General features: G+C 60.2%; 50 protein-coding genes and 7 pseudogenes (1 of these 57 cut by a window edge). 30 read left to right on the top strand and 27 right to left on the bottom strand.

Going from position 1 to position 56,413, the window contains the following annotated elements:
- Positions 1–293: the 5' end (the start) of an FCD domain-containing protein gene (locus tag FHX09_RS19450; protein ID WP_184450521.1), read on the bottom strand. 403 nt of this gene lie to the left of the window's left edge; the window shows 293 of its 696 coding nt (coding positions 1–293); its start codon is at positions 291–293; its stop codon lies beyond the left edge, outside the window.
- A 122-nt stretch (positions 294–415) separates the two neighbouring features.
- Here FHX09_RS19450 and uxuA point away from each other — a divergent pair, with 122 nt between their 5' ends.
- Entirely contained in the window at positions 416–1,603 is a 1,188-nt protein-coding gene (uxuA, locus tag FHX09_RS19445; RefSeq protein ID WP_132590298.1) for a mannonate dehydratase, read from the top strand.
- 7 nt (positions 1,604–1,610) lie between these two features.
- On the opposite strand, the gene FHX09_RS19440 is transcribed toward uxuA, so the two are convergent.
- Positions 1,611–2,021, bottom strand: a complete 411-nt coding sequence (locus FHX09_RS19440; RefSeq protein WP_132590300.1) for a response regulator — start codon at positions 2,019–2,021, stop codon at positions 1,611–1,613.
- A gap of 537 nt (positions 2,022–2,558) precedes the next feature.
- Here FHX09_RS19440 and FHX09_RS19435 point away from each other — a divergent pair.
- From FHX09_RS19435 to FHX09_RS19425, 3 genes are all read left to right on the top strand, one after another.
- Positions 2,559–8,036 carry an alpha-2-macroglobulin family protein gene (locus FHX09_RS19435; protein WP_184450520.1) on the top strand — a complete coding sequence of 1,826 codons (5,478 nt, stop codon included), beginning with the start codon at positions 2,559–2,561 and terminating at the stop codon, positions 8,034–8,036.
- Positions 8,033–10,114 (top strand): penicillin-binding protein 1C, encoded by a 2,082-nt coding sequence (pbpC, locus tag FHX09_RS19430; RefSeq protein WP_132590304.1) that lies wholly within the window; start codon positions 8,033–8,035, stop codon positions 10,112–10,114. Before FHX09_RS19435 ends, pbpC begins: the two co-directional genes overlap by 4 nt.
- A gap of 198 nt (positions 10,115–10,312) precedes the next feature.
- Positions 10,313–10,705, top strand: coding sequence for a hypothetical protein (locus tag FHX09_RS19425; protein WP_132590306.1), 393 nt, complete (start codon positions 10,313–10,315; stop codon positions 10,703–10,705).
- 332 nt (positions 10,706–11,037) lie between these two features.
- Here FHX09_RS19425 and FHX09_RS19420 read toward each other — a convergent pair.
- The 4 genes and pseudogenes from FHX09_RS19420 to FHX09_RS19405 form a co-directional block, all read right to left on the bottom strand.
- Positions 11,038–11,743: pseudogene (locus tag FHX09_RS19420) on the bottom strand (IS6 family transposase).
- 316 nt (positions 11,744–12,059) lie between these two features.
- Positions 12,060–14,048: a primary-amine oxidase gene (locus FHX09_RS19415; RefSeq protein WP_132590308.1), complete on the bottom strand. Its 1,989-nt coding sequence runs from the start codon at positions 14,046–14,048 to the stop codon at positions 12,060–12,062.
- A 66-nt stretch (positions 14,049–14,114) separates the two neighbouring features.
- Complete coding sequence (locus tag FHX09_RS19410) at positions 14,115–14,291, bottom strand: hypothetical protein (RefSeq protein WP_165933107.1); 177 nt, start codon at positions 14,289–14,291, stop codon at positions 14,115–14,117.
- A complete protein-coding gene (locus tag FHX09_RS19405) occupies positions 14,288–15,733 on the bottom strand; it encodes an APC family permease (RefSeq protein ID WP_132590310.1) in 1,446 nt (481 codons plus the stop codon). The genes FHX09_RS19410 and FHX09_RS19405 overlap by 4 nt, the downstream gene beginning before the upstream one ends.
- Positions 15,734–15,846: 113 nt before the next feature.
- Here FHX09_RS19405 and FHX09_RS19400 point away from each other — a divergent pair, with 113 nt between their 5' ends.
- Complete coding sequence (locus tag FHX09_RS19400) at positions 15,847–16,932, top strand: AraC family transcriptional regulator (protein WP_132590312.1); 1,086 nt, start codon at positions 15,847–15,849, stop codon at positions 16,930–16,932.
- Between the two features lie 205 nt (positions 16,933–17,137).
- On the opposite strand, the pseudogene FHX09_RS29990 reads toward FHX09_RS19400, so the two are convergent.
- The 4 genes and pseudogenes from FHX09_RS29990 to FHX09_RS19385 all read right to left on the bottom strand — a co-directional run.
- A pseudogene (locus tag FHX09_RS29990) lies at positions 17,138–17,275 on the bottom strand (IS6 family transposase); the annotation flags it as partial.
- A gap of 169 nt (positions 17,276–17,444) precedes the next feature.
- The gene (locus FHX09_RS19395; RefSeq protein ID WP_132590314.1) at positions 17,445–18,689 is read right to left on the bottom strand and encodes a Zn-dependent hydrolase; all 1,245 of its coding nucleotides are present in this window, start codon (positions 18,687–18,689) and stop codon (positions 17,445–17,447) included.
- A gap of 10 nt (positions 18,690–18,699) precedes the next feature.
- On the bottom strand, positions 18,700–19,344 hold the full coding sequence (locus FHX09_RS19390) for a TenA family protein (protein ID WP_132590316.1): 645 nt from the start codon (positions 19,342–19,344) through the stop codon (positions 18,700–18,702).
- Position 19,345: 1 nt separating this feature from the next.
- The gene (locus tag FHX09_RS19385) at positions 19,346–20,188 is read right to left on the bottom strand and encodes a BtpA/SgcQ family protein (RefSeq protein ID WP_132590318.1); all 843 of its coding nucleotides are present in this window, start codon (positions 20,186–20,188) and stop codon (positions 19,346–19,348) included.
- Positions 20,189–20,223: 35 nt separating this feature from the next.
- On the opposite strand from FHX09_RS19385, the gene FHX09_RS19380 reads away from it, so the two are divergent.
- Complete coding sequence (locus FHX09_RS19380; RefSeq protein ID WP_183720764.1) at positions 20,224–21,123, top strand: ribokinase; 900 nt, start codon at positions 20,224–20,226, stop codon at positions 21,121–21,123.
- A gap of 24 nt (positions 21,124–21,147) precedes the next feature.
- On the opposite strand, the gene FHX09_RS19375 is transcribed toward FHX09_RS19380, so the two are convergent.
- Genes FHX09_RS19375 through FHX09_RS19350 form a run of 6 tightly spaced genes read right to left on the bottom strand, consistent with a single transcriptional unit; the run spans position 21,148 to position 26,845 of the window.
- Complete coding sequence (locus FHX09_RS19375) at positions 21,148–21,918, bottom strand: glutamine amidotransferase (RefSeq protein ID WP_132590322.1); 771 nt, start codon at positions 21,916–21,918, stop codon at positions 21,148–21,150.
- A 32-nt stretch (positions 21,919–21,950) separates the two neighbouring features.
- Entirely contained in the window at positions 21,951–23,018 is a 1,068-nt protein-coding gene (locus FHX09_RS19370) for a phosphotriesterase (protein WP_132590324.1), read from the bottom strand.
- 7 nt (positions 23,019–23,025) lie between these two features.
- Positions 23,026–24,027 (bottom strand): ABC transporter permease, encoded by a 1,002-nt coding sequence (locus FHX09_RS19365; RefSeq protein WP_132590326.1) that lies wholly within the window; start codon positions 24,025–24,027, stop codon positions 23,026–23,028.
- The gene (locus FHX09_RS19360; protein ID WP_132590328.1) at positions 24,024–24,839 is read right to left on the bottom strand and encodes an ATP-binding cassette domain-containing protein; all 816 of its coding nucleotides are present in this window, start codon (positions 24,837–24,839) and stop codon (positions 24,024–24,026) included. The genes FHX09_RS19365 and FHX09_RS19360 overlap by 4 nt, the downstream gene beginning before the upstream one ends.
- Entirely contained in the window at positions 24,836–25,786 is a 951-nt protein-coding gene (locus FHX09_RS19355) for a substrate-binding domain-containing protein (protein WP_132590330.1), read from the bottom strand. Before FHX09_RS19355 ends, FHX09_RS19360 begins: the two co-directional genes overlap by 4 nt.
- Before the next feature lie 36 nt (positions 25,787–25,822).
- Positions 25,823–26,845, bottom strand: a complete 1,023-nt coding sequence (locus FHX09_RS19350) for a LacI family DNA-binding transcriptional regulator (protein ID WP_132590332.1) — start codon at positions 26,843–26,845, stop codon at positions 25,823–25,825.
- A 384-nt stretch (positions 26,846–27,229) separates the two neighbouring features.
- Between FHX09_RS19350 and FHX09_RS19345 the strand changes: the two are divergent.
- The 4 genes and pseudogenes from FHX09_RS19345 to FHX09_RS19330 all read left to right on the top strand — a co-directional run.
- Positions 27,230–27,457: pseudogene (locus tag FHX09_RS19345) on the top strand (penicillin-binding protein 1C); the annotation flags it as partial.
- Positions 27,458–27,526: 69 nt separating this feature from the next.
- Positions 27,527–30,028 (top strand): heavy metal translocating P-type ATPase, encoded by a 2,502-nt coding sequence (locus FHX09_RS19340; RefSeq protein ID WP_184450519.1) that lies wholly within the window; start codon positions 27,527–27,529, stop codon positions 30,026–30,028.
- A 9-nt stretch (positions 30,029–30,037) separates the two neighbouring features.
- Positions 30,038–30,433 (top strand): Cu(I)-responsive transcriptional regulator, encoded by a 396-nt coding sequence (gene cueR / locus FHX09_RS19335; protein WP_007799852.1) that lies wholly within the window; start codon positions 30,038–30,040, stop codon positions 30,431–30,433.
- Positions 30,434–30,496: 63 nt separating this feature from the next.
- Positions 30,497–30,790 (top strand): annotated as a pseudogene (locus FHX09_RS19330) (sigma factor); the annotation flags it as partial.
- Positions 30,791–30,977: 187 nt separating this feature from the next.
- Here the strand turns inward: FHX09_RS19330 and FHX09_RS19325 are convergent.
- From FHX09_RS19325 to FHX09_RS19315, 3 genes are read right to left on the bottom strand one after another with little or no spacing between them, the layout of a single operon-like run.
- A complete protein-coding gene (locus FHX09_RS19325) occupies positions 30,978–31,616 on the bottom strand; it encodes an NrsF family protein (protein WP_184450518.1) in 639 nt (212 codons plus the stop codon).
- 1 nt (position 31,617) lies between these two features.
- The gene (locus FHX09_RS19320) at positions 31,618–32,154 is read right to left on the bottom strand and encodes a sigma-70 family RNA polymerase sigma factor (protein WP_184450517.1); all 537 of its coding nucleotides are present in this window, start codon (positions 32,152–32,154) and stop codon (positions 31,618–31,620) included.
- Between the two features lie 37 nt (positions 32,155–32,191).
- Complete coding sequence (locus FHX09_RS19315) at positions 32,192–32,344, bottom strand: hypothetical protein (RefSeq protein ID WP_157213396.1); 153 nt, start codon at positions 32,342–32,344, stop codon at positions 32,192–32,194.
- Between FHX09_RS19315 and FHX09_RS19310 the strand changes: the two genes are divergently transcribed.
- The 4 genes from FHX09_RS19310 (at position 32,343) to FHX09_RS19295 (ending at position 34,849) form a co-directional block, all read left to right on the top strand.
- The gene (locus FHX09_RS19310) at positions 32,343–32,630 is read left to right on the top strand and encodes a DUF2282 domain-containing protein (RefSeq protein ID WP_007799846.1); all 288 of its coding nucleotides are present in this window, start codon (positions 32,343–32,345) and stop codon (positions 32,628–32,630) included. The genes FHX09_RS19315 and FHX09_RS19310 overlap by 2 nt on opposite strands.
- A gap of 64 nt (positions 32,631–32,694) precedes the next feature.
- Positions 32,695–33,576, top strand: a complete 882-nt coding sequence (locus FHX09_RS19305; protein ID WP_132590339.1) for a DUF692 domain-containing protein — start codon at positions 32,695–32,697, stop codon at positions 33,574–33,576.
- The gene (locus tag FHX09_RS19300) at positions 33,573–34,355 is read left to right on the top strand and encodes a DNA-binding domain-containing protein (RefSeq protein ID WP_184450516.1); all 783 of its coding nucleotides are present in this window, start codon (positions 33,573–33,575) and stop codon (positions 34,353–34,355) included. The genes FHX09_RS19305 and FHX09_RS19300 overlap by 4 nt, the downstream gene beginning before the upstream one ends.
- Positions 34,352–34,849: a DoxX family protein gene (locus tag FHX09_RS19295; protein ID WP_132590341.1), complete on the top strand. Its 498-nt coding sequence runs from the start codon at positions 34,352–34,354 to the stop codon at positions 34,847–34,849. Before FHX09_RS19300 ends, FHX09_RS19295 begins: the two co-directional genes overlap by 4 nt.
- A 113-nt stretch (positions 34,850–34,962) precedes the next feature.
- On the opposite strand, the pseudogene FHX09_RS19290 reads toward FHX09_RS19295, so the two are convergent.
- Positions 34,963–35,310 (bottom strand): annotated as a pseudogene (locus tag FHX09_RS19290) (AhpC/TSA family protein); the annotation flags it as partial.
- A gap of 127 nt (positions 35,311–35,437) precedes the next feature.
- Between FHX09_RS19290 and FHX09_RS30515 the strand changes: the two are divergent.
- The 7 genes and pseudogenes from FHX09_RS30515 to FHX09_RS19260 all read left to right on the top strand — a co-directional run bounded on the left by FHX09_RS30515 (position 35,438) and on the right by FHX09_RS19260 (position 39,712).
- Positions 35,438–35,826 (top strand): annotated as a pseudogene (locus tag FHX09_RS30515) (hypothetical protein).
- On the top strand, positions 35,823–36,110 hold the full coding sequence (locus tag FHX09_RS30510; RefSeq protein ID WP_348649181.1) for an RES domain-containing protein: 288 nt from the start codon (positions 35,823–35,825) through the stop codon (positions 36,108–36,110). Before FHX09_RS30515 ends, FHX09_RS30510 begins: the two are co-directional and overlap by 4 nt.
- Before the next feature lie 27 nt (positions 36,111–36,137).
- Positions 36,138–36,350: an RES family NAD+ phosphorylase gene (locus FHX09_RS30505; RefSeq protein WP_348649183.1), complete on the top strand. Its 213-nt coding sequence runs from the start codon at positions 36,138–36,140 to the stop codon at positions 36,348–36,350.
- A 499-nt stretch (positions 36,351–36,849) separates the two neighbouring features.
- Positions 36,850–37,339: pseudogene (locus FHX09_RS19275) on the top strand (tyrosine-type recombinase/integrase); the annotation flags it as partial.
- A 343-nt stretch (positions 37,340–37,682) separates the two neighbouring features.
- A complete protein-coding gene (locus FHX09_RS19270) occupies positions 37,683–38,222 on the top strand; it encodes a sigma-70 family RNA polymerase sigma factor (protein WP_184450515.1) in 540 nt (179 codons plus the stop codon).
- The gene (locus FHX09_RS19265; RefSeq protein WP_184450514.1) at positions 38,209–38,976 is read left to right on the top strand and encodes an anti-sigma factor; all 768 of its coding nucleotides are present in this window, start codon (positions 38,209–38,211) and stop codon (positions 38,974–38,976) included. The genes FHX09_RS19270 and FHX09_RS19265 overlap by 14 nt, the downstream gene beginning before the upstream one ends.
- Positions 38,977–38,995: 19 nt before the next feature.
- Positions 38,996–39,712: a Bax inhibitor-1/YccA family protein gene (locus tag FHX09_RS19260; RefSeq protein WP_132590347.1), complete on the top strand. Its 717-nt coding sequence runs from the start codon at positions 38,996–38,998 to the stop codon at positions 39,710–39,712.
- A 137-nt stretch (positions 39,713–39,849) separates the two neighbouring features.
- Here FHX09_RS19260 and FHX09_RS19255 read toward each other — a convergent pair whose 3' ends face one another.
- The 3 genes from FHX09_RS19255 to repA all read right to left on the bottom strand — a co-directional run bounded on the left by FHX09_RS19255 (position 39,850) and on the right by repA (position 43,328).
- Positions 39,850–40,983 (bottom strand): RHE_PE00001 family protein, encoded by a 1,134-nt coding sequence (locus FHX09_RS19255; RefSeq protein ID WP_184450513.1) that lies wholly within the window; start codon positions 40,981–40,983, stop codon positions 39,850–39,852.
- Positions 40,984–41,151: 168 nt separating this feature from the next.
- The gene (gene repB, locus FHX09_RS19250) at positions 41,152–42,135 is read right to left on the bottom strand and encodes a plasmid partitioning protein RepB (protein WP_184450512.1); all 984 of its coding nucleotides are present in this window, start codon (positions 42,133–42,135) and stop codon (positions 41,152–41,154) included.
- Positions 42,132–43,328 carry a plasmid partitioning protein RepA gene (gene repA / locus FHX09_RS19245; RefSeq protein WP_183720556.1) on the bottom strand — a complete coding sequence of 399 codons (1,197 nt, stop codon included), beginning with the start codon at positions 43,326–43,328 and terminating at the stop codon, positions 42,132–42,134. Before repA ends, repB begins: the two co-directional genes overlap by 4 nt.
- Positions 43,329–43,528: 200 nt before the next feature.
- Here repA and cobF point away from each other — a divergent pair, with 200 nt between their 5' ends.
- The 5 genes from cobF to FHX09_RS19220 all read left to right on the top strand — a co-directional run bounded on the left by cobF (position 43,529) and on the right by FHX09_RS19220 (position 47,851).
- Complete coding sequence (cobF, locus tag FHX09_RS19240) at positions 43,529–44,296, top strand: precorrin-6A synthase (deacetylating) (RefSeq protein WP_132590355.1); 768 nt, start codon at positions 43,529–43,531, stop codon at positions 44,294–44,296.
- Between the two features lie 66 nt (positions 44,297–44,362).
- Positions 44,363–45,727, top strand: a complete 1,365-nt coding sequence (gene cobG, locus FHX09_RS19235; RefSeq protein WP_184450511.1) for a precorrin-3B synthase — start codon at positions 44,363–44,365, stop codon at positions 45,725–45,727.
- Positions 45,728–45,729: 2 nt separating this feature from the next.
- Entirely contained in the window at positions 45,730–46,362 is a 633-nt protein-coding gene (locus tag FHX09_RS19230) for a precorrin-8X methylmutase (protein ID WP_132590359.1), read from the top strand.
- Positions 46,359–47,090 carry a precorrin-2 C(20)-methyltransferase gene (locus tag FHX09_RS19225; protein WP_132590361.1) on the top strand — a complete coding sequence of 244 codons (732 nt, stop codon included), beginning with the start codon at positions 46,359–46,361 and terminating at the stop codon, positions 47,088–47,090. Before FHX09_RS19230 ends, FHX09_RS19225 begins: the two co-directional genes overlap by 4 nt.
- A complete protein-coding gene (locus FHX09_RS19220; protein WP_183720548.1) occupies positions 47,087–47,851 on the top strand; it encodes a precorrin-3B C(17)-methyltransferase in 765 nt (254 codons plus the stop codon). Before FHX09_RS19225 ends, FHX09_RS19220 begins: the two co-directional genes overlap by 4 nt.
- Here FHX09_RS19220 and FHX09_RS19215 read toward each other — a convergent pair.
- Positions 47,815–48,585, bottom strand: a complete 771-nt coding sequence (locus tag FHX09_RS19215; protein ID WP_132590365.1) for a cobalt-precorrin-6A reductase — start codon at positions 48,583–48,585, stop codon at positions 47,815–47,817. The genes FHX09_RS19220 and FHX09_RS19215 overlap by 37 nt on opposite strands.
- On the opposite strand from FHX09_RS19215, the gene cbiE reads away from it, so the two are divergent.
- Both cbiE and cobM read left to right on the top strand, forming a co-directional pair.
- Positions 48,584–49,816 (top strand): precorrin-6y C5,15-methyltransferase (decarboxylating) subunit CbiE, encoded by a 1,233-nt coding sequence (cbiE, locus tag FHX09_RS19210; RefSeq protein ID WP_184450510.1) that lies wholly within the window; start codon positions 48,584–48,586, stop codon positions 49,814–49,816. The genes FHX09_RS19215 and cbiE overlap by 2 nt on opposite strands.
- A gap of 10 nt (positions 49,817–49,826) precedes the next feature.
- Entirely contained in the window at positions 49,827–50,588 is a 762-nt protein-coding gene (gene cobM, locus FHX09_RS19205; protein ID WP_184450509.1) for a precorrin-4 C(11)-methyltransferase, read from the top strand.
- Positions 50,589–50,607: 19 nt separating this feature from the next.
- Here cobM and FHX09_RS19200 read toward each other — a convergent pair whose 3' ends face one another.
- The gene (locus FHX09_RS19200; RefSeq protein ID WP_184450508.1) at positions 50,608–51,420 is read right to left on the bottom strand and encodes a TIM barrel protein; all 813 of its coding nucleotides are present in this window, start codon (positions 51,418–51,420) and stop codon (positions 50,608–50,610) included.
- Between the two features lie 691 nt (positions 51,421–52,111).
- Between FHX09_RS19200 and FHX09_RS19195 the strand changes: the two genes are divergently transcribed.
- On the top strand, positions 52,112–52,885 hold the full coding sequence (locus FHX09_RS19195; RefSeq protein WP_132590373.1) for a response regulator transcription factor: 774 nt from the start codon (positions 52,112–52,114) through the stop codon (positions 52,883–52,885).
- Between the two features lie 121 nt (positions 52,886–53,006).
- On the opposite strand, the gene FHX09_RS19190 is transcribed toward FHX09_RS19195, so the two are convergent.
- Positions 53,007–53,963 (bottom strand): sterol desaturase family protein, encoded by a 957-nt coding sequence (locus FHX09_RS19190; RefSeq protein ID WP_184450507.1) that lies wholly within the window; start codon positions 53,961–53,963, stop codon positions 53,007–53,009.
- A gap of 253 nt (positions 53,964–54,216) precedes the next feature.
- On the opposite strand from FHX09_RS19190, the gene FHX09_RS19185 reads away from it, so the two are divergent.
- On the top strand, positions 54,217–55,119 hold the full coding sequence (locus FHX09_RS19185; protein WP_184450506.1) for a DMT family transporter: 903 nt from the start codon (positions 54,217–54,219) through the stop codon (positions 55,117–55,119).
- 16 nt (positions 55,120–55,135) lie between these two features.
- Here FHX09_RS19185 and FHX09_RS19180 read toward each other — a convergent pair whose 3' ends face one another.
- Positions 55,136–55,804 (bottom strand): response regulator transcription factor, encoded by a 669-nt coding sequence (locus tag FHX09_RS19180; RefSeq protein WP_132590379.1) that lies wholly within the window; start codon positions 55,802–55,804, stop codon positions 55,136–55,138.
- Between the last annotated feature and the right edge of the window lie 609 nt (positions 55,805–56,413).

Raw genomic sequence — 56,413 nt, 5'->3', positions numbered from 1 at the left:
ATGTCGCGGAAGGCGTCGACTGAAATCTCCATGGCGAAGGAGAAAAGATCGCGCATCGCGTTCTGATGCTGGTCTGTCAGGACGGCGCCGACCTTTTGCCTGGATTCGGCGACACCATAGGCCTTCAAGGTGCGGAAGGCTTCGCGCACCGTATTGCGACTGGAATCGAACATCGTGGCCAGCTCGACTTCGCTCGGCAAGACGTCGCCCACACCGAGCCCCCGTTCGCGGATCAGAACGCGGATTTGCCGGACGACATCATCCACAGCCGAAGCGCGATTGCTTGAGTCCACAGGCAGCACCTCCATTTTTATAAAGCCTAATATGTTGGCCTTATTTTGGCAACGCTCGCTTTCAGCTTGCGTTGGTCCCGAAAAATGCGCTTAATTGTCCAACATTTTAGGGAGGTGTTGCAATGTTGGAGAGTTGGCGCTGGTTTGGACCACAGGATCCGGTCACATTGTCCCATGCTCGTCAGGCCGGCGCGCGCGGCATTGTAACCGCCCTCCACCACATCTATGACGGCCGGGTCTGGAGCTCCGACGACGTCGCCGAACGCATGGCGCTCGTAAAAAATGCCGGTATGGTCTGGTCGGTCTGCGAGTCCATCCCTGTCAATTCGGCTATCAAACTGCGAAACGAAAACTGGCGCCGTTATGTCGACGCGTGGAAGCAGAGCCTTGCCAATCTCGGCAAAGGCGGCGTGCCGGTGGTCTGCTACAATTTCATGCCCGTCGTGGACTGGACGCGCACAAACCTTCTCTACCCGACCCCCGTCGGCGGCTTGGCGCTTCGCTTCGACATGATCGACTTTATTGCCTACGACGTCTTTGTTTTGAAGCGTGCTGCAGCCGAGGAAAGCTACAAGACCACGCTCGTCGAGGCGGCGCGTGAGCGACTGGCAGGCATGAGCGAGGAGACTGTGGAAACCCTCGAAAGGAATATTATCGCGGGTCTACCCGGCGGCGAGGACAGCCACACGCGCGAAACCATTCGCACGCATATTGCAGCGTTCGACGATCTCTCGGACGCCGATATGCGCAGCAATCTGGTCGAGTTTCTGAAAGAGGTCGTGCCGGTGGCGGCCGAAAACAACGTGCGCCTGGCAATTCACCCGGACGATCCGCCGTTCTCGCTGTTTGGGCTGCCGCGCGTCGTATCAAAGTCCGAGGACATCGAGAGCATCCTCTCAGCAGTCAATCACACTGCCAACGGTATAACCCTTTGCGCCGGCTCCTACGGCTCACGCCACGGAAACGACGTCGCCGGTATGGCGAGCCGTTTTGCCGAGCGCATCCACTTCGCGCACCTGCGAAATGTTACGAAGGAACCGGATGGCTCCTTCATCGAATCCGAACACCTCGGTGGAGACGTCAACATGGTCTCGCTGATCTCGGTGCTGCGCCGGGAGGAGCGCCGCCGGGCCGCGGTCGGCAGAGCAGACAGCGTCATTCCGATGCGCCCCGACCATGGCCACCTTTTGATCGATGACCAGGCGAAGAAGGTCAATCCAGGCTATTCCTGCATCGGCCGGCTCAAAGGATTGGCGGAGCTCAGGGGCGTGATTGCCGCGGTGGATCAGTTGGACGTTCAGGCTGCGTGAGTGCGCACTACCGTTCTGCCACGGCACGCGCCTCGAGCGCATGCCTTAGCGAGCGTTGCACGATCGCGGGTGTTGTAGGCTTGCTGACGATGCTCAGCGCCCCCTGAACTCGTCCGGCGACCGCTTCCGGGTTGCCGGTCATGAAAACCACCGTCACGCCGAATTCCTCGACGAGACGCCTGCCGATTTCGGGGCCTGTCGCCCCGTCTGCCAGGTTGACATCGACAAACGCGATATCTGCCATCGGCGCCAGCCTCAGCGCTTGCTCCTTGTCGGTTGCAAGACCGATCACGTCGAGCCCCATGTCCTTGACAGTCGATTCAAGGTCAATGGCGATGAGGAACTCATCCTCAACAATCAAGACGCTTTGACTGGCAACCCGGTTTGTCCGTGGTTTGCTTTCGACATCGCTGTCCATGTATCGTCCCTTGTTCTACTCTTTTGACCGCGCTGGGTATGCCCAACTGCAGGTTGGCGAAGAGGTAACGGCGCTTGGGCCGATATGTTCCGGGTTGGAGCGAAATAGTTCATAGTCAAATCACTGTTAACATTGACAAATCGTTAACAGCAAGCCGCAGCGCACGTAAGATCCTATGGATTTTGCCGGGATATCAACCGTTTGTCTCAAGGGTGAAAGCGGGTTCGCTTCGGAAATTGCGCGGAAATACCAATTTCAGGTTTCGGTTTTCGGCAAGTCGTTAACAACAATGCGGGGACAGGTCGAAAAGAAACTTCGGAGAAGGAAGACGGCCATGTCGAAGTCTCCCGATTTCTTGACGCAACGATGGTGCACGGCCTCCCACCAAGCAAATCAAAAGCCGGTACCTAACGCCCAGATAAGCGCGCTACGGCAGCGCTTCGCGCATTTTTGAAACAGCGCTTTGGCCGAGTTGACAACCGGTTGTGGAGTGCGGAGAGTGCACCCCGGACCAGCGCCAGCACCTTGGGGGGACCTATGTCTGTACGCGCGTTTTTCACCATTGCCGCCGTTGCTCTCGCATCGATCACCGCAAGCCTTCCCGCGTTCGCGGCAGACACGAGACGCGAGATCCAGACGATCCAGGACGCCGATTACTTCGGCTTCGATCTGCGGACCGAACAGAACCTTACGCTCGACCAGTGCAAGGCGTCATGCATCGGTGACAAGTCCTGCAAAGCCTTCACCTACAATCCGAAGGTGAAGTGGTGCTTCCTGAAGTCCGATTTCAAGACGATGAACGCCTTCCCGGGCGCCATCGCCGGCAAGATCGTCGAGACCACCGCCGCAAAGCAGGAGCCGGATATCGGCCCCGCCCCCCGCCTCAGCTTCCTGTCCGGCGATGTCATCCAACAGGCGCGCAACGACAAGGCCAACCTTGAAGTGGCCGACGATCAACAGGGCCAGAGCGCCGACAGCCTGATCGCCAACGGCCGCCTCGACCTGACGGCAGGCAATGTCATCGACGCTGTAAAGTCCTTCCGCAGTGCGCTCGCTCTTTCCCCCGACAACGCCGATCTCTGGTTGGAAATGGCACGCGCCGCCGACAGCTTCGCCAAGACCGACGACAACAACGGCAGCGAAATCTACGGACAGGCCGTACTGGCAGCAGTGAACGGCTATGAGTTGACGCGGACAACCTCGCGCCGTGCCGAGGCGCTTTCGGTGCTCGCTGCCGCGCTCGACAAGAACACCAATTATCGCGCCGCCCTCAACGCCTACAAGGCGAGCTTGGCACTGGTGAACTCAAGGGAGATCCAGGCCGCGTTCCTGCAGTTGAAATCGACTGAAGGCTTCCGCATTACCGAACATACAGTCGATGCAGACAGTGCCAATCCGCGCGCCTGCGCGACATTCTCCGAAACCCTGGTCAAGACCCTGGACTACACGCCCTTCGTGACATTGAACGGGGCTGCCCCCAAAGCGCTCGAAACCAAGGACAAGCAGGTTTGCGTCGAGGGGCTGACCCACGGCGAAAATTATAAGATCACCTTCCGCACCGGCCTGCCCTCTTCGGTCGACGAGGTCCTCGAGGCCCCCGTCAGCCTCGATATCTACGTCAAGGATCGCACCGCCAGCGTGCGCTTCACTGGTGACAGCTTCGTCCTGCCGTCGACGGCGCGACGCGGGATCCCGATCGTTTCCGTCAACATGACGTCGGCCAATCTCAAGCTCTACCGCGTCGGTGATCGTGGCATCGCACCGCTGTTGACGAGTTCGCAGTTCCTGACCCAGCTCGACGGCTATAGTGCACAGCGGATCGAAGACGAGAGCGGCGAACTGGTCTGGCAAGGCTCGATCGATGTTGCCAACGATCTCAACAAGGACGCCGTCACAAGCTTCCCGGTGGATGAGGCACTGCCCGAGCGCAAGCCCGGTGTCTATGTGTTGACGGCAACCGCACCGAACGCCCCGGACCAGGACTGGAATGCGCAGGCGACGCAATGGTTCGTCGTTTCCGATATCGGCATCACGACGTATGCGGGGACGGATGGCCTCAACGTGTTCACCCGCTCACTCGCCTCGGCAAAGCCGATCGCTGGCGTTGAGCTGCAGCTCCTGGCGAAAAACAATGAAGTGCTCGCAACCGCGACGACGGATGAGAATGGTCGGGCGTCTTTCACGGCTGGTCTGATGCGTGCAACGGCCGCCCTGACGCCTGCTGTTATCACCGCCAGGAAAGGTGACGCCGACTACGTCTTCCTCGATATGACGCGCGCGGGCTTTGATCTCTCCGATCGCGGCGTCACTGGCCGTGCTTCGCCCGGCGCCATCGATATCCTGAGCTGGACAGAGCGCGGCATCTATCGCGCCGGCGAGACTGTGCATGCTGCAGCGCTTGCCCGCGACACCGATGGGAATGCCATCGAGAACCTGCCGCTGACCTTCATCTTCCTGCGCCCCGATGGCGTCGAGGAGCGCCGGATCGTCAGCCAGACCAGCAATGTCGGCGGCTATGCCATCAACGTGCCCGTTCAGGAAAACGCCATGCGTGGCACCTGGACGATAAACATTCACACTGACCCGAAGGGCTCGCCGATCGCGACGAAAACCTTCCTTGTCGATGACTTCGTGCCCGATCGCACGGACATGGAGATCAAGACCGAGGCGAAGGTCATCGGTCCGGAAACGCCCGCGACAATCAGCATCAGCGGTAAGTATCTCTATGGCGCACCGGCTGCGGGGCTCTCGCTCGAAGGCGATGTCGTGATCAAGCCGACCCGCCAGGCAGACGCCTTCCCCGGCTACTTCTTCGGCCTCGCCGACGAGGAGGCCAGTGAAGACACACGCCAGACAATCGAAGGCCTCCCCGAGCTTGACGAGAATGGCGAGGGTATTACCGAGCTGACTGTCGGCGACCTACCGGCAACGACGCAGCTTCTCAATGCCACCGTCTATATCCGGATGCAGGAAGCCGGCGGTCGCGCCATCGAGCGTTCGCTCGTTCTTCCCGTCAAGAACCAGGGCCCGACGATCGGCATCAAGCCGGAATTCTCGGGTGACCTCGGCGAAAATTCGATCGCCAACTTCACCGTCATCGGCGTTGGCGCCGACAGCGAGAAGCAGGCGATGAGCGGCCTGCGCTGGAAGCTTTACAAGCTGAACCGCGACTACCAATGGTATCGCGACGGAACGGCCTGGAAATATGAGCCGATCTACACCGCCGAGCAGGTTGCAAACGGCAATGTCGATGCGTCTCTCGACGGAGCAAAGATATCCTCTCCCGTTGCTTGGGGGCGCTACCGGCTCGAAGTCGAAAGCACTGAGACCGACGGCCCTGCTTCAAGTGTGGAGTTCGATGCAGGATGGTTCGTCCAGGCAACATCGACGGAGACGCCTGATGGGCTCGAGATCGCGCTGGACAAGGACAGCTACAAGATCGGCGAGACGGCAAAGCTGAAGGTCTCGTCGCGCTATGCGGGCGAATTGATGATCGCAGCCGGCACGGAAAATCTCGTCGCCGTCCAGAACGCGTCAATTGGCGAGAATGGTGGCGAGGTCGATATTCCGGTCACCTCAAATTGGGGTGCCGGCGCTTACGTTACCGCCACATTGTTCCGCCCCGGCGACGCCCAGGACAGCCACATGCCGATGCGCGCCATTGGCGTGAAATGGCTGAAGGTCGACCCGGCAGAGCGTGCGTTGCTGGTTGCGATCGCCGCACCGGAAAAGATGCTGCCGCGCGCTCCGCTGCCGATCACCCTTGCCGTTGCCGGTGCGGGCGCCAACGAGGACGCCTATGTGACCGTTGCTGCCGTGGACGTTGGGATTCTCAATCTGACGCGATACGAGCCGCCGAACCCCGAAGACTGGTATTTCGGCCAACGCCAGCTCGGTCTCGAGATCCGCGACCTCTACGGACGGCTGATTGACGGCTCGCTTGGCGCCACCGGTAAGCTCAGGACGGGTGGTGACGGAGGTGCCGTAGCACTTCAGGGGAGCCCGCCGACGCAAAAGCTGGTTGCCTTCTTCTCCGGCCCCGTGAAACTTGATGCCGAGGGCAAGGCGAATGTCAGCTTCGACATTCCGCAGTTTAACGGCACAGCTCGCGTGATGGCAGTTGCCTGGTCCAAGGCCGGCGTTGGCCATGCGACGAAGGATGTCATCATTCGCGATCCGGTCGTCGTAACGGCTAGCCTGCCGCGCTTCCTCGCACCCGGAGATAGGTCCGAGCTTCGCCTCGATATTGCCAATACCGACGCGCCAGCAGGCGACTTTAAACTGACCGTTGCCGGCAGCGACGCGGTGGGCGTTGACGAGGCTTTGCAGACGATCCATCTCGAGGCCGGTGCGAAGTCAGCCCTGACACTCGCCGTCACTGGCAAGCAGCCGGGCAATGGCAGCATTTCGATCAATCTCTCTGATGCAGCGGACCTGTCGCTGGATCAGACCGTGGACGTCACCGTGCGACCAGCTGTTCTGCCGATGACCGAACGCCGCGTGCTGGCGCTCAATCCATCCACCAAGCTGACAGTCGACAAGGCGTTGTTGGCAGACAGCGTGCTACCAGGCGCCTCCGTCAGCGTCAGCGTCACGCGTTCGGCCGCCTTCGACATTCCCGCTCTGCTGATGTCGCTCGACCGCTACCCATTCGGCTGCGCCGAGCAGACGACGAGCCGTGCCCTGCCGCTGCTTTATCTGAGCGAACTTGCCAAGCAGACCGGCCTTGAAGATGACGCCGATGTCAAGAAACGCGTTCAGGACGCAATTTACCGGGTCCTTTCGTATCAAGCCTCGGCCGGAAGCTTCGGCCTCTGGGGGCCTGATAGCGGCGATCTCTGGCTCGATTCCTATGTCACCGATTTCCTGACGCGCGCGCGCGAACAGAAATATGACGTACCGGATCGCGCTTTTGTGCAGGCGCTGGAGAACCTTCAGAACGCGCTGAGCTATGACGTCAATGTCAAGGATCAGGGCGACCAGATCGCCTATGCACTCTATGTTCTCGCCCGCAACAAGAAAGCCGCAATCAGCGATCTTCGCTACTATGCCGATACGATGATCAACGATTTCCCCACGCCACTTGCCAAGGCTCATATCGCCGCGTCGCTGGCGCTTTATGGCGATGCAACCCGCTCGAAGAACATCTTCGTCGACGCTTTGCAGATGTCGGAACAGTCGATGGTTACGCGCGTCAATTTTTCGCGAACGGACTATGGCTCGATCCTGCGGGATGGCGCTGCAATCCTTGCTCTGGCGGCCGAAAGCCGGCCCGTCCCGCCCGTGGTGCCGGAACTCGCGAAGGCTGTCGCCAAGGAATGGAACCGCAGTAAATATACGAGCACCCAGGAACAGGCCTGGATGCTGCTTGCCGCGCGTGCCATCCAGGGCGGCGACGATTCGATCAAGATCGACGTCAACGGCGCGCTGCACAACGGCGCCTATATGGCGAAGATGACCGGCGACGCCTTGATGGGCAACGCACTCACGCTCACCAACCAGACCGGCGAGCCCGTCTCGGCTGTCGTCACGACGGTGGCCGCTCCCGTCGCGCCGCTGCCTGCAGGCGGCGATGGCTTTGCCATCGAGCGCACCTACTACACGATGGATGGTGAGCAGGCGAATGTCACCGAGGCGAAGCAGAACGAACGCTATGTTGTCGTCCTGCACATCACGGAAGGCAACAACTGGCCGTCACGCATCGTCGTCACGGATCTGCTGCCGGCCGGCTTCCAGATCGACAATCCAAGCCTTGTTGACAGCGCCCAACTGACGAATTTCGACTGGATCGGCGAGGTGACCGCCGCCCATACGGAATTCCGCAACGACCGTTTCGTGGCCGCGTTCAACCGCTCTGCGGACGACAATCGCGAAATCAACGTCGCCTATGTCGTACGCGCAGTCACGCCCGGCACCTATGATCATCCGGCAGCCGTCGTCGAGGACATGTATCGGCCGCAGCTTTCTGCGCGTACGGCGACCGGCAAGATGGAGGTCACCGCAGCGCCGAAATGAGAGCGAAGAAGAAGCTCGCGATCGGAAGCGTCGCCGGCATCCTCCTTGCCGGCGTCGGGCTGGTCTTGATCGATGCCGCCGACCGGGCCTATCCCCCGCCACTCGACAGGGCAGACACGGTCTCTGCGGAAGTGCTCGACGCGGATGGTCAATTGCTGCGCGCCTTCGCAACCCCCGAAGGTCTCTGGCGTCTGAAGACCACGTCGGCCGATGTCGATCCGCAATTCCTCAAGATGCTTGTCGCCTACGAAGACCGGCGGTTCTACACCCATGCCGGTGTCGATGTGCAGGCAATCGGACGCGCCGCGGTACAACTCGTCACCAATGGCCGCATCGTCTCCGGCGCATCGACCCTATCGATGCAGGTCGCCCGGCTCATCGAGCCACGCCAGGGCCGCTCGCTGTCTGCGAAGCTTCTCCAGATGGCCCGCGCCATCCAGATTGAGAGACGCCTGTCCAAGGAGCAGATCCTCGATCTCTATCTGACGCATGCGCCCTATGGCGGCAATCTCGAGGGCGTACGGGCGGCAAGCCTTGCCTATTTCGGGAAAGAACCACGGCGGTTGACGGTCGCCGAAGCCGCCCTCCTTGTGGCGCTGCCGCAGTTGCCGGAAAAGCGTCGCCCGGACCGTAACTTGGCGGCCGCCGAGGCGGCGCGCAAACGTGTCCTGGAACGTGTCGCCGTCGCCGAGGCTGTCGGTGCGGGAGAAGCCGAGCGTGCAGAAATCGTGCCGGTGCCGTCTCAACGCCTGCAGCTTCCGGCGCTCGCACCGCATGTGGCCGAAGCAGCACGCCGCAAGGATCCGAAGACACTCCAATACCAGACCACCCTGAAGAAGCAGGTGCAGGCAGGATTGGAAGCCGTTGCGAGCGCCTCCGCCCTGAAACTCGGCCCGAAGCTGTCGATCGCCATGGTTATGGCCGATGCACAGACGGGCGACATTGTCGGCGAGGTTGGCTCGGCCGACTACTTCGACGCCAGCCGTTCGGGCTGGATCGACATGACACGCGCCAGCCGCTCACCGGGTTCCACGCTGAAACCGTTCATCTATGGCCTCGCGTTCGAAGAAGGTCTCGTAAGCCAGGAAACAATCATCGAGGACCGACCGGCTGATTTTTTTGGCTACCGCCCGCGAAATTTCGACATGAGCTATCAGGGCGATGTCACGGTGCGCGAAGCGCTGCAATTGTCCCTCAATGTCCCGGCGGTAAAGCTGCTCGACGCCGTCAATCCGGCAAAGCTGCTCATCCGTTTTCGCCATGCCGAGGTGCGTCCGCTATTGCCCCCGAACGAAACACCCGGCCTGGCAATCGGTCTCGGTGGCCTCGGCGTCACGCTGAAGGATCTGGTCCAGCTCTACACCGCGCTCGCCAACCGCGGCCAGCCTGTGCGCATCGGCGATGGCGTCAACGACCGGCCTGGCAAGATAAATGGCGAGGGCATGCTTGATCCGGTGGCCGTCTGGAATGTCGCCGATATCCTCTCGGGCGTCCTTCCGCCGGCCGGCGCGCCAAAACGGGGGATCGCCTACAAGACGGGGACCAGCTACGGCTATCGCGATGCCTGGTCCGTCGGTTATGACGGACGCTACGTGCTCGGGGTCTGGGTCGGCCGCCCCGACAATGGCGCCGTGCCGGGATTAACGGGCTACGGCACTGCGGCCCCCATCCTCTTTGAAGGCTTTGCAAAATCAGGGATCGCGACGACGCCCCTCCCCCGTCCGCCATTGGGAGCAATGCGGATCGCCCAGGTCGAGCTGCCGATCAGCCAACGTCGCTTCGCCATCAATCCAAGTGGCCTGTTGGCAACTTCCGGCCGCGAACCGGCGCCGCAGATCGTCTATCCGCCCGAGGGTGCGCATGTCGAGCTTGGGGCAAAGAGCGGCGATCTCTCGCCCCTGACGCTGAAACTGCAGGGCGGACGAGCCCCCTTCCGCTGGCTCGCCAACGGCAAGCCTTTGCCCGATATCTCCCGCCGTCGCACCAATCAGTGGATGCCAGATGGCGGCGGCTACTCAAAGCTCACCGTGATTGACGCAATGGGCAGGGCAGCAAGCGTCGGCGTCTTTGTCGATTGACCGACAAACTCGACCGTCGGGGTTAGGTGACTACATCCAAGGGTGTACGTGCCTTCAAAGATAAGTTGCGCCTATATTAGCTGAGCCTAAATCGGATGATTGCATTGGCTTTGATCACCGATCGTAGTCGGTTTTTCCTTGTTTGCGTTGTCTTCGTCCAACACTGCATCGTCCTGGTGCGGCTAAAAAGAGGTGAGCATGAGCAACAGCGAGGAGCCGCGGTGGGAGCTCGACGACGAGCTCAAGACCTTGTCGATCACCTTTCCGACAGATCCACCGGTCGCGTTCGTACTTGACGCAGATTCGCTATCAAGGCTCATCGACAGTGTCGGTCAAATCAGGGCAGAGATGCCCCCGCCGCACCAGGAGACTTGGAAAGGCGGCCAGATGGTCAATGCCGTGCTCGATCCTCGTTGGTATTCGGAACCCGACGCGTTGCTTGGAGAATCGCTTCTCCACATTCGTGACCCGCGCTTTGGGTGGCTGCACTATGCCCTGCCCCGAGAATCCGCCAGGGCTCTGGGAATCCTCTTGGTGCACCAGGCTGATGATGTGCCTGATGACGAACAAGAGCAGCCTCGCAAGAACTGATCTCTTCACCGAATGGTAGGCCCACTTACCGCTTTTGTCTGAAGTGTAATCAACGCCCGGTCGTGCTTTTATAATCTGGCAAGATGCGGAATTTGTTTCGAGTAGTATTTCAGTATCTGCCATTATCCTTGCAGTTGACTATGGCCTGCCCTCCGGCAGGCCATTTGTCTTTGTGCAGGCTTCTCCCGCCAAATTTGCCGAACTTTCCGCTTGACCTTCCAGTTGCTGGAAAGTTCATAAGGTTCTCCACTGCCTTGTCAGTCATTGGAGAATCGCATGGCGGCAGCGTGAACTTAATGCCGCGCAGTAAATATTTGTATTGGCGCCTTGGTTCAGGCGGTACGAATAGGCGCGATTTGACGCCACGCTGCCAGGGCGGTTGCTCGCAGTTCGCGATGGTGGGCGCAGGGAACTTCGCGGCGAGGAATTCGAAAGAGATTGGCGATCGGGTCGTGGATCGAAACGAAGCGCTGAACCTGCCGAGCTGACTTGAAGCGCTTCATGATCCTTTCCCTGCGTCGAACCGGCTGACGAGAGTTTTCCGCCCGATTGTTCAGCCCCTTGTGCGAGCGATGCTCGACGCCGGGCATGATCTGGCGCTTCGCTGCACCGTAGGATCGAAGCTTATCGGTGATCATCGCGCGGGGCGAACGGCCTTGCCCTTTCAGAAGCTTTCGGATCAAACGCTTTGCGGCCTTGGCATTGCGGCGGCTTTGCACCAGACGTCAAGGACGATGCCGTCCTCCTCGACGGCGCGCCAGAGCCAGTTCTTCTTGCCCGTGAGGGTGATGACGACCTCATCCAGGTGCCATTTGTCATCGAGCCTGTCGGCCGATCGCTTCCGAATATCATTGGCAAAGTGTCTGCCGAATTTCTCAGCAAAGAGCCTCGCGGACTGTTGACAGACGATGACGCCACGCGCTGCCAGCATATCCTCGACCATCTGCACTGAGCGGAATAGAGCCACACTGCATGGGCAATCACGTCCGCCGGAAACCGATGGCAACGATAGGGACGATCACGTGCAATTCTGGTCATAGAACCGGATCCCACATTGTCATCGCTTCTCTGTTAACGTTACAGCGCCGGCCTGGGAGGCTTGCGCCTGGCCGACCGCGCCCGTCCGTGCCCATCTTGCTGAAGACGATCCCTCCGCAGTTCGGGCAGCTGCAGGCAAGCTCATGCACAATCGTCTCGCTCGGAATGGCCCGAGCTCTTTTGCAAGGGCGAAGCTTCGGTTCATCGCCGAAGCAATTGAGTGGAATAGAAAACCTCTGACTACCGCCGCTTCCGCAGCGCGGTTCTTTGCATCTATTGAATTATAGACGAATTTCATCCAGTCAATTTGTGAACTTTACTCGTGGCAGCAGGAGCCGGTCCCGGTGTCTTTAGCAACAAGTTGTTCGCGATTATCGACGCTGCGCGCGTTCTGGTCGGCGGGTAGGTCCATCGCAATGTTGGCGGCGAAGAAACCGTTCGGCTTTAGCGCAAAGCCCGCATATTCCGTCGGCATGATCGGAAAATCCTCGGGCTTGCAGACATGCGTGTGACCAAAGGAATGCCAGAGAACGATGTCGGCGTTCTCGATCGGGCGGTTCTGTTGGATATAGGCCGGCAGACCGTCGCCGCCGGCATGCACGTTCGGGTAATCGCCGCTCGCATATTTCTCCTTCTCATCAAAAGCGGTCACCCAGATGTGTTTCTTGGCAAAGCCGCCGCGCTGAGCAACGGTTGACTCCGGCTGGGCGAGCATGATCGGCGACGGCATGATGACAATCTTGTAGCCGGGCGCCTTGCCGACGCTGTTTGTTAAATTCGGGTTCTGCACCTTCCAGTAACGGCCGGTTTCGCCATTGGCGAGGGCGGGTGAGTCGAGTTCCCGCTTCAGTACGCGCGTCTTGGTGTCGAAGACATTGCCGTAGGGATTATCGTCGCCCCAGGGACGGGCCACAAAATCATGTTCGGTGACGGTGTTGCCGCCGCCGTCGACATCCATGTGGAGGCGCGCGTTGAAAAAATGCTGGTGGGTCGGACCTCCGAGATTGTCATCGACCATGCCGCCCCATTGATAGGTCTCGCCTGGTGCCAAGGCTGCGGTCTGAATGATGCCTGTCAGCTTGGCCTCCAACTGGATCGTACCATCCTGATAGAGGTACCAGTAGAATCCGTAATCGTAATTCCCGACTGTAGCGAAGAACGAAATGACGAGCCGGCGCGAGCGGCGCACCTCGAAGATGCCGTTGCGGAATTCGTAATGCTTCCAAAGGATGCCGTAATCCTCCTCATGCATGCAGATTGCATTCTTCATCAGGAACGGCTGACCGAAATCGTCCGCTGCCGGCACATCGAAATAGTGGATATGCCCCAGGCAGTCACAGCCGAGCGCCAGGCAGTTAGCAAGGCGGCCGAGACCGTATTCACCGGCATCGAAGGCGCTCTTCCAGTAATGGTTGGCGGTCGGGTCGGCATAGGGCACCACCATTTCAGTGACGCTTGCACGAAAGATCACCGGCCGGTGCTTGCCCTGATCTTTGATGCCGAGCTCGTGCAGCACAAGACCCTCACGTGGTGTGAAGCCAATGCGGAAACTCCAGTTCTGCCACTCAACCCTCCAGCCATCTACAGTGAAGCTTGGGCCATCAGGCTGGACGATATGCAGAGGTTTTAGATCGGCCCGGACTTCGGGGAAGGTTTCGCGGCCGTAATTGTGCTTCGTCTTCGGGACCGGAATGATTTTCTCGTCATCGACGAGATCAACCACCTGATTGGAAACCAGATCGACGACAGCAACTACACCTTCGATCGGATGGGAGTAGCCGTTATCGCGAATGTCTTCGCGCCAGTAGGACACGGCACGGACAATGCGTTTGCCCTTTTCAAAATCACGGCCGAAATAGCCGGACGAGAAAGGGTCGATCTGGATGAGCGGAATATCCTCGTCCGTAATGCCGCGCTTCTTGACGGCGGCAATCCAGCGCGGATCCGACTTCACCGTGCCTTCGACGGTTTCGAATTCGCAGAGCATGACCGGCGGTTGGCCATAGGGCATTTCATCAACGGGCAGCCGTACATAGGACGCGAGCTTGCTCGAGGTGAGATTGACGATGCCCTCGAAGGTTCCGCCGTTGCTGATATCCAACGCCAGAAGGAAGGCCAGGCGGGGAAGCGGGTCGCCGGTGCGATGGGCGGCGAGATCCGCCTTGGTTGGTTCCTCAAGCCGGATGATTGGAAACCGGACTGTCTCGGCGAGGAACTTTTCCGCCTTCAGCACGGCCACCGCGGCGGCAATTTCGGCGAGGCTCAGCGGGTCGAGCGGATGGGTGACAGCGACAGCAGCGTCCATGTCTTTGCCTTTCGTGTTGATGGAGGAGAGTGGCGCGCAAAGACGCGCCGTGTTTTCCGGGCAGCGTCAGTCCGAGGCCCGGCTTGAGCAGATTTCAATGCCCGCCATATGGTCGGCATGCATGCAGGCGAGCGAGCAGAACGCATGCGCCTCGGTAGCGATCAGCAGCGTGGCAACGGTGAAGATTGCGACCATGAGCGCAAGCATTCGGTCGGAAGGTGCGAATTGGGCAAGCGCACTCATTCAAAGACCTTTCCGAGGGAAGCGTAGAGTTCGGGGCGGCTCTTCTTGATCTGTATGGCGAAGGCGGCGCCCAGCAAACCAACAATGATCACGGCATGGGGAAAGGCCGCAACGATCAGGCTTTCGCTCCCGGAAAGAAGCGACAGGTTCGAGATGACCAGCCAGAGAGAGCCGAGCAGGCCGACAAGTGCCAGCGCCGGCGCCACCATTGTCGTCCAAAGACCATGCTTCGTTTTGGTCTTGCGGAAGAACATGATGATGGCGACAGAAACAAGGACCTGCACGGCGAGAATACCGATGACAGCCAATGCCGACATCCACGAGAAGACGACCGTATAGGGATCGGCGCCCGCGAGCAGGAAGAGGATCAGGATAGCGGCCGCGATGGCGCTTTGCACGAAACCGGCAATATAGGGAGAACCGTGTTTTTCATGCACTTTGCCCAGCACCTTGAAGACAAGACCTTCGCGGCCGAGCGCAAAGAAATATCGGTTGAGCGTGTTGTGAAAAGAGAGAATGCAGGCAAACAGGCTTGTGATCAGCAGCACGTTCATAACCTGACTTGCCCACGCGCCGAGCACCGTGTCCGAGGCGACGAAATAGAAGCTTTCGAGACTGGCCGCAGCCGTCGCTTGAACCTTGGTCGGGCCGTAGAACTGCACGATCGCCCAGGTGGAGAAGGCATAAAACAACGTGATCAAGAGGACCGCAACATAGGTCGCGCGTGGAATGGTCTTTTCCGGATTTTCCGCCTCTTCGCCGAAGATTGCTGTGGCTTCGAAACCGATGAAGGAACCTATGACGAAGACGAGAGCAACGCCAATGCCGGGCGCAAACACAGACGTAGGCGCGAATGAGGAGAGCCCCATACCTTCCGGCCCTCCGCCGGTAAAAAGGATACCGAGATCGAGCAGCAGCAGAATGGCGATTTCGGCGATCATGCAGACACCAAGGATCGCGCCGGAAAAAGCAATGTTGCGCTGACCGCAGACCATGACCACTACAAGTGTGGCAAACGACCAGACCCACCAGGGCAGATCCGGCCCGAGCGGCGCGATGGCGCCAGCCATGAAGACGCCGAACAGTGCGTAGACCGCGATCTGAACGGTGCTATAGGTCAGTAGCGCGATCATGGCGCCGCCAACACCGGCAGGCTTGCCAATGCCGTGGGTGATATAGGTGTAGAACGCCCCTGCCCCACCGACATGGCGGCTCATGGCGGTGAAGCCGACGGAAAAGAGCAGGTAGAGTACGCCTGCAAGGACGAAGGCGCCGGGAACACCCGCACCGTTGCCAAAGGCGAAGGCCGCGGGCGAAGCGCCAACCACGGCTGTGAGCGGCGCGGCGGCGGCAACGACGAAGAACACGATATGGGCAAGGCCCACCGAGTTCTTCGCCAGACGACCGGGTAAGTTCACGGGTATGCTTGCTTCCACTGACATGACGAACCCCTTTTTGCTTATCAATTATCGAAGAGGGTAGGTGCTCCTGTTTGGCCTCGAAATTGCAGATTGTGCCAATGAATCGATAATTCGCGCCACAGGGTGTTTGAGAGATGGCTAAAACGGCAACTGCATCGCATTTGATCAACCGTACGTCGGCGATTGCTTCAATTCGTGCCTCTGTCCTGATCCCACTGGTTCAACAAATCGACAAAAAATCAGGGAAAGCAGACTTGCTGCTGGCCTCGCACGGTATTTTGCGCTCGCAACTCGAAGATCCCTATGCTGTCGTGCCGATGGCGCGCTATGTCGCGCTGTTCGAGGATGCCGCGACGACAACCGGTGACGCCGCTCTCGGCGCGCGAATGGGAACAGGCTTCAAGCCCGCCGATATCGGTCCCACTGGCATGCTCTTCGCACTCTCGCCAACCATCCGGCAAGCCTTCGAGCGGCTGTCGAAATATGTGAACGCCCTTCAGGGTGCCACGAGTTCGGCCGTGTTCGAGGAGAATGGTGATGTCGTCTGGAGCTATCGGATCGTCGATCCGTCGATGTGGCCGCGCCGCCAGGATAGCGAATTCACGCTCGCAGCCTCCTGCCAACTCGTCCGGTCTTGCTTTCGGCGCGGTTGGCAGCCGATCGAGATCCAGCTTGAACATCAGGCGCCGCGCGATGCCAACGCGCTCGAACGCATTTTTGGTGGACCTATTCTGTTCGGACAATCCGGAAATCGGATTGTGATGAGCAGGACCGAGGCTGACCGCGTTCACCGCCATGAGGACAAAAGCCTGGTGGCGATACTGGAGCGGCATATCGAGGATCTTGTCGAAAAGACTGCCACAAGTGATTTGGTGACGGAAAAAGTCCAAGCATTGATCGGCATCTATCTCGGCCACAAACGGATAACGGTTGGTGCTCTTGCCGCTGACCTCAAGCTGTCGCAACGCAGCCTCCAGCGAAAGCTGGCGGATGAAGGCGTGTCGCTGCGCGATCTTGTCCGGCAACACCGTCAGACGCTCGCGGGTCAATATCTCGGCGACCGGACCATATCAATGTCAGAGGTCGCACGGGCGCTCGGTTATGCGGACAACACGGTGCTCTGGCGTGCGTTGCGCTCCTGGGGAGGAAGCGCGAAATCGATTGACGGAAGGACGTCGAAGGGCAACCGGATTGCAAGCGAGCGAAAACCCATTAGATAGGTGGCTTCCACACCTATCGGCGCCGGGCCATGCAAGCTAGCATCCATAAATGACCGCATAGCCGCGCATCAGCAATGAATTTCCCATCGCGGGCGGGTGCCATCATTCCACGAAGCCATGAGCGAGCAAGGGTTCTATTGCCAGACTTGACGGGCCTGTTGCAAAGATTGAGGTATCCGCAAGGCCAGGCGATTTCTGCGGCTGCTTAGATAGTGGCAACGAGCGTTGCAAACTGTTTGGCGATCGGCAGGCTGGCAGTATGAGCGTCTTGCAGTTGGTGCTTGCGCAGCCTGTGGATCATCTCGACGCCAGACAATGTTGCTACCGCGGATCTGAAAGACTGAAGCCGAGCTGACCGTAAAGCGCTTAGTGCGGGAACCAACCCTCGGAGGCTCCCTTAGCACAGGCCGCGGCGCTCGGTATTCAGAATGTCGACGATCGCCATCATGGCCTCGACGTGATCTCGCGCGGCACATTCCGCTTCGTCCTCATCCCGGCACTCATCGTGATGTTCAAGCACTTGTCGGATTGGCGAGAAGCAACGTGGCTTGGGCCAGCACCACGCAGCCGGCGACGGCATGTTCAGGTTCGACATATTCCGCCTCGTTGTGGCTCAGTCCGTCCCGGCACGGAACGAAGATCATCGCCGCTGATGCGACACGATTGACGAACAAAGCATCGTGGAACGCGCCCGACAACATGCGAGTACTTTTGAAGTTTACCACCGCTGCGGCCTGTTCGATCACCTGCTGCAGATCCGTTGCGAAGGTGCAGGGCGCCATGTCGAACGATCGCGAAAAACCAACCGAACAACGCTGCCGGTCGGCCTCGTTCTCTATGGTCGATACAACCAGTTGCTCGAGTTCATCGAGGCGTTGAGGATCAGGATGGCGAATGTCGACCGTGCAGCGCGCCTCATCGGGGATAGCGTTCACCGAGCCGGGTTCGACCGCAATCCGTCCGATCGTGAAACGCGCATCCGGATCCGAAGGCATGGTCGTTTCATAGAGGCTCGAAAGCGCAGCGGCAAGCGCGTGCATAGGGTCGCGCCGATAGCTGAGCCCCGTCGTGCCGGCATGCGCGGTCTGGCCGGTCACAGTAACGTTCAACCAACGCGTGCCCTGAATACCGCTCACGACGCCGATCGGAATGTCGTTGGATGCAAGCGACGGCCCCTGTTCGATATGCACTTCGAGATAGGCATGGACCGGAAAACCGAGCGGAAGGATCTTTGCTTCCGGCAGACTTTCGATCGTCGCCGTCAGTTCGTCGGCAAATGATGCCCCCTCGGTCGCAACCTTCCCCTGCCATTCGGCCGGGATCTCGCCGGCGGCAAACGCCATGGAACCCATGCAGCCCGGCGCGAAGCGGCAACCTTCCTCATTGGTCCAGGCCACTGCGACGACCGGATGCTCGGTCTCAATACCGGCGTCCTCCAGGCTTTCCAGCACCTCGAAGGCCGACAGCGTGCCGAGTGCGCCGTCGAAGCGCCCGCCGGCCGGCTGGCTGTCGAGATGGCTGCCGATCACCAGCGGTGGTAGGGTTTCGTCGCGCCCGGCGCGGCGGATGAAGAGATTGGCCATGGGGTCCTGGAGGACCTCAAAACCTCTCGCCCATCCAAGCTCCGCCAGCAGCCGCCGTGCCCGACGATCTCCCAGGGTCAACGCCTGACGATTGACGCCGCCCTTCGGCGTGGCGCCGATCGCCGCGAATGCCTCGAGCCTGGCATTGAGGCGGTTGCCATCGATCTCGACCATGCTTTTTCCCTCAGAGGTAGGGCGCGTCGTGAAACGCGATTTCGAGGGCCTGCGCCCGGCCGAAGATGGCGCTCAGGCGCGACCGCTCTTCCGGGCCCATCGCCTCGCCCGCAGCGTCGAGCTCGGCCTTGAGCCAACGCGCCTGAGCGGCGAAATCCTCATGCGCATGAAGATCCACCCATTCCTTAAGCAGCGGGTCACTCATCTTGTGCTGGGCGGCCTCTTTCGACCAGGTCCAGTACATCCACTCGGCGGCGAACATCGCGGCCACCGTATCCAGATAGCCCCCATCGCGGGAGATCGCTAGCATGCCGTCGCGGAAGGCCGCAACCTCCGGAATGGACGTATCGCAGGCCGCCGGATCGATGCCGCGCTCGGCGAAAGTCTTTTCGAAATAGGCGACCTGCTGGTTGGCGAGCGCATCGAGCACGCCGCTCAGCCACCGTTTCTGGGCGATCGTTTCGGCCTTGGCCGCCGCAAAGGCGAAGATCGAGATCGCCGTATCGACGAACGCGCCCTCGAACACGAGGTAGCGTTCGAAGACGTCCTTCGGCAGTTTGTCGGCCTTGATGTTTTCGACGAAACGGTGCCCGACCATCGCATCGAAGACGCCCTTGTTCTCACGCAGGATCTGCTCGGAAAGCGTCTCGACCATCTCAGCCCTCCAACGCCGGACGGGCGACTTCGACGAAGGCCTTTACACGGGCGGGTTCGACCGGGTTCCACCAGACGCCGCCTTCCTTCAACGAGGACGCGACGATGACGCCATTGGTGCGCTTCAGGATCTCAACGATATTCTCGTTGGTAACACCGGAGCCGACGAGCAGCGGTAGATGGGTCGCCGCGCCGATCGTCTCTATCTCCTCGACGGTCGCCGGATTGCCGGTGCGCTGGCCGGTGGCGATCACCGCGTCGGCATCGAAGAAGGCAAGATCTCGGGTCAGCTCCTCGATCGTGCGGTCGGCAGTGATCGCATGCGCCCCATGCTTCACATGACTGTCCGCGAAGACCTTGATATGCTCGGCACGCAGCAGCGACCGGTAACGCATCGCCTCTGCCGCCCGCCCCTCCATGAAACCCTCATTGGCGACGTAGGCATTGGCCCACTGATTGACGCGGATGAATTTCGCGCCACCTGCCATGGCGATAGCGAAAGCCGGAATAGGTGCGTTCGCCAGCACGTTGATACCGATCGGAATACCGGTCGCGCGGACGATGCGATCGGTAACGACGGACATGAAGGCGGAGGTTTCCGGCCCTATGTCCTCCGGCTTGGAGAAGGGAATGTCGCCGTGGTTCTCGACAATCAACCCGTGCATGCCACCGTCGATCAAAGCCTCGGCGTCACGCATGGCAGCGTCGTAGATCGTGTCCATCGCCGCACCGCGATAGCGGGGGGCGCCTGGGAAGGTGTGGCAATGGATCATCCCGATCAGTGCCTTGTCACTGCCGAATATTTCCCTTATGGCGCTTGAATTGTTGTCCGATATCGTTTGCATTTTCATCCTTTCGAAGGCCAGCCATGTCTGCCCAAATACGTGCTCATGTCATCGGTAACGTCGCCGTCGACGAAACCATATCTGTGTCCACCATGCCGGAAGCGGGGGCTTCGATCCTCGGTCGCGAAGAAACCCGCGACCTTGGCGGCAAGGGCGCGAACCAGGCCGTGGTGATGGCCCGCTCCGGCCTTCCCACGACATTGGTCGCCGCCGTGGGCGAGGATTTCCGCGCCCAGACCATTCGCAATCAGCTGGCATCGGAACCGGTCGAGGCAAAGCTCCTTACCCTCGCAGGCCGCTCCAGCGACTTCTCCATCATCTTCACCACGCCGGATGGCGAAAACGCCATCGTTACCACCACCGATTCTGCCGGCTCGCTGACGCCAGATGAGTCGATCGCCGCGCTCGACACTGCCGCTTTCGGCGACCTCATCGTCCTGCAGGGCAATCTCAGCGAAGCGACTACCCGCGGCCTGCTCGCAGAAGCCAGACGCCGCGGCCTCGTCACCGCCTTCAACCCCTCTCCGCTCCAGCGCTACTTCAGCGATCTCTGGCCCCTGATCGACATCGCCTTCCTGAACCGAGGGGAAGCACAAAGCCTCACCGGATCATCGGACACGGCGGCGGCCGAACGGCTGTTACAATCCGGCGTGCGACACGTCGTACTGACGCTCGGCGGTGACGGTGCCCTGCTCGCAAGCCACGGAGCAGCCATAGCCACAATCCCGGCTGTCACCACCAGCGTTATCGATACGACCGGTGCAGGCGACACCTTCATGGCAGTGGCGCTAGCCTCTGCTGCATTGCGCGGCGTCGATCTCGACACCCGTGCCATTAGGCATGCCGCCGCTGCCGCCGCCCTCACCGTCAGCCGCCGCGGCACCCGGTCGGCCTTCCCGACCAGCGACGAATTGCAGGCGATCCTGGCGCGCTGAGGCACGCCAGAAGCCAACACTGCCTCAGCGCGACGCGCTTAGCCAACCGAGGATATTCTTCCAGAGGCGGCCATAACCTTCCCAATCGCAGAATGCGGGCGACAACCAATGCGGTCCGATGTCGGAGGTCCAGGCGGCGCTGCGGCCCTGGCCGAAACTGCCGGTGACGAGCAGCGGATGACCGCCTTGGTCCTCAGGCAGACGGGCGACAACCTCGACATCGGCGCGGTCGCGCACTTCCACCTCGTTGACGCCGAGCAACAGCGGCCATTCTCCACCCATGCCGGCCACGGTCGGATGGTCCGCCTTGGTGACGACAGCAGTGGCCCCTTCGGGGATTTCGACACGATCGTCATAGGGAAGGCAGGTCACCGGCAGCACGTCTTCGACGGCCGTACGGCGCCAGCGTGCCTTGCCGTCGATACCCTGAAAGGAGAAGTAGCCGCCGACCATCAGCAGGCCGCCGCCCTTTTCGACCCAGGCTTTGACCAACTTCAGGCGGTTCGGCACGGTCTTGGAATGCAGCCAGACTGCCGGCGGCAGCAACAGCGAATTCGCCCCGATATCCGAGAGGATAATGACGTCATAGGCGTCAAGACCTTCCATCTCGAAAGGGAATTTCTCCACTGCGTCATGGGCCGGCATGTAGGTGAGCTCGTATTCGCTGCCTTCCAGCGCCTTCACCAGCGGTTCGGCGCCAAGGTGAAACGTGACGCTGCCGAACTGGTCGAAACCTTTGTAATGAGTGGCGGAGCTGATCCAGCTCTCGCCGACGAGGAGGACTTTCTTGGTCATGTTCTTTCCATTTCTGTAAATTGCTCCGGCAGTCAGGGTCTGGCCTCGAATACCGATCTCGGATTGTCCCGCATGAGAATATCGAGCTGCGCGTTAGTGACCCCATGCCGCCTCAGTCGTGGCAGGAAGTGCTTGGGGATGTAGGCGTATCCGTTGCCACCGTACTTCGTCAGCATCATCTTCAGGAAGACGTCGTGGGAGAGCAGGATGCGATCGAGATGCCCGCGTTCGATCAGCTTGACGATCGCGCGCGCCGCCTCTTCGTCGCTCGGGCACTGCACCTGCTGATCGGCGTAGAAGAAATCCATTCCGATCATGTCGTATTCGAGGAAGGCGTCCCGGGCGGCAAGCTCGCCCTGATAGCCGAGGTCGTCATGCGAGGGGTTCATATGGCAAAGCACAGTATGGCGAAGCTCCGCTCCCTCCTCCTCCGCGATATCGAGCACCTTGTGACCGAGGCGTAACCAGCCGGGCAGATGAACCATCAACGGCAAGCCGGTGCGCATTTGGGCGCGTGCCGCCGCCCGCAGGGACTTCTTTTCCTGGTCGGTGAAATCCGACGACACGCCGATCTCGCCGATCAGCCCGACCTTGATGTCGGTGCCGTCGACGCCGACGGTCGCCTCTTGCACGATCTCGTCGGCGATCTCGTCGATCGTCATCCCGGCCACCTTGGCTGGATGCGAGGAGCCGAGATAATAGCCGGCACCCATGACGATGTTGAGCCCGCAGGCCTGCGAGATACGCTTCAGGGCACGTGGATCGCGGCCGATCCCCTGGCAGGTCGGCTCGACGACCGTGTGGCCGCCGTGCCTCGCGAAATCCTTAAGTTCCGTGATGGCGAGCGGTTCGTCATCGAGCGTGATGTTGTGCTTGTTGACAAAGGGATCCTGACGCAACTCGCTCAATATCTCGATGCAGACGAAGCTGTCGGCGAGGTACTGCCGCTCAGGCGTCTTCGGCGCATGCCACCAGCAACGGCAGTCGTTGAGAATGTGCTCGTGCATCAGGGTAAGGCCGAGATCGGGGGCGGCAATAGCCCCCGTCACAGTCATCACCTTGCCCGAACGGACGTGGGCTTCTGATAGATCCTGCGTCATGATCCCCTTACGCCTTCTTTCCGCCAAGACGGAAGTTGGTGGTGAAGATCCGGGTGTTGAGCCAGATCGCCACGAGAATGATCGCGCCCGTCACGATCTGCGTGAAGAAGGGCGAGATATGCATCAGGATCAACCCGTTGCCGATGACGGCGATGGTCAGCGTGCCGAGCACCGTTCCGAGAATGCTGCCACGACCGCCCATCAGCGACGTGCCGCCCAGAACCACGGCCGCGATGACCTGCAGTTCGAAACCGACCGCCGCATTGGACGAGCCAGACCCAAGGCGAGCCGCGATCAGAAGGCCTGCCAGCGCGCAGGCGATGCCAGACACCATATAGACAGATGCGACGATCCATTTCGCGGGCATGCCGACACGACGGGCGGCTTCGAGATTGGAGCCAACCGCAACGACCTGGCGACCGTATTTCGTATAGGCGATTACCGCATAACCTAGAACCGCAACGAAGACGGCGATAAGCGCTGGAACGGGAAGCCCCAGAAATTCGCCGCGCCCGAGCCAGAAGAAGCCGGGGACATCTTTGATGGGGATCGAATAACCCTGTGTCAGGTAGAGTGCGAAGCCGCGCAGGATCGAGAGGCCGGCAAGCGTCACGATGAAGGCCGGGATGCCCTGATACGCAACGAACCAGCCCTGCGCCATTCCCATGAGTGCGCCGAAGGCGACCATACCGACCGCCACGACCGGCCAAGGGTAGCCCATGGCGAGGATGATCGCCGCGACCGCATTGACAAGTGCCACCTGCGAACCGACCGACAGGTCGATGCCTCCGGTAATGATGACAAGCGTCATCGCCACCGCCACAACGAGGATCGGAGCTGCCTGTCGCACAACGTTGAGGACATTGCCGAGTGTCAGGAACGTGTCCGTGGTGAGGGAGAAAAACACGAGGCACGCGAGGAAGAACACGGTGATCGAAAGGACCTGCGCGTGTTCGGAAAAGAAGTCAGCGATCGGGGAACCGGCAGCACGTTCGGTATAGGCGGTCAATGCTTCTGCCCTCCAACGATCAACTGCACGAGGTCCTGCAGATCCGTCTTGCCGATGTCACGCTCGGCCACCTTGGTGCCTTCGTACATGACGGCGATACGATCACAGACGCGGAAGAGATCCTGCAGGCGGTGGGTGATCAGGATCACCGAAACGCCCTTGGCCTTGACCCGGTTGATCAGGTTGAGCACGGCCTCCACTTCAGCAACGGCCAGAGCGGATGTCGGTTCGTCCATGATAAGGACCTTCGGGTTGAAAGAGGCCGCACGTGCGATCGCAATCGCCTGACGCTGGCCACCCGAAAGTTTCTCAACTTTTGCGCCGAGCCTGGGAATGCGGATTTCGAGCGCATCCAGCATGGCGCGGGCCTCGGACAACATCCGAGAGCGATCCAGAAACGGTCCTTTGGTCAGCTCGCGACCAAGGAATAGATTACCGACGACGTCGACATGGTCGCAGAGACTCAGGTCCTGAAACACCATCTCGATATTGCGCTCGCGGGCGTCAGCCGGCCCGCTGAAACGGACATCCTGCCCCTCGATCGAGATCAAGCCATCATCCGGGAGATAGGTCCCGGAAATGATCTTGGTCAGCGTCGACTTACCAGCAGCGTTGTCGCCGACAAGGCCGAGGCATTCGCCCGGGTAGATGTCGAGATCGACGCCACGCAGCGCCTGATGCGAACCGAATGTCTTACGAATACCACGAAGCGAAATACGCGGCTGGCGAATTGCGCCCTCGCCGGATTGCCGGGGGAGATCTCTTCCCCCGGCCCCTGCGACAGCGGTTGAGTGCTGTCCTTTAGTAATCATTTGAAGACGGCCCGGTAGGGTTCAACGTTTTCCTTCGTTACGATGGTGATCGGCACGGAGATCGTCTTCTCGACGCTGCCACCGTCCGAAACTTTCTTCAATGCATCGACGGCTGCCGCACCCATGGCGGCCGGATCCTGCTGGATGACGGCGGTGACATAGCCCGCATCGATACCGGCAATCGCCTGGGCGGTGAGATCCCAGCCGAAGATCTTGACGTTGGACTGCTTGCCCTGGCTCTCGACAGCGGCGATTGCGCCCATGAGCGCCGGCTCGCCGGTGGCATAGACGGCCGTCATGTCGGGGTTGCCGGTAATCAGATTTTCGGCCGCGGCGAGAGCGTTGTCCTGGATATTCTGGCCATCGACGACGCCGGCGGTGGTAACGCCTTCGGCGTCCTTGACGGTCTTTTCAAAGCCTTCCTGACGGACGTTCTGGATGAAGGAATTCAGCGCGCCGACAACGCCGTACTTCACCTTGCCGCCCATGTCGCTCTTCACGTAATCAAGGAAGAACTTGCCCATGTCTGCGCCGGCCTTGGCATTGTCGACACCGATCTGCGCTTTTTGCGGACCTTCCGGCAAAATAGCGTCGATAGCGACGACCGGAATTCCCGCGGCAGCCGCCTGCTGTACGGCCGGCATGATCCCATTTACGTCGATCGCGACGACAGCAAGGCCGTCGACCTTCTGCTGGATATAGGTTTCGATCGCGCTGTTCTGGGCTGCCGGATCATTGTTGGCATTGAAGATCACGAGCTTCGCGCCTGCGGCATCGGCGGCCTTCTGGGCGCCTTCATTCATCTGGTTGAAGAATAGCGCCTGCTGGTTGATCTGCACAAGAGCGAAGGTCTTGTCAGCAGCGTGGGCCATGGAGCCGAAGGTAATGCCCGCAAGGGCGGTTGCGGCTAGCGCTGTGGTCAACATCCTGCGTTTCAGAATAGTCATGTGTTCGTCCTCTGGTTTGGTTCATGGTCGTTGCTTTTATGGTTTCGACGGCGGTGCAACGGAATCCCGCACGACGATTTCGACCGGCAGCAGTTCTTCGCAAGCGAGGCTTTCCGGATCCTGCCAGTTTGTTTCCAGGAGTATTGCCAGCGCCCGCGCGCCGAGTGCCCGGACGGGCTGTCGTATCGCGGTCAGCGGCGGTGAGAAAAGGTGGAGCGGCCCGACGTCGTCGAAACCGACGAGCGAGATTTCACCCGGGACAGAGACGCCTTCAGCGCGCAGGACATCAATGAGGCCGATTGCGATCTCATCGGAGCTGGCAAAGATTGCCGTAGCCGGCATTCCTTCATCAATGAACCGGCGCGCGGCCTGTCGGCCAAACTCAACCGTATAATTGCCCTCATATCGCAACACCTCGAACGGCTCGCCCCGCTCCCTCAGCGCGCGCTCAAGCCCCTCTGAACGACGGAGGGTACTGATCATCGCCTGAGGGCCACCGATATAGACGACCCGCCTGTGACCGTGATCCGCAAGATGACGCCCCGCAAGGTAGCCACCCATCTCGTTGTCTGAGAACAGCTTAGGCACCACCGCGTTCGGCACGTCTTCATCGACAATGACGACCTTTCCCGTCTGGTTGATTAGGGACGCGAGTTCGCCGTTGTCGGGATGGTTCGTTATGAAGAGAAGGCCGTCGACATGGTTACGGCCAAGCGCCGTCACGTAGGAAATCTCGCGGCCAGGGCGGTTAAGGGTCGCATGAAGCGACAGCGCGAGACCACGCTTGTCTGCCTCTTCTTCAACCGCGGAGACAAGCGTTGCGAAGAAGGGATTGGCGATGTCCGGGACGACGAGACCGATCGTGTCCGAACGACCTCGGCTTAGACGGCGAGCATGAGGGTTAGGCTCGTATTTGAGAGCCTGGATCGCACTGTCGATGCGTTGCTTTGTTTCGGGCGGAAGTTGGAGCGATCCGTTGAGCAGGCGCGAGACGGTCGCCACCGATACGCCAGCTGCATCGGCGACGTCCTTTAGACTAGTGGCACGCCTGTTAGACATGATGTCTCTCTAGCCCAATCGTTATGGCCCATCGTTAGTAAAGCGTTTTACTAAACCGCTTTACAATGCCACGCATCGACGAGCTGTCAAGCTGAAAAGCAAGGAATTAACGGCGGAACGCTCAGCAAACCTGGAAGTAACGGGTATCCATCTCCCCCAATGGTGTGTCTGGCTACATCGGCATCACAATGGGGCGTGCTGACCGAAGGCACATCAGCTATCGCGCTTGGCGCCCGTGGTCGAGAGCACATTGAACCATGCTTTCGCAAAGCCCCAGTCAGATCTGCTTTCAGGGCTTGTCGACCAAAAGAGGAGCGTTCAACGGTTTTGGCTTGTCAGGGCCGCGCTAGTTGCTGCTTTTCGAGCAGTAGCGTCAACGAGCGGCCAGGCAAGATCGACGGTGAAGCCCCGCCGGACCCGGTGGCCGTCTGGAACGTCGCCGATATACTCTCCGGTGTCATGCCGCCGCCCGGCGCTCCGAAACGGGGGATCGCTACCAGACCTGCACAAGCTACGGCTATCGCGATGCCTGGTCCGTCGGCTACGATGGACGCTATGTTCTCGTGTGTCTGGGTCGCTCGCCCTGATAATGGCGCCGTGCCGGATCTTTCCGCTTGACCTTCCAGTTGCTGGAAGGTTCATAAGGTTGTCCACTGCCCTATTGGGGCAAAGGAGAACAGCATGGACGGCACGCAGAACCATCCCCACCACGATCATCACGGTCACAATCTTGATCATGCAGGCACTGACGCAGTTGTTCGCGATCCCGTCTGCGGGATGACGGTCGATCCCACGGCTGGCAAACCCTCGCTTCAGTACGGCGGGCTGACCTACCATTTCTGCTCGGATGGCTGCCGGCGAAAGTTCGAGGCAATGCCACGGGACTACCTGACCGCGAAGGATCCTGTCTGCGGAATGACCGTCGACCGCGCCAGTGCAAAGCATATGCTGAAGCATGAGGGCGAAAAGCTCTACTTCTGCTCGGCCGGTTGCAAGGCGAAGTTCGAAGCAGACCCCAGCGTTTATCGAAGCGGCAAGAAACCCGCCGAGAAGCCGATGCCGAAAGGCACACTCTATACCTGCCCGATGCATCCCGAAGTCGTCAGCGATCATCCGGGCGACTGCCCGAAATGCGGCATGGCGCTGGAACCGATGGGTGTTCCACCGGCTGATGAAGGCCCGAATCCGGAATTGGTGGATTTCACCCGCCGCCTCTGGGTGAGCGGCACACTCTCGATCCCGCTGCTTGCAATCAGCATGGGACCGATGATCGGTCTGCCGCTACGCGACTGGATCGGCGAACCAGAGGCGACGTGGATCGAACTTCTTCTTGCCACGCCGGTCGTTCTTTGGGCCGCGCTGCCGTTCTTCCGACGGGCACGGGCTTCGCTCGTCAATCGTAGCCCCAATATGTGGACGCTGATCGGGCTCGGCGTTGGAACGGCCTACGTCTATAGCGTCGTTGCGGCGATCGCACCCAGCATCTTCCCGCATACCTTGCGCGGTCATGGAGACACCGTTCCCGTCTATTTCGAAGCGGCTGCCGTTATTGTGGCTCTGGTCTTTGTCGGCCAGGTTCTGGAATTGAAGGCCCGCGAGAAGACTGGTTCGGCGATACGCGCATTGCTTGATCTTGCACCGAAGACGGCGCGACGCATCAATGCGGACGGCTCCGAAATCGACGTCGCTGTCGATGAAATACAAGTCGGAGATCGTGTCCGTGTTCGCCCGGGCGAGCGTATTCCGATCGACGGTTCCGTCACCGAAGGGCAGTCGACCCTCGACGAAGCCATGATAACAGGCGAACCGATCCCGGTCGAAAAACAGAAGGGTGATGCGGTCACCGGCGGCACGATCAACAAGAACGGAACGCTCGTGATGATCGCCGAGAAGGTCGGTGCCGACACGACGTTGTCGCGCATCGTCGACCTGGTCGCAAAAGCCCAGCGTTCGCGTGCGCCCATTCAGGGAGCGGTCGATCGCGTTTCCGCCATCTTCGTTCCCGCTGTTGTCGCCGCAGCTATCATCGCTTTCATCGTCTGGAGCCTTGTCGGCCCCGAGCCCCGCATGCCACATGCGTTGCTCGCCGCCGTTGCTGTTTTGATCATCGCCTGCCCCTGCGCACTCGGCCTGGCGACACCCATGTCGATCATGATCGCGACGGGCCGCGGCGCTCAGGAAGGCGTTCTGATCAAGGACGCGGAAGCGCTTGAACGCTTCGCACGCGTCGACACCCTGATCGTCGACAAGACAGGCACCCTGACGGAAGGAAAGCCGAGACTTACGGATGTCGTTTCCCTTGGCGGCGTCGCGGAAACTCGCCTCCTGAAGCTCGCTGCCAGCCTTGAGCGTGGATCCGAGCACCCGCTGGCCGAGGCCATTGTATCCGGCGCGCAGGAGCGCGGGATCGATCTGAGCGACGTCACCGGCTTTGAAGCAAGAACCGGCAAGGGTGTGGTGGGCAAAGCCGACCGGACCATTGTCGCGCTTGGCAATGCCGCAATGATGCACGATCTCGGTGTCGACGTTACACCTCTTGCCGAACAGGTTCGGTCGTTCCGGGATGAGGGCAAAACCGTGATGTTCCTGGTCGTCGATGAAAGGCTCGCCGGCTTCGTGGCGGTTGCCGACCGGATTAAGCCGACCACGGCAGCTGCAATCAGGGCGCTGCACGAGAACGGCCTGACCATCATCATGGCCACAGGCGACAATGAACGCACCGCGCGCGCCGTGGCAAAAAGCCTTGGCATCGACGAGGTACGCGCCGACATCCTGCCCGAAGGCAAGAAGGCTTTGGTCGACGAACTGCAAGCTAAGGGTGCAGTCGTCGCCATGGCAGGCGATGGCGTCAACGATGCGCCTGCGCTCGCCGCGGCCGACGTAGGTATCGCGATGGGCACCGGTGCTGATGTTGCAATGGAAAGCGCCGGCCTGACACTCGTCAAGGGCGATCTGAATGGGATCGTTCGTGCAAGGCGGCTCGCGATGGCCGCCATGCGCAACATCCGCCAGAACCTCGGCTTTGCTTTCGGTTACAACGCACTTGGCGTACCGCTGGCAGCGGGTGCGCTCTATCCTGTGTTCGGATTGCTGCTGTCGCCGATGATCGCTGCTGCCGCCATGAGCCTGTCGTCTGTGTCGGTCATCGGCAATGCGCTACGACTGCGGCTCGTCAAGCTATAGGAGATCGCCGTGAATATAGGGCAAGCATCGGAACGCTCCGGATTGGCGCCGAAAACGATCCGCTACTATGAGGATATCGGCTTGATCCGCCCCGACCGGGGCGGAAACGGCTATCGCGACTATGCCGAGAGTGACGTCCACAAGCTGCACTTCTTGCAGAGATCGCGCGGCCTCGGCTTTTCCGTGGAAGAATGTCGTCAGCTGCTGGCACTCTACGAAGACAAGAGCCGGGCGAGTGCGGATGTAAAGGAACTGACGCAGGCGAAGTTGACGGAAATCGATCGCAAGATCCGGGAACTCACGGGGCTGCGCCGGACGTTGGAACATCTGGTCCACGCATGCCATGGCAACGACAGACCGGATTGCCCGATCCTTGAGGAACTGTCGGACGGTCGGCCCGGGTAGCTCCGGTCAACTCGATACGGTTTTGCACGAGCGTTGTCGGCTTCCGCGAGCCGTCTATCACTGATTCTTGTTCGAAATTTTCTCGACGGCTGGAATAATACGTCGCTCGCATCCGGCCCATTCGATGTCATCGGCCAGCTTGCAGCGCTTCGGTGCTATACGCGCTCGCTCGTGCGCAATTCGGATGATGCGGAAGATCTCGTTCACGATGACGCGCTGCTGCGGGCCTACGAAAAGAAGCAGAGTTTCCGCCGTGGTAGTGACCTGCGGACCTGGCTGCCATCGATCATGTACAATGCTCACATCGATCGCATCCGCCAAGATCGCTCTTTGGCACGTCGGCACGAGGAAGCCGCTGCCGCGCGAGCTGTCGTTCGAGAGCGGCTGGCTCGGTCGCGCTGCCTCTTCCCGTCTTTGGAACATACAAAACAGCATGACGAGAACGAAGGCTCAGCAAAGTCACGCGCCAAACTGGCCCTATTGCAACACTTCGGTGGCGGTAAAGGGAGGAGGAACGCTTGCGTTCCCTCCCGTTGGGGAGACTTCACCAGCGCGCAACACGGCGGCCGAGGATTGTGCCGAGCACCACAAGCCCCGCGATCGCTATCGAGTACCAGGTCGCGACGAACAGAGGCGAATCGTCGGTGCAGTGGGCCGCGTAAAAGGTTGCGGCGATGCCACCGGCAAGCAAACCAGCGACGGCGCCTGCCGGACCGGGGCGCGTCGGCGCGCCGTGACGCAGTGCCACGAGAAAAATGGCCAGCGGACCGAGACCGATCAATGGGATGAAAGTCAGGCAGACATAGACGTTGCTGCCCCACCAGACTGCAAGCAACTGATCAGTGGGCACGACGAACAGCTCGGCCACGACCGCGGCGCCGAGAAGGACCGGTGTCAGAACGAGCCAATACGCGACACCTCTGACGTTTGAACCGGGTCGAGACAACACCCGCAAGAGCCCAAAGGCGACGACGGTGAGCGTGAGGGTGACGATGAATTTTAACAGGAAGCGGAGCGTATGGGCGGCCGCCGCGAAGTCCGGGCGCGGACCGATCAGCACGAAGAACGCGACCGCCGCAACGATCGTCGCAGCCGCGATCGCCACCCACCACGCATGGCCAAGCGGCATCGCGTGCTTTGCTGCATCTGCCTTCAGGGCATTGATGAGGTCGTTGGTCTGCATTTCAGCTCCGTCCAAACTTTCTCGCGATCGATCGCAAACCCCGGTGCAGCGCCACGCGCACCGCCGTCTCGGTCATACCGAACTTCTCGGCCGTCTCGCCGATCGAGCGCCCCTCGACCGAAATCGCGGCCACGACCGAACGCTGGCCTGGCGCCAACCCATCCAGCGCACGGCCGATCTCGCGGTCGCTCACCGTCTCGGCCTCCGGCTGGGCGACCATCTCGGCGATGTCACCGATCTCGATCTCGACGCGGCGGCCACGCTTGCGAAAGGCGTCGATCAGCTTGAAGCGCGCGATCGCATAAATCCAGGGCAGGACAGGCGCGTCGCTGATCCATGTATGACGCTTCATATGAATTGCCAGAAGCGTTTCCTGCACAATGTCCTCGGGATCGACGCCGCCCTGCACAATCTTCCGGCGCGCGAAGCCGCGCACGATGGCAGCGGTGCGTCCCAGAAATGCCGCATACGCCCCTTCGTCCCCTGCGATCGCAGCGCGCAGCAACGTGGCAAGTTCTTTTTCGGCGTCGCCGTTCAACCCTTGTCTCTCCAATACGCGCGTTGAGGCCGCTTTGTTACGCGCCGCCCGAAATAATGTCCAACCAAGCCGCACCGTCGATCACGAATTCGTGTTTGTTGCCATGCGTAACAGAAGTCTTCGCCAGACCGAAGGGAGGATTACGCGGCCGATGACCGGCACGCGTAACTTCCAAGAGGAGATCATCCATGAACCGTTCCACGCTCACACTTACCCTCGCCGGCTCGCTCGCCACCGCTCTTGCATCGGTTGCCTTCGCCGCACCGTTGCCGGCTGAGAAAATGGTCGGCAACGAGAAATGCTATGGCATCGCGCTCAAGGGTCAGAACGACTGCGCCGCCGGCGCCGGCACGACCTGCGCGGGCACCTCGACGACGGACTATCAGGGCAACTCCTGGAAGGCTGTCCCTATCGGTACCTGCACGACCATGAACGTCAATGGCCACATGGGCAAGCTGGAGCCGATCAAGGGCTGACTGTCAGGCGGGGCCCGGCTGCACGGGCCCCGCCGGTTGTCTGACAAATCCGGGGAGAACCGCGATGTCCGCTTCAAAAATCCCAACTACCGCCCTGCCCGCGCGTGCCGGCCTTAGCCTCAAGCCCGAGCACTACGAGACCATTCTGGCCAATCGGCCGGATGTCGGCTTCTTTGAGGTGCATGCCGAGAATTACATGGGCGCGGGTGGGCCGCCGCATCGCTACCTGGAAGCCATCACGGAATTCTATCCACTTTCGCTGCATGGCGTCGGCTTGTCGATCGGCGCGGCGCGCGGGCTCGACAAAACGCATCTGAAGCGGCTGCGCAGCCTGATCGATCGCTACCGGCCGCAGAGCTTCTCCGAACATCTGGCTTGGTCGACCCACGACACGGGCTTTCTCAACGACTTGCTGCCGCTTCCCTATACACCTGAAACCCTGGCGCGCGTCATTGACCATATCGACGAAACGCAGCAGGCGCTCGGGCGACCGCTGCTCCTCGAAAACCCCTCGACCTACGTGCTGTTTACCGACAGCACGATCGATGAGGTGGACTTTCTCGCGACGATTGCGGAGCGGACCGCCTGCGGCCTTCTGCTCGACGTCAACAACGTAATGGTCTCGGCAGTGAACCACCGGCTCGATGCCACCACGTATATCGACCGTTTCCCGGTCGAGTTGGTCGGCGAGATCCACCTTGCCGGTTACGACGAAACCATCGATGACGCCGGCGACCGGTTGTTGATCGATGCGCATGGTACGGCGGTGAAGAGTGACGTGGTGGCGCTCTACGAACACACACTTGCGCGCAGCGGACCGTTACCGACGTTGATTGAATGGGACAACGACGTCCCGGACTTCGCCACCTTGCATGCGGAGGCGGCACGAGCGGACGCGATGCTCGCCGCCGAAGCGCTCCGCCGCGACCAGATTCGGGCGGCATGACCATGGGATTCGCTGTCAGCCAGAGCGCCTTCGCTGCCGCGTTGCTTAACGCCGACCGACCAGTGCCGGACGGCATTACCACCGCACGCGGCGAAGCCGACACAGCGCGGTTTGCCATCTACCGCAACAATGTCTTCGTCGGGCTGACAAAGGCACTGGCGCAGCACTTTCCGGTGACCGAGCGGCTCGTTGGAACGGAATTCTTCGTGGCAATGGCGCGGGCCTATGCTCAGGATCACAAACCGGCTTCACCGTTGATGATCGAATATGGCGGCGACTTTCCGGATTTCATTGCAAGCTTCCAGCCGGCGAGGGAGCTTGCCTATCTGCCGGATATCGCCCTGATCGAGGCCGCCTGGATGCGAAGTTACCACGCGGCGGACGCCGTGCCGATCAATCTTGCGGTACTCGCAGCTGTGGCGCCCGAAATGCTTGCGGACTTGCGGCTCGTCCCGCACCCTTCGGCGGCCTTGATCCGGTCGGAATACCCCATCGGCTCGATCTGGGGCGCGCATCAGCAGGAGATGGTAACACCGGTCGCCGACTGGCGGCCGCAGGCTGTCCTGGTCGCACGGCCGGAGATGACGGTCGAAGTTCATATCCTGCCGCCGCAGGACGTCATCTTTGCAAACTCCTTGTTCGACCATGCCACCCTTGGCGAGGCGGCAGAGGCGGCATTTGCCTCTGGCCTCCAATTCGATTTCGGGGCGGCGCTGGCTGGTCTTGCAAGTCTCGGCGCTTTCAGCGCCCTCCAACAGGATGAAGGAAACGTCCCATGAAGACCGAAGCCGCACCCTCACACGGCCTTGGCGCAGCCCTTACCGCCCTGATCATACGCGCCGATGGACTGCTCGCCTCCGTTCCCCGGTCGTTGGCGCTGCTCGCGCTGCGTTTTGCGCTCGCTGTTCCCTTCTTCAAGTCGGGATTGACGAAATGGGACGGGTTCCTAACGCTTTCGCAGGGCGCAAGATATCTTTTCGAGCAGGAGTTCAAACTCCATATCTTCGGCAGCGAAATTCCTTACCCGTTTCCACTGGCGATGGCGACGGCAGCCGGGATTACGGAACTGATCCTGCCGATTTTGTTGATCCTTGGCTTGGCGACGCGCTTCGCAGCCCTCGGCTTGCTGCTGATGACCGCGGTTATTCAACTCACCATTCCGGACGGTTGGGCGAACTTCCATTTGCCCTGGGCGGCGATGGCGCTGGCGCTGGTTGTGTTCGGTAGCGGCAGGATCGCGATTGATCCGCTTGTCATGCCACGCCTCAAATGACCTGCGCTCGCAACTTGTTCGGGTTCACCGCCCACCTGGCGGCCATGCTGAGTGAGCGATCGGCTACGCGATGAGCGCTTTGCCGATGGGGTCGAATGCCCGACAAGACTTGTTCACACGGCGCCCGCGTATTCGCCTCTCGCCGGATAGTCGTTTTTGATGATGAAGTCCAAGGCTTGCACCATTTCACTGGAATTGGGCCGGACAAACGGCATCGATTGCACTAAGAGATAGTAGATCGTTTGGTCGGGCTTGACCAAAAACACGCCAGGCTCTGAGAACAGTGGAGGCTCCTCGATGCCGATCGATGTCTTTCCGCGCGACGTCGAAATATGAAGACCCCATTCGCGGGCCTTGCTCAATTGCAAACCGTAGCCGACCCGCAGGCTATTTGCGGCGATCTTTTCCGCCATCTGCCGCGCCCGTGCTTCCCCGTTCGAACTGATGGCGATCGTCATGACGCTGCCAATCTCGTCGTTACCGGTTCGGGCAGTAGCAACTCGCTGTGATAATCGTCGAGGAGAAGGCACTACTCGTCAAAAAACTTGATGTGCATATACTGTGCTTTGAAGTGAGCGGAGATTAGATATGGCACAGGCTCAGATAGCACATCCTTACGCAGTCGTTTCCGGGTTTGTCGATAGCCTTCGCGAGCCGCGGACACCTTATATTTCGCGTCGCGCCTGTCGAAGGCGCTCGGCGTCAAGGTGGCCAACCTTGCGGAGTTGACCGGCGTTCATCGCAATACCTTGCGCAATCCATCCTCCGAGCGCTTGCAGGGCAGGATGCGGGAAATGATCAAAGCAATCTCGGCTGCAGCCGAGCTGAGCGGCGATCTTCAGAAGGCAATCTATTGGTATCGAAACGAACCGATTGCTGACTACGGACATCGCACAGCCGCAGAGCTTGTTGCGGACGGTGAGATCGAGGCTGTGTTAGCGTATATCCGGGACCTGGAGAATGGAGCGCGCGGGTGAAGATCACCCGTATTGGCCCAAACGCGGTCATTCATCGCTACCTGACACCGAAATGGGCATTTCTTCCGACCAGCGGAGCCGGCGCCGCCATTGATGGCGGCCGCTTCAATCGCCCCGGCGTGGAGGCTCTCTATCTTTCCCTGGCACCCCAGACCGCGCTCGAGGAATATCGACAGGGCGCGAGCATAACACCGCCGGCTACGCTTGCCGCGTACAAGATCACGCTTGACGAGGTCGCCGACCTTTCGGAAGGCTTCGATCGGCTTCAATGGGATGTCGCTTGAGCTCGATGGGACTGTGCATGGCGAAAGATCGCTCGGATCGACAAGAAGGTGCCTCCGTCGTGGAAGCTGGCTGACGAGGTCATTTCGGCCGGCTGTCGGGGGCTTCTTTTTCCATCACTCCGGCACGCCGGCGGAACCAACCTGGTAATTTTTCCGGCCAATCTCGCTGCTGGCGATGAAGTAAGTGTACACGATCCAGACAACCGATTGCCGCGCGATCAGTCGTCTTGGCCGCACTAGCAACGACTCTCCAACACCTCACATCTATCGCGGATATCGGCCGGTTTCGGGGCAGGGGAATGAAGCGCATCCATGACGAGTGGATGCGTAATCTTGCCGCCGACACACATGAATTGCCCATACAGCGCCTGATAGCCACGCGTGACAGGATGAGGGCCGTCCTGCCGGAGGCAGACGTGGCGAACTATCGCCCATTGATCGCAGACCTTAAACTACCAGACTTGGACGATCGGCATGTCCTCGCAGCCGCCATCGCCGGGAAAAGCCTCCATCATCGTCACCTGGAACCTCAAGGATTTTCCGGCACCAGACCTCCTCCACTACGGCGTGACCAGGCAATCTCCGGATGATTTCCTGGTCGACCTGCGCGTTGCGTTTCCCGACGCACTCATCTCCAGCGTTAAGCGTGCGCGGTTTAATCTGCGCAAGACAAGGCCATCGGTCCGGCAGGTCGCGCAACGGTTCCATGCCGAAAGCAGAGAGAAAGTGCTTCGTCGTCATGCGCCGCTCGGAAATCACTGGCTTGGACCTCGGCCGCGACCAGACGGACGACGGACGCGGCTGGATCGAAATCTTTGACAACGGCCTACTCGTCACCCTGCGCGGCAAGACTGGCTGGCGCGAGGTGGAGATCGGCCGCGGCTCGTCCGACGCCACCTGCCCGGTTGCGACCGCCGAAACCTGGATCAAGTTTGCCAAACTCGCCAGAGGTCCCCTCTTCCGTCGTGTGACCGGTCAGGGCAAAAATGTCGCCCCGGACCGCCTCAATGACCAGGAAGTGGCCCGCCTCGTCAAGAAGACGGGGTCGCCGCCGGCATACGCGGTGATCTTCCCGATATCGAACGGGGACTGAAGTTTTCAGGCCACTCGCTGTGCGCCGGCCTCGCCTCGTCGGCCGAAGTCGACGAGAGCGCTACGTCCAGAAGCAGCTCGGACATGCCTCCGCCGAAATGACCCGCCGTTACCAGCGGAGTGAACCTGCTCCTTAATTAGAACTGGTGCGCTGATAACCGACCTGGGCGTTCTGGTCGGGAGAGGAGAATGAAGCAAACTATTCGCGGAAGCGGCGGTAAGCATAATGCCAAAGCGTTGCATGATCTCATGTTGAACATGTCCGGCGCTCCACGCCACGTATCCGCGCGTGCGCCCGCGGATACGCGGATAGTGGTAAGCCAATTGGCGATCTCGTGTTCCTGGGCCTTGGGCAAATCACGCGCGCGCGTTGTCGCGACACAACCTTGTCGGCTTCCGCGAGCCGTCTATCACTGATTCTCGTTCGAAATTTTTCTCGACGGCTGGAATAATTCGTCGCTCGCATCCGTATACTCAATCATGGAACGGAAAGAACGCCCATTCGATGTCATCGGCCAGCTTGCAGCGCTTCGGCGCTATGCGCGCTCGCTCGTGCGCAATTCGGATGATGCGGAAGATCTCGTTCACGACGCGCTGCTGCGGGCCTACGAAAAGAAGCAGAGTTTCCGCCGTGGCGGCAACCTGCGCACCTGGCTGCTATCGATCATGCACAATGCTCACATCGACCGCATCCGCCAGGACCGCTCTTTGGCACGTCGGCACGAGGAAGCCGCCGTCGAGACAGAACAATCGCTGCAAGCCGGCCAGGAACACGCCGTCCGTCTCCAGCAGGTGCGAGACGCATTCTTCCATCTGCCGGAGGAACAGCGAGAGGCGCTCCATCTGGTCGCGATCGAGGACCTTTCCTACCAGGAAGCAGCGGCAGCCCTCGGGATACCGATCGGCACCTTGATGTCGCGCATTTCGCGCGCCCGCGCGCAGCTTCGTGAGTTCGAGGAGAACACGCCACGCGCTGCGCACTTGAGACTAATCGGAGGGAACGGCAATGAAGGTAATTGATCCTGTCATCGACGCTGATCTCGATGCTTATGTCGACGGAGAACTCGACGTGGCGCGCCGCATTCAGGTCGAATCCTTCCTTTCAGAAAACCCCGCCATTGCCGCGAAGGTCATGGCTGACCTGAGCATGAGGGGTGAATTGCGCCTCGCGCTCGCCAGCGAAAGTGCATTCGGTCGTCCGGAAACGCGCGATGCAGCTCGACGCCTGGAGCGCGGCCTCACCTATGGTCGCATCTTCCATTCGATGCAGCGGATTGCGGCTGTCGTCATTCTGGTCGCCGCAGGCTGGGTCGCGCACACCTCCTTCGGCGCATTTACAGCAACGGAGGTTGCCGCCTCGGTGCCTGCCCCGGCCTATGTTGAGGATGCGGTACGCGCCTATCAGACGGCAATGCTGCGCCAGTCGGTGCCGTCTCAGTCTGTGGCGAGCTACAAGCCAGAGGACATTCGTGCGGCAACTGCGATCGTCATGCCGCAGCTGCCGGAAGACTGGACGATTTCTGACGTGCAGATCTTCCCGTCCGAGTTCGGCCCGAGCGTCGAGATGGCGATCAAGACGGCGGACAGCAAGCAGCTTTCGCTGTTTGCCGTGAGACCCGGTGCATTCGCAGTGCGGTCCGTAAGCCACGTCGCGCTCGACAAGGCAGAAGCTGCCTACTGGCAGATCGGCGATGTGGCCTATGCGCTCGTGGCCGGCGATCGCGAAATAAATCTGGATGCGGAGGCCGATCGGCTCGCCGGCACCCTTTATTAGTTCAACCGAGGAGATCAGTATGAACCCGACCAATCCGCGTTTTGGCTACGGCTCAGCCGCCGGCTCGCAGGCGCTCTTCGACGAGGGCCTGCGCCAGCATATGCTGCGCGTCTACAACTACATGGGCCTCGGCCTCGTTATCACGGGCATCGTCGCCTTTATCGTCGGCAGCACGCCGGCGCTCTATGTGCCGATCTTCCAGTCCCCGCTCAAGTGGGTCGTGATGCTTGCGCCGCTCGCCTTCGTCTTCTTCTTCTCATTCAAGATCCAGACGATGTCGGCCAGCGCTGCACAGATGACCTTCTGGGCCTTCTGCGCAGTCATGGGCCTTTCGCTCGCATCCGTCTTTCTGGTATTCACGGGCACGAGTATCGCACGCACCTTCTTCATTGCCGCGACCATGTTCGGCACTACCAGCCTTTACGGCTATGTGACCAAGCAGGATCTCTCGCGTTTCGGCTCGTTCCTGATGATGGGCCTGATCGGCGTGATCATCGCAAGCATCGTCAATATCTTCCTGGGCTCGAGCGCCCTGCAGTTCGCGATCTCGGTGATCGGTATCCTCGTCTTCGTCGGTCTGACGGCCTACGACACGCAGAATATCAAGACGCAGTATTCCGAGAATTACGATCAGGAATCGAACCAGAAGCTTGCCGTCTTCGGTGCGCTGTCGCTCTACCTGAACTTCGTCAATATCTTCCAGCTGCTGCTCAATTTCACGGGCGAGCGGGAGTAAAGATAAGCGCTTCTGGGGGCAAAGGAAGCGCTAGGGCGCCCGGTCCGCACTCTGTGACAGGATGCGCGGATCGGGTGCTCACTCAACGAAAGCGGCCCGGGTCTCCACACCCGGCCGCTTTCGTTTTTGACCTCCGATCAGATGATACCCCAGGCACGGTAACGCCCTCGCCCGGTGATTTCGCGGATGCCAATGTCATTCAGCAGATTGAGCGCGCCGCGGCTCGTCACCCGCAGCTCGCGGGCCACCATTGCCGAGGAGACCATCGGCCGCGACAGAACGAAGTCCGCAAGCTGCGGCAGGCTGCTGTTCGAGCGACGATCCCTGAAGCGGATTTCCATCTGCGTGCGCGCCAGCGAAAGACGGTCCATTTCCTTCAGGCCCGCGGCAGCGCTCTCTACCATTGCCTCAAGAAACGCCTGCAGCCGCGTCAGCCGGTCACGCGCACGCCGTCGCTCGTGGCGTATTGTCTTGAGGCCGGCATAGAAGGCAAAAAGGTGCGACGTGACCTTGCCGCGTGCGCGCAGATAGCCGGCAACGAGGAGACCTCCGAGCCAATGCTGCCGGCGGAGAGGTTCGATCCTCTCCCAGGCATCAAATATCAAAGCTGCGCCAAGCGTCGCGGGTAAGCCGTCGGCGATGACGACAGTTTTACGCCATGCGCGAAGACGCGCCGGCTCGTCCCATTCCTCATCATCGAACAAGCCGAGGGGATCGTCGTTCCGCTTCTCACGAGCGCGGTCGGATGTGTCACTCAGTTCGGGAGCGCCGAGACGGTTATGACTATCCAATAGTCGCTGCGATCTCTCCAGGATCGCATCGATCTCGGCCAGTTCAGCGGAGAGAAGGCTATCCGTCGCACCATCTACATCCTCATCGACCAGGAACCTTGCGCTCTTGATCTCCAGGGCTGCCCCCTCCCCTTCTATGCCGCCGGCCAGGGCCGACAGTCCCGAGGGACCGAGCGCCCAGTCCGGCGCTGCCGTCCAGATGCGACGTCGCACACGCAGGATCGAATGGGCAATCGTCAGTTCGTGGCTTGGCGTGCGCGTATCCATATGGGCGTCGTGCAGGACGAGGTCCTCGACGTGGATCAACTCACCAGCGACCCAGAGGGCACCGACGGCATCGAAAAAATGCCGGCGCTCGGCAAAGCCTTCTGCGACCGCTGCACGTGCCGCCCGCTCATCCAGCCTCGCCAAGCCATCCTCGGCCTCGACAATCGCGGGCAACAGGCTGACCAGCAACGGACTGTCGATTTCATAGCGCATTGTTAGTTATTTTGATTTCCCTGCAACGGAACCTAAATCACGCTTAACTTCCGTCATGTATGGCATGATTGATCTGCGCATTCAAACCGCCGGACAGCAAAAATTCCCTCTAAATGCTGGAGATGCGGCGTTGATTGGCAGGGTCAGCGTCCGTGCCGGCTTCGGAGGCTATTTTCCACTCTTGAACGCCTCGTAGAGTTCGTCGAGGCGGCGCGAGATGTAGTCGCCAAAGTCCGCCGCCTCGCCCGTCTTCAGCGCGAGGGTGAAAGAATCGCCGGCGCTTTTGATGCGGCCTTTGATCTTACCCGATTGCTTCGGGGACCATTCGTACTCGGTCACCGCCTGCCTGTCCGGCCTCCGTGCCAGTTCGGTGACGACGAGTTCAAAGCGGCGATCGCTGTCTTGAGCAGCGAACTGTGCCGAGCCAAGCAGACCCCGCAGGCGGGACGCCGTCGCATTGGTCCAGCCCTGCGCGAGCGCAATCCATTTGCGCCGTCCAGCGGCCGGCGCGGCACCTATGGCCATAATCACATCCATCGGTATGCTCTTGGCAACCGAGATCAGTTTCGACAATTCCGTCTTGTCGGTCGAAAGCGCCTTCATGATGACGGGTCGCTCGAAGCCCTTGCTCTCGAGATTGAAGGCAAAGACGGCGCGTTCAACATAGGACAGGTTGCGCCTTGCGGAATTCTCGATGCCTTGCGCGATGACGACGTCGACATCGTCAAGTTTCCGGATGATCGCTTGCACCTTACGCCCAAGCAGCCGTAGCGCCTGAAGCCGCCGGTGCCCATAGACGACTTGAAAGCGCGTAGCGTTCTCGGGATGCTGCCGAACGAGAATGGGGACTTCCTGTCCATTCTCCTCGATCGACCTCACCAGTTCGTCGGCAAGATCCTGCGGCAACTCGGCCAGTCGATCCCTGACAAAGGACATGTCGACGAGGTCCGGATCGAGCTCAACGACGCGCTCGCCGGAGAGCAGCGCCTCCTGCATCGCCCTACTTTCTTCTTCCATGCGCCCGAGCGTCAGCGCCATCGAACGAACCGGACCTGCGGGGCCGCGCAGCGGCGTTTCATCGTCCGGGTTGGCCGCGGCCAACTCCTGCGCGGTATCGTCGAAAAGCCCCTTCAGTCGATCGCGTCTGCTCATGTCCGGCCCCATGCTTTGTGAATTCCCGCCAGCACTTCACCGTTCGCCGCGTTCACCGATTCCAATGCTCGGTCATAGGTAGAACGCCGGACCTGCCCTCTCTCGATCTCGTAGAGCGACTGCTTCGTCAGCCCGGCATCGGCGATCGCCGTGGACTTTAGGATGGTCGCCGTCAGCACGTCGTCGCTGAAAAGGTTGCGCAGCAATGCCACGATCTGCGACTGCGGGGCATCGAACGGTTCGTGGCGCGTGACCACGTATTTGATGAAGTCATGTTGCAGGTCGCCCCCCGCCTTGCGCACGACGGACAGAAGATCCGATGTCATCAACAAAAACTGCGACATCGACGCAACGTCGACCATCTGCGGGTGGATGGTGATGAGAAGCGACGTTGCCGCGCAGACGGCGCCGAGCGTCAGATAACCAAGCTGCGGTGGGCAATCGATGACAACGACATCGTAGTTGGCCTCGACTTCTGAAATGGCAACGCCGACACGCCGGAAGAACACCTCCCCGGTCCGCTGGCGATCACCGAGCGCGCGCGGTGTCTCGTGCTCGAACTCCATCAATTCGAGATTTCCTGGCACGAGGTCGAGCCCGTCGAAGTAGGTCTTGCGCACCACGTCCTTCAGCGAGCGGCGGCTCGCGTCATAGCGGATCGCGCCGTAGAGCGTATCGCCGTCAGCCAAATCGAACTCCGGCTGGACTCCAAGCATGGACGACAGAGATGCCTGAGGATCGAGATCGATTGCCAGCACACGGTAGCCGTTCAGCGCCAGATATTGAGCGAGATAAAGGGTGGTCGTGGTCTTTGCCGAACCGCCCTTGAAATTCGTCACCGCAACCGTCTGCAGCTTTTCGCCTGGCCGCCGCCATGGAAGATAGGACAGCGCATCCTTCGGCTTGATCCGCACCATATGGTGCCGCAACGCGTTGATCTGACCGAGCGTATAGGAACGCCGGCCATTGAGGGAAACCTCCGGCTGCGGCCCCTTGCCGTCGAGCGAGAGCTGGCGCAGATATCCGTCGGATACGCCGATCATCTGCGCGGCTTCCCCGGATGTGAAAGTCCGCAATGTCTTCTGTGACAGTGGCGGAAAGAGCTTCTCTCGAAGAAGCTTCAGCTGACGTGAAAGTTGGTTGGCGTGCCGCTCGATGCGCACGTCCGTCGTCGATACGCTAATGTTGTCCAAAACACCCGATCCCTATCAATGCGCTTTTCTATCAACATCGCGCTAAAAAGCGTATCGAAGATGCCATGATTCGCGAATCGCGACAATAACAGCCATGGCTGGCAGACATTCGCGAAGTTGGCCGCGGCCAACTTCGGCCCGGGCACTTGCGGAGACGGGTTGGCTGCGCCAGAAACGACCAGAATTGAAGGGGAAAAGGCGTGCGACACATCCACATCATCGGCATCGGGACGGGAAATCCCGAGCATTTGACCGTCCAGGCGATCAACGCGATGAATGCCGTGGATGTGATCTTCATTCCGACCAAAGGTGCTGAAAAGGACGGACTTGCCGCTGTCCGACGAGAAATCTGCAACCGCTACGTCACGAACAACAAGACTGAGATCATCGAATTTGCGGTGCCCAAGCGCACCACAGCCGACCGGACCTATCTCGAAAGCGTGGATGCCTGGCATGCCGCCATTGCCGAGACCTATGTCAGGCTGATCGAGGGCCTGCCAGAAGCCGGTACGGGTGCCTTCCTGATCTGGGGCGACCCCAGCCTCTACGACAGCACCATTCGCGTTCTCGAGCGTGCCCGGCAAGCCAGTCGTATCGTCTTCGAATTCAGTGTCATTCCCGGCATTACAAGTGTCCAGGCGCTTGCCGCAAGCCACCGTATTGCGATCAACCTTGTTGGAAAACCGCTTGAAATCACCACGGGTCGGCGTCTTGTCGAGCAAGGCAATCGGGCCGACAGCACGGTCGTGATGCTCGATGGCGAACTCGCCTTTTCAAAGATCGATGACCCCGACGCGGAGATCTTCTGGGGTGCCTACCTCGGAACCCCGGACGAGATCACACGCGCCGGCCGATTGGCGGACGTTGCTGACGAGATCGTCGCGCTCCGGGCCGAAGCGCGGGCGCGTCACGGCTGGATCATGGACATCTATCTGCTGCGCAAGGGGCATGATTTCGACGATCTTTGACATGGATCATGGTTTTGCGATGATCGCGCCGATCATGTAAGGACGTGATCGAAGGAATTGGCGACGATGGCATTTGGCGAACAGACGGCGCGCAACAGTCGGGAAGAGGCCCCCTCGGCCTGGATGCGCCGTGGCGCCTGCCCAACGCTCGCTATGCCGATGCAAACCGGTGACGGTCTCCTGGCACGGCTGCGGCCCGCCGGCGGCATTCTTTCCATCCCGCAATTCATCCAGTTGGCCGAGGCCGCCCAAAGACACGGGAACGGAATCCTCGAGATCACGGCGCGCGGCAGCCTGCAAATCCGCGGCCTGCGACCGGAGACCGTCCAACCGCTCGCCGCAGATCTCAACACCGCCGGTATCTCGGTTCCCGCCGGCCCCGTGATCGAGCTCTCGCCGCTGCATGGCATCGCGCCTGACGAGATCGGGAAGCCAGCTAAGATCGAAGCGCTGCTGCGCGAAGAACTCGCTGCGGAGCTTCTTTCGCCCTTGCTTGCGCCGAAGCTGTCAATCCTGATCGACGGCGGCGGCACGTGTGGCCTTGCTGCACTTACCGGTGACATTCGTGTGACCGCGGTTTGCGCTGGCGTCTGGCGGGTTGCCATCGACGGCAACGAGCGAACGGCCCTGCCATTGTTGACGGGAAACGCCGATACGGCAGTTCGGGCGGTGGGAGATCTGCTTCATCTGCTCGTTTCGCTTGGCCGTCACAAGCGGTGCCGTGATATCGAGCGTGAGCATCTGCGGTCAGCTTTCCCTTCGATGGAGGCCATGCCGCTTGCAGGTACGCCCGAGTGCAAAAGTCCTTTGGTCGGCACCCTCGCCCTGTCCGACGGTTCCGCGGTTCTCGGCCTTAGGCCTCGCTTCGGCCAAATGCACGCCAGCGAGCTTGTTGCATTCCTTGGCGCCGCCGAAGCGCTCGGCGCAACGCAAGTCAGGCCAAGCCCTAAGCGCGTCTTATTTTTGGCTGGGCTTTCTTCTCAGTCAGCCGCAACCCTTGCGCAAATGGCACCCCGGTACGCTCTGTCTGCCGACATCGATGATCCGGCGATGCACATCGCTGCGTGTGCAGGCGCCGGTGCCTGCGCTTCAGGCCGTTTTCAGACCAAGGTTCGCGCCGAGAGGTTGGTCACGATCGCTCCTGAATTGCTGGACGGTTCGATGGTTGTTCACCTCTCCGGCTGCGCCAAGGGTTGCGCCCATCCACGACCCGCTCTTTGTGTTGTCGGCGCCGAAGATGGTTACCATCTCATACTGGACGGCGTAGCGTCGGATATTCCCGATGCACAGATTGCTAGCGGCGACATCGATTCCGCTATAGAGAAACTCGCTCGCCTGATCAAAAACGAGAGACAAGCTGGCGAATCGGCTGCCGCATGCCTTAGACGGATCGGCAAACACGACGCCATAAGGGCGCTGCGACAGGGATAGGAATGCCTGACTACGACTACATTCACAGCGGGGACGCGATCTACGAGCGATCCTTTGCGATCATTCGCAGCGAAGCTGACCTTTCACGGTTTTCTGTTGAGGAAGCCGATATTGCCGTGCGGATGATCCATGCATGCGGGCTCGTTGAAGCGGCAGAGCATTTCGTGTTCTCGCCCGGCTTCGTCAGCGCCGCGCGTGCCGCCCTGCACGACGCAGCACCGATCTTTTGTGACGCGGAAATGGTGGCACACGGTGTTACGCGTAAGCGCTTGCCGGCCCACAACGACGTGCTCTGCACCTTGCACGATCCGCGCACGGCGGAGCTTTCAAAGCAGACCGGCAACACGCGCTCGGCAGCGGCGCTCCACCTTTGGCTGGAGCGGATGGCAGGCAGCGTCGTCGCCATCGGCAATGCCCCGACAGCCCTCTTCCATCTGCTTGAACTGCTTCGAGACGGCGCGCCGAAACCGGCAGCGATCATCGGCATGCCGGTCGGTTTCGTCGGCGCAGCAGAATCAAAGGATGCCTTGGCGCAAAACTCCTACGGCGTACCGTTTTCGATTGTGCGTGGCCGCCTCGGTGGCAGCGCGATGACGGCAGCCGCCCTGAACGCTTTGGCGAGAGCTGGCCTATGAAGAATTCTGGCCGTCTTATCGGCGTCGGCACTGGTCCCGGCGACCCGGAGCTCCTGACCGTCAAGGCTGTCAAGGCGATCGAGGCAGCACATGTCGTTGCGTATTTTGCCAAGCAGGGCAGGGGCGGTAACGGCAAGGCGATCGTCGAGCATCTGTTGAACGCAGAAAAGACGCTCCTACCGCTCTACTATCCGGTGACGACCGAGATCGAAAAAACGGACGAGGCCTACCAGGGTCAGATTACTGCCTTTTACGATCAATCAGCGGCTGCAGTGGCCAGGCACTTGGAAAACGGTCTCACCGTCGCCGTGCTGAGCGAGGGCGACCCCCTGTTTTACGGCTCCTACATGCATCTGCATGTACGCCTGGCAAACCGCTATCAGACCGAAGTCATTCCCGGGATCACCGCGATGTCAGGATGCTGGTCGCTCGCCGGCATTCCAATCGTCCAGGGAGATGACGTGCTCTCCGTACTGCCGGGAACGATGGCTGAGGCCGAGCTGCAGCGCAGACTATCGGACACGCAGGCCGCTGTGATCATGAAGGTGGGACGCAACCTTCCGAAGATCCGCCGCGCGCTCGAGGCATCCGGCCGGCTCGCCGAGGCCGTCTATGTGGAGCGGGGCACAATGGTCAATGCGGCGATGACGAAACTTGCCGACAGGCCGGATGGTGATGCGCCGTACTTTTCGCTGGTGCTCGTGCCCGGTTGGGAGGCCGCCCGATGACCGGGAAGCTCTTCGTGATCGGGACGGGCCCGGGCAATCCGGATCAGATGACACCGGAAGCTACCGACGCCGTTTCCCAGGCAACGGAGTTCTATGGATACGGACCCTATCTCGACCGGCTGCGCCTCAGATCCGATCAGCGGCGGCAGGCATCCGACAACCGGGAGGAGCTGGATCGAGCAGCGGCCGCTCTGCATGCCGCAGCAACCGGCGCGACCGTCTGCGTCGTTTCCGGCGGCGACCCGGGCATCTTTGCCATGGCCGCGGCCGTTTGCGAAGCCATCGATAGCGGTCCGCAAGAATGGCGCGCCGTTGATCTGGTCGTGCTCCCGGGGATTACCGCCATGCTTGCGGTCGCCGCCCGCATCGGGGCGCCACTCGGCCACGATTTCTGCGCAATATCACTCTCTGATAACCTAAAGCCTTGGAATATAATAGAGAATAGACTTTCTGTGGCTGCGCAGGCGGGCTTCGTCATCGCGCTCTACAACCCGATCAGCAAGGCACGGCCCTGGCAATTGGGCAAGGCGTTCGAACTGCTGCGCTTAGCGTTGCCCGCAACAACGCCAGTGATTTTCGGCAGGGCTGCGGGACGTCCCGACGAACGCATCACGATCCAGCCACTTGCCGAAGCCGACGCTGCGACCGCGGATATGGCAACCTGCGTCATCATTGGCTCGCCTGAGACGAAGGTGATCGCCCGAGACGGCAAGCCGGACCTCGTCTACACGCCGCGGTTCATCGCAGGGGAAAACAGGTGATCGATCGCCGCCAGCATCGCTTCGATCGTGGTGACCGTCTGCAAGGCAGCGGCCGGCACGCGCACGACCATGATCACCTCGATACCGAGCCTTCGCGCCGCCTCGATCTTGGCATAAGTCGCCGAACCGCCGCTGTTCTTGGTCACCAAGGCGTCGATGCGATGACTGCGAAGCAGCGAAACTTCGCTTTCGACATCGTAAGGGCCGCGATCGAGGACCAGCTGAACGTCGGGAAGGACAAGCGGCGGCTCGACAGGATCGACGCTACGCACGAGGTAAAAGTGCTGGGGCGCGACTTCGGCGCGATGCGCTTCCTGGCGACCGATCGCCAGGAAGACCCGGCGAGGGGAGGGGCCAAGCCTCTCAATGGCTTCTGTGACGGTCGCAACATGCGTCCACCGATCACCAGGTTCAGCCACCCATTCTGGCCGGCGCAGCGCGAATGCGGGAATGCCGATCGCCGCCGAGGCCTCGCTGGCGTTTCTGGAGATGCGAGCTGCAAAGGGATGCGTTGCGTCGATCAGGAGGTCGAAGCTACCATCACGCAGAAAAGCAGCCAGTCCGTCGACGCCACCAAAACCGCCGATGCGAACAGGAACCGGTTGATCGCACGGTTTTTCCGTTCGGCCAGCGAGCGAGAGCAACACATCGTACCGGCCGGTGTTCGTGAGCGCTTGGGCGAGGGAGCGCGCTTCGCCGGTGCCTCCCAGCATCAGGATGCGGATTTTGCCCATGTCTGATATGCCTTCCGCTCCCAGCCAACGCTGGCTGACTATTATCGGCATCGGCGAAGATGGTCCAGCCGGGCTAGGTGACGAGGCCAAGCGATTGATCGCTGCCGCGTCCGTCGTCTTTGGCGGAAGACGGCATCATGAGCTGGCGGCAGCAATCATCACCGGCAAGAGGCTCATCTGGGAAAGCCCCTTCGAGAAGTCCGTTGAGGCGGTCGTTGCGCACCGTGGCTTGCCGGTCGTCGTCCTCGGCTCGGGCGATCCGTTTCTTTATGGCGTTGGCGCGACGCTATCGCGACGCATCGGTGCCGAGGAAATGCATGTCATCCCGGCCCCATCCTCTTTCAGCCTGGCTGCCTCGCGGCTCGGCTGGCCACTGCAAGAGGTGGCCAGTGTTTCGCTACACGGCCGCCCGTTGGATCTGATCCGACCGCACCTGCATCACGGCAGGCGGATCATCGCATTGACGTCGGACGGCGAGACACCAGACCAACTCGCGGAGCTTCTCCGCGTCTCCGGCTTCGGCCAATCCGAACTGCACGTTCTTGAGGCGCTTGGCGGGGAGCGCGAGCGGCAGCGTCACGCGCGCGCCGATCGCTTTGACCTTGCGGAGATCGACCCGCTGAACGTCTGTGCGATCGAGGTTGTGGCAGGGCAGGGGGCGCGGACGATTGTCTTCACACCGGGGCTCGATGACGCCCTTTTCGAGCACGATGGCCAGCTAACAAAGCAGGACGTCCGTGCAATCACGCTTGCCGCGTTGGCCCCGTGCCATGGCGAACTGCTCTGGGACATCGGCGCCGGCTCCGGCTCGATCGGCATCGAATGGATGCTGGCCGACCCATCGCTGCGGGCGATCGCCATCGAGCAATCGAGCGAGCGGGCCGCGCGCATCGCAAGAAATGCGCTTGCCTTCGGCGTCCCCGGCCTTGCGATCGTCGAGGGAACCGCCCCCGAGGCGCTTGCGAACCTGCCGGAACCCGACGCGATCTTCGTCGGCGGTGGCGGCAGCGAGGCAGGCGTGCTCGAGGCAGCGCTTGAAGCCCTGAAGAGGGGAGGGCGTCTGGTTGCCAACGCCGTGACGCTTGAGATGGAGGCAATGCTGCTTTCGCTGCATCGGCAGTACGGCGGCACGCTGACCCGTATTGAAATCGCACGCGCAGCACCCCTCGGCGGCATGAACGGTTGGCGTCAAGCCATGCCCGTCACCCAGTGGCGCTATGGAAAGAAGTGAGACAAAGCAGATGACGACAGTGCATTTCATCGGCGCCGGGCCGGGTGCGGCGGACCTGATTACGGTGCGCGGCCGCAACCTCATCGGCAAATGCCCAGTCTGTCTCTATGCGGGCTCGATCGTGTCCCCGGAACTACTGCAATACTGCCCGCCTAACGCGCGCATCATCGATACGGCACCGATGTCGCTGGACGAGATCGAGGCTGAGTACCTGCGGGCCGCCGCAGCCGGCGAGGACATTGCGCGATTGCATTCGGGCGACCTTTCCGTTTGGAGCGCCGTTGCCGAGCAAATCCGCCGGCTCGAAAAGCATAGCATCGACTACACGATGACGCCCGGCGTGCCCGCCTTTGCGGCGGCAGCCGCCGCCCTTGGCCGGGAACTGACGATTCCAGCCGTCGCGCAAAGCCTGGTGCTGACGCGCGTTTCGGGTCGTGCGTCGCCGATGCCGAACGACGAAACATTGGCGCAATTTGGCGCGACCGGCTCAACATTGGCCATCCACCTTGCCATACATGCGCTCGAGCAGGTTGTCGCGGAACTGACGCCGCTCTACGGCGCCGACTGCCCCGTCGCGATCGTCGCCAAGGCGTCTTGGCCGGATGAACTGATCATCCGGGGGACGCTTGGCGACATCGAGGCAAAGCTGAGCGCCGAGCCGATAGAGCGAACGGCGATCATCTTCGTCGGCCCGTCACTTTCGGCCAGCGATTTTCGTGAGAGTTCGCTCTACGACGCCGCATACCAGCGACGCTTTCGTGGCAGAGGGTGAGGGGGAGGGGCTACGCGGCTCAGACCTGCGCCGAAAGGTAGTCCATGCTCGCCCGCAACGCCTTTGCCGGATCCTTGAGATGGTGCACTTCGGCAGCGAACGGCTCGAAGGAGAACGGTCCGGCATAACCCGCCTCTACGAGTGCACGCATCTGCCCGGCATTGTCCAGACGATCATCTGCCGCCACCAGCACGCGGTGAGGATCGCGCATATCCGCGATCGAAACGTCAGGGTCGCTGACACCAGAGATATGAACCAGCCCGGTCAGGTCGGGAAAGAGCTGTCCTTCGCCGGCAAGATGATGATGGAACGTGTCATGGACCAGCTTGAACGTCGATCGGGCCGACACGGCATCGATCGCCGCCGCGGCCTCCGCCTTTGACCGTAGGGAACAGATCTCGAAGCCCAGCGGCTCCACAAGCCCTATGATCCCGGCGGCCTCGAGCATCGGCTTCAGTGCCGCCAGCGACTGGCGCAGATTCTCCTGACGCTCGCCGTCGGCTCGGCCGGTGCCGTCGTTCTTGGGAACAAGAACGAGCGCCTTTGCGCCGCACGCTTTCGCAAAGCTGATCAACGCCTGCGCTTCCTCCGCGCGCGCAGCGTTCCATTCATTGAAGCGCTGCAGCGCATTGATCGAGATAATGGTCAACGCGTGTTGTCGTGCCGCCTGCGCGATCACCTCTGGTGTGGTTCCATCGAGGATCGCATTGCCCGTGAGATCATTGCGTATCTCGACTGCATCGATGCCAAGCGACGTGGTCAGCGCAAAGAAATCTTCGATCGGCAGCGACGGCGCCGCCATGTGGTTGAGGGCAAAACGAAGCGATGACATTTCCGGGCTCCTCCTTAAGCCTTGAACATCCCGGGAGGGTGCTCTTGCCTTTAGTTTCTCTACCCGACTTCCCGATGCGATCCACCTCTTTGCATAAATCCCCACTTTCATCCTTGAGAGAAAATCACCCCCGATGATGTAATGACCTCACACGATGAGACTGAACGCACTCCACAGGGAGCACAGTGAACACTTGACGGGAACGTCGATAGTGGGACTGCTACGACAGCAACTGCAGCCTAACTATCAACGGCTGAAACCGGCACAACTCGCAGCTACGGCCAAACTTAAATGCGCCTGATAAGAGTAGTTTCATTGAAGCAACCTAATTTCAATAACATCTGTAAGGAATTTTATTCCTTCCAAGATCAATACCACTCACTGCATGCCGATGTACTTTCGCTACTGAGAAAATACATTCCGAGTTTTCCGAAAAGAAAGCATATTTTTATATACTCCAACTCTCAGCATTAACCGTCTGAAATATTTTTGTATTGCTTATTAGCATCCATGTATGTAGTTTCTTAATAAAGTAGAAACCATGCGATCAGCAGACTTGTGATTGATCATACGAAGTACTTCTACTTTGGAGGCATACTAAGGGGATCATCAAATCGTTCCGGGGTCGTCGCAAAGTATTGCATTCATTACGCACGACTATTCTCCGGAACTCTAGGGGTATGAGGCTAGTATGAATTACGTACCTTCGGAATTTGAAAGCGGACGGATACCACTGAATAGGCTTCGGCATGATGCGGTGACATCAAGGGCGAAAGCGGACTTCGAGCATTCTGACGGGGCGCAAGACGATGATCGCTGCGTGCTGATTATCGACGCCAGAACACTTGAACGTCAATGCCTTGCAACAACGCTGAGGGCGAATGGTCTGCGCATGGACGCCCTGACCGTTGCTTCAATTGGAGAGTGGCGCGAAGAGAAAGACAAGGACCAGCCTGTTGGTGCGGTCCTGCTCAACATCGCCGGTCGCAGGATGGATGACGCCACCCTGTACGATGAGATCAAGCACATAACGTCGGAAGTCGCGCCAGCGCCGGTTATCATTTTGGCGGATGGTGACGACCTGAACCAGACGTTGAAGGTCCTTCAATACGGCGCTCGCGGTTTCATTCCAACCTCTGTCGGGATCGAGGTCTGCGTCGAGGCAATTTCCCTGGCGATCGCAGGCGGGACCTTCATTCTCGCAAGTGGCGCCTTCTGCCCTGGTGCAGCGGCCACAGTTGACCGGAACCAGCAGCAGCGGCCGAATGAACTATCGCGCCTGTTTACGCTGCGGCAAGCCGAGGTCGTGCAAGCGCTTCGCAAAGGCAAGGCCAACAAGATCATCGCCTATGAACTCAACCTGCGCGAAAGCACGGTCAAAGTTCATATCCGAAATATCATGAAAAAGCTGAAGGCGACCAACCGCACGGAAGTTGCCTACAAGCTCAACGACATGTTCCAGTAATTATGGAAGATTAAGGCAGGGAGGCGCGCAGCTGTTGTCTGCGCGCCTTCTTCGATTGCGCGACTTTATCTGCAATAACGAGAGTATCTGCAATAAAGAGTCGCAAAAACGCTGCCAGATCTTACTCATACGCCGTGTGTTCCTTTTGGGGCGCGACGGTCGGCTGCGGCTTGTGGCGACGTCCTAGTATCTGTCTGAACCCTCTCGCCGAAAACGGTTGAACGAGCTGGGCAACGAAGCCCTCGGCAATCCGTCCACTGATCCCGATCTCAGCCGGCGGTCTGCGAGGCGGATTGAAATACGTCCCGAATATCTGATCCCATAAAACGAGATTCTCGCCGTAGTTGGTGTTTCCCTCGGAAAGCACCTTCGAATGATGCCAGCGGTGCAAGCGCGGGGTGCTGAAAATCCGGTCGAGCGGGCCTGTCCTGACATCCATGTTGCAGTGGGTGAGAAGGCCGATGAAAGCTGTCACCGCGCTGATCCAAAGGAAAACGGGGAGGGGCGCCCCCAAGACATAGAGCGGGATTTGGCTAAGCGCGATCTTGAAGAGCGAATCGACGACGTGAAAGCGGCCGGTATTGACAACCCACAGGCGTTCGACGCTGTGATGCAGGGCATGAAACCGCCACAACGAAAGGATCTCGTGCGCGGCGCGGTGCGCGACATAGAGACCGAATTCGGCGATGACCAAACCCAGCGCGACCTGGAAGGCAAGGGGCCGGTGGTCCGGCCATACCGCCGCAGGCGACGTGACCGCTGGCTGCACGACTGTGGCAATCGCCATTGGGGCAGACGCTCCAATGGCCGCGGCAAGTTGTACGCCACCCTTGGTCAGGAGCGTATGTGCGATGTCGTTGAAAGTTTCGCCATCATGCTTCAGCCATTCCTGCTCATAGGGCATCAGCCGCTCGAAGCCTGCGATCGCCGCGACGATCGACAGATAGACGACGTTGAACCACAACAGCGGCGCGCCTGTATGAAAAGCCCAGCCGGCCCCACTCAATCCCGCGGCGAAGAGCGCTGGCCACAATGCCCACGACGTCGCCATGTAAAGTGCCGACTTGCCCTCATTCATCACGCGCACCCTCTACCTTGCCTCTGACGTCTTATGATACACCGGACTTGGGTGCGTCAGGCAAGGCCCGAAGCGACGATCTGTCATAAGGCCACACCCTTGAAGCAACTGACAGGCGCGGACCAGCCGGATACGTCGAAAATGCCTGCTGGCCGCCCGACGGCAACTTTGCCGTGTTGATTTCTTGCGATTGTCACGCGGCGGGCTTCTTGATAGGCATCATCCATAAGATGTAATCCCCCGCCACAGGCCAATGCTCCAACGATCCCATGACCACGCCGCGAGCCCGCTCGTCGGAATTGCGCTTGCTTCTTCCGGCTATTCGCTATTTGCCATTCAGGACGCGGTGGTGAAGTGGCTGGTGGCCGATTACGCGGTTCCGCAAATCCTCTTCATGCGCAGCATCATGATCGTGGTTATCGCCGGCGTCATGGTTCAGCGGCTGCGGCATCCTTCAATATTAAAAAGCCCGCACCGGAAGTCCCTGCTGTTGCGCGCAGGGCTCATGCTTGCGGCATGGATGGCCTACTATTCTGCTGCACGCCACCTCGGCCTCGCCGAGATCACCACGATGTATTTCTCAGCGCCTATCATGGTGGTCCTGCTATCGATCCTCGTCCTCAAGGAGAACGTCGGGCCGATGCGATGGTTCGCATGCATAGGCGGCTTCGTCGGCGTGCTGCTCGCCGCCAATCCCGCCGAAGCACCAAGCCTTGTGCCCGCAGGGATGGTCATCTTCGCCGGTTTCTGCTGGGCGTGGAGCACCGTGCTTGTTCGCCTCGTCAGCCGCACCGAAAGCACCGCGAACCAGATGATGGCAACAAGCTTTGCCTTCGTTGTCGCCTGCGGCGCGACGCTGCCGTGGTTGTGGAAGACACCGGATCTTTTCGGCTGGATGCTGATGATCGGCCTCGGCTTCGTGGCTGCAGCCGGCCAGTATCTGCTCTACGAGGGTTTCCGCCATGCACCTGCTTCGACGCTGGCGCCGATGGAATATAGCGGCCTCGTCTGGGCGTTTCTTTACGGCTATCTCATCTGGTCGGAAGTCCCGACGGTCAATGTCGTGGCAGGTGCCGGGCTGATCGTCGCCTCCAGCCTCACGCTTGTATGGTGGGAGCGTCGGCAGATACTCTGCGCCACCCGGCTGTCTACGTAGGGCGCCGGCCACGCCGTCAAGTGTAAGCCCTCTGCACACTAGCCTCGTGCGCCACGCTCAGCTTCTGAGCGGCCAGCACGACTTCGAGCCGGTTTCGAGCGTCGAGCTTCTGCATCAGGACGGTCATATAGTGCTTCACCGTCTTTTCGCTGATGTCGAGACAGCTCGCAATCTCCCGGTTGGTATTGCCACGCATCAAGTAGCCGACGATCTGCTCTTCGCGGGCGCTCAACCGGAGATGCACCTGCGTCTTTCGACGTAGCGCCTCGGTCTTCATCGACATGATTACCTTGGTGGCGAAACCGGGCGTGATGAAGGTATTGCCGGCATAGACCGTGCGGATAGCCTCATGCAAATCAGAGGCGGTGCTGCCCTTCAACACGTAACCGGAAACACCCAGACCCAAGACCTGGATCGCCGACTCGATACTGGAGCTGGCAGTAAACACGATGATGCGGGTACGCTGATAGCGCTGCAGCATGATCTCGATCGCGGAAAGCGCGTCGCCAGGCATGCTCAGGTCGACCACAATCACATCAGGGTCGAGTTCCTCGACAAGCTTCAATGCATCAACCGCATTCTCCCCTTTGCCGACAATCGCCAGATCTTCCTTGTTTGAATAGAGACTGACCAATCCTTCGAGTAGTATTGGATGATCATCGACGAACGCTACTGAAATCGCCATGCCGCTCCCCTCTCATTTTAAGTACTACCCTAGCGCACCAACACGTGTTTTTGAAGATAATACTTAAGTGATAGTTAAATCAGTCTACGATGGGACAATGTCTCTTTCACTACACATTTCGTTTCAGTAGTAAAATCGCGCTACCCCCCGCCAATACTTTCGTCATCCGGTCAGGAATAGCTGAATCGGCATGAGAAGGCCGAAAATGTGGGCGCGAGCTAGCGGAGACAACAGGCAAGGCGCTCATTTTGAGCAAGGACCAAACGGCACTATCTCGAGGATAAACCAGCACCCCTTAATACCTTGGAGACCTCTAATAATAGCATCCGCCGCCGTGTTAAAAAATGGTTAACATCCATCCCACTCCTACAACGATAGAGGTATATATTATTGCAATACATGGCGCGGCAGACAACAGCCTGCAATTGAACTTGAAATGCTCCGTCATCCAGCACGGTTGCTGTGTCGGTGGTCGTTGCCGACCTGATGTCAATGCCGCCCTAGTCCCCTCCTTGCTACTCCTCCCTGAATGCCTTCATCATCTGGTCGGTGAATGGCTTGAGGAGGTATGAGAGAGCGGTTCGTTCGGCGGTCTGGACGAAGACTTCG

Origin of the sequence: Rhizobium sp. BK538 (genome assembly GCF_014197575.1) — a bacterium.
Taxonomy (GTDB): Bacteria; Pseudomonadota; Alphaproteobacteria; order Rhizobiales; family Rhizobiaceae; genus Rhizobium.
This window is presented reverse-complemented; position numbering and strand designations above follow the sequence as displayed.

What these genes read in the sequence shown, in the direction of transcription:
- FHX09_RS19360 (WP_132590328.1), bottom strand. Translation starts at nt 24,839, where the DNA reads ATGATTACTAAAGGACAGCACTCAACCGCTGTCGCAGGGGCCGGGGGA.
- FHX09_RS19270 (WP_184450515.1), top strand. Translation starts at nt 37,683, where the DNA reads ATGGAACGGAAAGAACGCCCATTCGATGTCATCGGCCAGCTTGCAGCG.
- repB (WP_184450512.1), bottom strand. Translation starts at nt 42,135, where the DNA reads ATGAGCAGACGCGATCGACTGAAGGGGCTTTTCGACGATACCGCGCAG.
- FHX09_RS19375 (WP_132590322.1), bottom strand. Translation starts at nt 21,918, where the DNA reads ATGACCAAGAAAGTCCTCCTCGTCGGCGAGAGCTGGATCAGCTCCGCC.
- FHX09_RS19200 (WP_184450508.1), bottom strand. Translation starts at nt 51,420, where the DNA reads ATGTCATCGCTTCGTTTTGCCCTCAACCACATGGCGGCGCCGTCGCTG.
- FHX09_RS19415 (WP_132590308.1), bottom strand. Translation starts at nt 14,048, where the DNA reads ATGGACGCTGCTGTCGCTGTCACCCATCCGCTCGACCCGCTGAGCCTC.
- FHX09_RS19300 (WP_184450516.1), top strand. Translation starts at nt 33,573, where the DNA reads ATGACCATGGGATTCGCTGTCAGCCAGAGCGCCTTCGCTGCCGCGTTG.
- FHX09_RS19385 (WP_132590318.1), bottom strand. Translation starts at nt 20,188, where the DNA reads ATGCAAACGATATCGGACAACAATTCAAGCGCCATAAGGGAAATATTC.
- cobM (WP_184450509.1), top strand. Translation starts at nt 49,827, where the DNA reads ATGACGACAGTGCATTTCATCGGCGCCGGGCCGGGTGCGGCGGACCTG.
- FHX09_RS19390 (WP_132590316.1), bottom strand. Translation starts at nt 19,344, where the DNA reads ATGGTCGAGACGCTTTCCGAGCAGATCCTGCGTGAGAACAAGGGCGTC.
- FHX09_RS19400 (WP_132590312.1), top strand. Translation starts at nt 15,847, where the DNA reads ATGGCTAAAACGGCAACTGCATCGCATTTGATCAACCGTACGTCGGCG.
- FHX09_RS19215 (WP_132590365.1), bottom strand. Translation starts at nt 48,585, where the DNA reads ATGGGCAAAATCCGCATCCTGATGCTGGGAGGCACCGGCGAAGCGCGC.
- FHX09_RS19190 (WP_184450507.1), bottom strand. Translation starts at nt 53,963, where the DNA reads ATGAATGAGGGCAAGTCGGCACTTTACATGGCGACGTCGTGGGCATTG.
- uxuA (WP_132590298.1), top strand. Translation starts at nt 416, where the DNA reads ATGTTGGAGAGTTGGCGCTGGTTTGGACCACAGGATCCGGTCACATTG.
- FHX09_RS19255 (WP_184450513.1), bottom strand. Translation starts at nt 40,983, where the DNA reads ATGCGCTATGAAATCGACAGTCCGTTGCTGGTCAGCCTGTTGCCCGCG.
- cobG (WP_184450511.1), top strand. Translation starts at nt 44,363, where the DNA reads ATGGCATTTGGCGAACAGACGGCGCGCAACAGTCGGGAAGAGGCCCCC.
- FHX09_RS19295 (WP_132590341.1), top strand. Translation starts at nt 34,352, where the DNA reads ATGAAGACCGAAGCCGCACCCTCACACGGCCTTGGCGCAGCCCTTACC.
- FHX09_RS19350 (WP_132590332.1), bottom strand. Translation starts at nt 26,845, where the DNA reads ATGTCTAACAGGCGTGCCACTAGTCTAAAGGACGTCGCCGATGCAGCT.
- FHX09_RS19265 (WP_184450514.1), top strand. Translation starts at nt 38,209, where the DNA reads ATGAAGGTAATTGATCCTGTCATCGACGCTGATCTCGATGCTTATGTC.
- FHX09_RS19405 (WP_132590310.1), bottom strand. Translation starts at nt 15,733, where the DNA reads ATGTCAGTGGAAGCAAGCATACCCGTGAACTTACCCGGTCGTCTGGCG.
- FHX09_RS19395 (WP_132590314.1), bottom strand. Translation starts at nt 18,689, where the DNA reads ATGGTCGAGATCGATGGCAACCGCCTCAATGCCAGGCTCGAGGCATTC.
- FHX09_RS19340 (WP_184450519.1), top strand. Translation starts at nt 27,527, where the DNA reads ATGGACGGCACGCAGAACCATCCCCACCACGATCATCACGGTCACAAT.
- FHX09_RS19305 (WP_132590339.1), top strand. Translation starts at nt 32,695, where the DNA reads ATGTCCGCTTCAAAAATCCCAACTACCGCCCTGCCCGCGCGTGCCGGC.
- cbiE (WP_184450510.1), top strand. Translation starts at nt 48,584, where the DNA reads ATGTCTGATATGCCTTCCGCTCCCAGCCAACGCTGGCTGACTATTATC.
- pbpC (WP_132590304.1), top strand. Translation starts at nt 8,033, where the DNA reads ATGAGAGCGAAGAAGAAGCTCGCGATCGGAAGCGTCGCCGGCATCCTC.
- FHX09_RS19220 (WP_183720548.1), top strand. Translation starts at nt 47,087, where the DNA reads ATGACCGGGAAGCTCTTCGTGATCGGGACGGGCCCGGGCAATCCGGAT.
- FHX09_RS19440 (WP_132590300.1), bottom strand. Translation starts at nt 2,021, where the DNA reads ATGGACAGCGATGTCGAAAGCAAACCACGGACAAACCGGGTTGCCAGT.
- FHX09_RS19195 (WP_132590373.1), top strand. Translation starts at nt 52,112, where the DNA reads ATGAATTACGTACCTTCGGAATTTGAAAGCGGACGGATACCACTGAAT.
- FHX09_RS19355 (WP_132590330.1), bottom strand. Translation starts at nt 25,786, where the DNA reads ATGACTATTCTGAAACGCAGGATGTTGACCACAGCGCTAGCCGCAACC.
- FHX09_RS19180 (WP_132590379.1), bottom strand. Translation starts at nt 55,804, where the DNA reads ATGGCGATTTCAGTAGCGTTCGTCGATGATCATCCAATACTACTCGAA.
- FHX09_RS19230 (WP_132590359.1), top strand. Translation starts at nt 45,730, where the DNA reads ATGCCTGACTACGACTACATTCACAGCGGGGACGCGATCTACGAGCGA.
- FHX09_RS19370 (WP_132590324.1), bottom strand. Translation starts at nt 23,018, where the DNA reads ATGACGCAGGATCTATCAGAAGCCCACGTCCGTTCGGGCAAGGTGATG.
- FHX09_RS19325 (WP_184450518.1), bottom strand. Translation starts at nt 31,616, where the DNA reads ATGCAGACCAACGACCTCATCAATGCCCTGAAGGCAGATGCAGCAAAG.
- FHX09_RS19185 (WP_184450506.1), top strand. Translation starts at nt 54,217, where the DNA reads ATGCTCCAACGATCCCATGACCACGCCGCGAGCCCGCTCGTCGGAATT.
- FHX09_RS19260 (WP_132590347.1), top strand. Translation starts at nt 38,996, where the DNA reads ATGAACCCGACCAATCCGCGTTTTGGCTACGGCTCAGCCGCCGGCTCG.
- FHX09_RS19225 (WP_132590361.1), top strand. Translation starts at nt 46,359, where the DNA reads ATGAAGAATTCTGGCCGTCTTATCGGCGTCGGCACTGGTCCCGGCGAC.
- FHX09_RS19425 (WP_132590306.1), top strand. Translation starts at nt 10,313, where the DNA reads ATGAGCAACAGCGAGGAGCCGCGGTGGGAGCTCGACGACGAGCTCAAG.
- FHX09_RS19315 (WP_157213396.1), bottom strand. Translation starts at nt 32,344, where the DNA reads ATGGATGATCTCCTCTTGGAAGTTACGCGTGCCGGTCATCGGCCGCGT.
- FHX09_RS19435 (WP_184450520.1), top strand. Translation starts at nt 2,559, where the DNA reads ATGTCTGTACGCGCGTTTTTCACCATTGCCGCCGTTGCTCTCGCATCG.
- FHX09_RS19410 (WP_165933107.1), bottom strand. Translation starts at nt 14,291, where the DNA reads ATGAGTGCGCTTGCCCAATTCGCACCTTCCGACCGAATGCTTGCGCTC.
- FHX09_RS19310 (WP_007799846.1), top strand. Translation starts at nt 32,343, where the DNA reads ATGAACCGTTCCACGCTCACACTTACCCTCGCCGGCTCGCTCGCCACC.